Origin of the sequence: Arthrobacter halodurans (genome assembly GCF_041877255.1) — a bacterium.
Lineage (GTDB): Bacteria > Actinomycetota > Actinomycetes > Actinomycetales > Micrococcaceae > Arthrobacter_N > Arthrobacter_N halodurans.
The window spans coordinates 1-57,671 of record NZ_JBHDLJ010000009.1; the positions used below are offsets into that span (position 1 = coordinate 1).

Consider the following 57,671-nt stretch of genomic DNA (forward strand, 5'->3'; position numbering starts at 1 on the left):
TGACGCGTCCCGCGCGCTACGCTGCACGGCCTCGAGCCGCAGCGCCTCCTCGCCGTCGACCGCCTCGCCCCGGGCCACCATCCCGGAGGTGTCGGATAGCGGCACGGTCACCGAGCGATGGACCCGCCGTCGGCCCCCGCGCACGAGAGGTCGCCCCCCGACATGGCGACGGAGCCGGCGGGTCGCCCCGAGCGGGGACCCGTCGGCTCCGTGGATGCCGACGTCGGCGGCCGCTCCGGGCCGCCCCGCGCTAGGTGCCCGCGGGCGACGTCATGGTGGTGACGTCGAGCGCCGTGTCCAGCTGCTCCTCGGTCAGCTCGCCGCGTTCGACGAAGCCCAGGGCGATGGTCGCCTCGCGCACGGTCAGCCCCTCCGCGACGGCCTTCTTAGCGATCTTCGCCGCGTTCTCGTAGCCGATGTGCTTGTTCAGCGGGGTCACGATGGACGGCGAGGCCTCGGCGAGGAAGCGCGCGCGCTCCACGTTCGCGGTGATCCCGTCGACCATCTTGTCGGCCATCACGCGGGACGTGTTGGCGAGCAGGCGGATGGACTCGAGCAGGTTCGCGGCCATCACGGGGATGCCGACGTTGAGCTCGAACGCGCCGTTGGTGGAGGACAGCGAGATCGTGGTGTCGTTGCCGACCACCTGCGCGGCGACCATGATGGCGGCCTCGCAGATCACGGGGTTCACCTTGCCCGGCATGATCGAGGATCCCGGCTGGAGGTCCGGGAGGGCGATCTCGCCGAGCCCGGTGTTCGGCCCGGAGCCCATCCAGCGGAGGTCGTTGTTGATCTTCATGAAGGAGTACGCGATGGTGCGGAGCTGTCCGGACGCCTCGACGAGGCCGTCCCGGTTGGCCTGCGCCTCGAAGTGGTTCCGCGCCTCGGTCAGTGGCAGGCCGGTGTCCGCGGCCAGGAGCTCGATGACGCGGGCCGGGAAGCCGGCGGGGGTGTTGATGCCCGTGCCGACGGCGGTCCCCCCGAGGGGAACCTCCGCGACGCGCGGCAGCGAGGAGTGGATGCGTTCGACGCCGTAGCGCACCTGCGCGGCGTAGCCCCCGAACTCCTGCCCGAGCATCACGGGCGTGGCGTCCATGAGGTGCGTCCGCCCGGACTTGACCACGTCCTTGAACTCCTCCGCCTTGCGCTCCAGGGACTCCGCCAGGTGCTCCAACGCCGGGACGAGGTCGCCGAGCAGGGCCGACGTGGCGGCGACGTGGACCGAGGTGGGGAAGACGTCGTTGGAGGACTGCGACGCGTTCACGTGGTCGTTGGGGTGGACCACCTTCGCGCTGCCGCCGTCCTTCAGCGCGCGCGTGGCGAGCTCGGCCAGCACCTCGTTGGTGTTCATGTTCGAGGACGTGCCGGACCCGGTCTGGAAGACGTCGATGGGGAAGTGGGCGTCGAATTCGCCGGTGGCGACGCGGTCCGCCGCGCCGGCGATGGCCGCGGCGATGTCGGCGTCGATGACGCCCAGCTCGGCATTGGCGCGCGCCGCGGCCTTCTTCACGCGGGCGAGCGCCTCGATGTGCTTGCGTTCGAGGGTCTTGCCGGAAATCGGGAAGTTCTCGACGGCGCGCTGCGTCTGCGCCCGGTAGAGGGCGTCGGCCGGGACCCGGACTTCGCCCATGGTGTCGTGTTCAATGCGGAAGGCGTCGGTTGTCTCCATGGGCTTACCCTACGCCCGGCCCGTGGCGCGCCCCAAAGGCGGCCCCTTCCTACAGTGCGCCGAACCCCGAAACCATCTCCGCCTGGCCCTCGGCGAGGCGGTAGGTCACGCCGATGACCGCGGTGTGGCCGTCGTCGACCGCCGTCGAAATGAGCTTGGAGGCGTCCACGATGCGCCGCGTGGTCTCCTGGACGTGCTCGACGACCGTGCTGTTGATGTCGTGGATGCCGTTGCGGTGCGCCGTGATGACGGAGGGCGTGATCCGCTCGACGAGGTCGCGGATGAAGCCCGGCGGCATCGTGCCGGTTTCGAAGGACTCCATCGCCGCGGTCACGGCGCCGCAGCTGTCGTGGCCCAGGACGATAATGAGGGGCACGTTGAGCAGGGCCACGCTGTATTCCAGGGAGCCGAGCACGGCGTCGTCGATCACGTGGCCCGCGGTGCGGACGACGAACACGTCGCCGAGGCCGACGTCGAAGATGATCTCCGCGGCGAGCCGGGAGTCCGAGCAGCCGAAGATCACCGCGAAGGGGTTCTGCTGGGCCACCAGCGAGTGGCGGCGCGGCGCGTCCTGGTTGGGGTGTTCGGTGGAACCCTCGACGAACCGCCTGTTCCCCTCGCGGAGGCGCCGCCACGCGTCGGAGGGGGTCAGCGTTTCGGGGGTGCCGGGGGCTTCGTCGTCGTGCATGGTGACAACACTAGCGGCCGGGGGCGGCGCTACGGCGCCGGGGACGGCTCGAGCCCGCGTGTGACGGCGCGCGCCGCCGCGTCCAGGTCCTCCCACGAGGTCTCGCCGGTGAGCATCACGGTGGAGCCGCCGCTCTCCAGCACCAGCGTCCGCAGGCCCGACTTGTCGCGGAGCTCCCACGTGGTCCCGTCCACCGTCCGGTCGCCGGTCACGGGCGCGCTGTCGCTGTGCTGGGCGATCCACGTGGGATTGGCGTCGGCGGTCTGCCGCAGCCAGACGAAACCGCGGTCGCCCGTGACGAACCCGACCTCCCAGTAGTCGATGCCGTCGGCGCTGCCGGAGTTCCAGCGGGCGAAGTTCGGGTACCAGCCCTCGGGCATCTCCGGCGAGACCGGGGCGAAGTCCGCGGCCTGTCCCGCCTGAGCGGCGACGGTCGCGACGTCGACATTCGGCTTGTAGGTGTTCTCCGTGCTGCCCGGGTTCAGCGCGATGACGGGGACGACGACCGCGAGCGTCAGGAGGACCGAGATGATCATGCCCTTCAACGACTGGTTGGCGCGTTTGGCCTGGGACGCGGTCAGCACCGGTTTGGCCGGCGCCTCCGGGGCTTCTGGGGAGGGGTTCGGTGCATCACTCACCCCTCCATTGTCCCCGATGTTACGAACCCTCCCGCACCGCCGCCCCCTGCGGATATGATCGGAGCTGTCGCCTACCGGCCCAAGTAACCACTCGAAGACGAGGACCCCCGTGCCAGAAGCCACGAACTACGCCCACCTGTCTCCCCGGTTGTCCGTCGGGGACGCCGAACCGGACCGCAACCTGGCCCTCGAACTGGTCCGCGTGACCGAGGCCGCCGCCATCGCCGCCAGCCCCTGGGTGGGCTTCGGCGACAAGAACTCGGCCGACGGCGCGGCCGTCGACGCCATGCGTTCGCTGTTGTCCACCGTCTCCTTCAACGGCGTCGTGGTCATCGGCGAGGGCGAGAAGGACGAGGCGCCGATGCTCTACAACGGCGAACGCGTCGGCGACGGCACGGGCCCGGAGGTCGACGTGGCGGTCGATCCCATCGACGGGACGCGGCTGACCGCGCTGGGCATCAACAACGCCCTCTCCGTGCTCGCGGTCGCCGAGCGCGGGACCATGTTCGACCCCTCCGCCGTGTTCTACATGGAGAAGTTGGTCACCGGTCCGGACGCCGCGGAGCTCGTGGACCTCCGCCTGCCCGTCAAGCAGAACCTGCACCTGATCGCGAAGGCCCAGAACAAGCGGATCAGCCAGATCACGGTGTGCATCCTGGACCGCGAGCGCCACCAGCCGCTGGTCGAGGAGATCCGGGCCGCCGGCGCGCGCACGAAGTTCCTCATGGACGGCGACGTCGCCGCGGCGATCGCGGCGACCCGCGAGGGGACCGGCGTCGACGCGCTCATGGGCATCGGCGGCACCCCCGAGGGGATCGTCACCGCCTGCGCCATCAAGAGCCTGGGCGGCGTCATCCAGGGCCGGCTCTGGCCCAAGGACGACGAGGAGAAGCAGCGGGCGATCGACGCCGGCCACGACCTCACGCGCGTCCTGTCGACCAACGACCTGGTCACCAGCGACAACTGCTACTTCGCCGCGACGGGCATCACCGACGGCGACCTGCTGCGCGGGGTCCGCTACCGCGGGGAGCGGATCGTCACGCAGTCGATCGTCATGCGCTCAAAGTCCGGCACCATCCGCACGGTCGAGGGCGAGCACCAGGCCCGCAAGTGGGAGGCGTACACCCGCTAGGGTTCGCCGGAACGACGGCGGGCGCCGGACCCACGGGTCCGGCGCCCGCCGTCGTCCGTGCGCGCTACGGGAGTGTCACCGCGAAGGCGACGGCCTCCGCGGCGCCCATCCGCTTGGCCATCACGGGGCTCTCGCCGGCGCCGACGAACACGGCGTCGCCGCTGCGCAGCCGCTCGTCGCCGCGCGGGCTGTCCAGGAGCAGCTCGCCGCGGACGCACACCACGACCACCGGTCCGTTCTGCGCCACGGGCACGTCCCCGCCGGCCATGCCGTCCCCGGCGTCCGATCCGGCGCCGTCCCCGTTGCCCGCCAGGCGGATGCGCTGGAGCTGGAACTCCTCGAACGGCGGCCGGTAGAGCTCCTGGCCCAGCCCGGTCGCCTCGGCCGCGAGGTGCGGCACGGGGAGGGCGCGGAACTCGACCGTCGCCAGGAGCTCCGGGAGGTCCACGTGCTTGCCGGTCAACCCGCCGCGCAGCACGTTGTCCGAGCTGGCCATCACCTCGATCCCGAGGCCGCGCAGGTAGGCGTGGACGTTGCCGGCGGGCAGGTAGACGGCCTGCCCGGGCTCGAGCGAAACGTGGTTGAGCAGCAGCGAGACCACGACGCCGGGGTCGCCGGCGTGGTGCGCGGCCAGCGCGGGCAACTCGGCGAGGCCGGGGTCGGAGGCGGCGAGGGCCGGGTCGGCCTCGACGGCCGCCGCGGCCGCCGCGACGAGGGCCACGACGCCGGGACCGCCCTCCAGCAGCGTGGTGAAGGCCGAGCGCAGGTCCCCCGCGCGGAGCGCGGACGCGGCCCGGCGCGCGGTGTCCGCCGCGGCGCCGGCATCCCCGCCGCCGGCCGGCCCGGACCCCACGCCGCGCGCGACGGCGGCGGCGAGCCGCTCGAACAGGCCCGCCGACTCCGCCGCCTCGCGGAAACCGCAGAGGGCTACGAAGGGCGTGAGGGCGAAGATCATCTCCGGCTTGTGGTTGTCGTCCCGGTAGTTGCGGTCCGGCGCGGCGCGTCCGACGCCGGCGGCCTCCTCGGCCGCGAAGCCGGAGCGGGCCTGTTCGCGCGAGGGATGGACCTGCAGGGACAGCGGGGCCCCCGCGGCCAGCACCTTGGCCAGGAACGGCAGGCGGCCGAACCGCTCCGCCGCCTCGCGCCCGAGCGTCCCCTCCGGGTCCGCCGCGATCAGCTCGTCCAGCCCGATCGGGCTGCCGTCCGGGCCGGCGGTCGTCGAGGGGGAGTCCGGGTGGGCGCCGATCCACAGCTCGGCCTCCGGTGCGCCGCCGGGTTCCCTGCCGAACAGCTCGGCGATGGCGGTGCTCGAACCCCACGGGTAGTCGCGCACAACGTTGGTCAGGCGATGCATGGGTCTCCTAGGGTGTCGAGCACTCGTCGTTGGTGGAGGCGATCAGCGAGATGAGGTCCGTCTGGCCCGTGAGCTCGAGCTGGATCAGGTAGTCCTCGGTGATGGGGGAGCCGTCCGGCTGGGTCGTGGGCGCCTCGCTGGCGCCGGATTCGATGCTCGCCGCGGTCGACGGCGCTGCGGCGGTGGTCGTCGCCGCCGCGGCGCCCCCGGAGGTGGCGGACGCGGACGCCCCGTCGTTGGCCGGCGTCGACCTCGCGGGCGCGGAGGACGCGGCGGGCGCGGCGCCGGAGGCCTCGAGCAACAGCGCGTCCACGCGCTGGCGGATGCGGTCGAAGTCCGGGTACGTCGAGAAGCGCTCGGCGCTGGTGCCGAAGTCCGGCGCCCCGAGCGTGAGCCGCTCGAACGGCGTCTTGCGGGACTTGTCGGCGAGGTTGAGGAAGCTGCCGAGCTGGTCCTGCGGGATGTTGGTCTCCAGCAGCTGTTCGCCCGCGGACATGATCCCCGAGAAGCGGGTCAGCACCGTCTGCGGGTTGAACTGGTTGACCATCGCCTGCTGGAGGCACTGCTGCCGCCTGATCCGGTGGTAGTCGGTGGTGAAGTACCGGGAGCGGGCGTACCAGAGGGCGTCGTCGCCGCTCAGGTTCAGTTCACCCGGCGGGAACCAGCGCGTGCGGACCGGGATGTCGTCCCGCGGCGCGCCGCGGTAGGGCACCCATCCGCCGGAGTCGACGCGCACGCCGCCCATCGCGTCGATGAACGCCGCGAAGCCCGCCATGTCGATGAGCACGTAGCCCTGGACCGGCAGCCCCGTGATGCCCTCGGCCGCGTCGAGCATGGCCTCGGCGCCGGCGTTGGAGCCCTCGGGGAAGAGGTCGGCGTACTGGTTCTCCACCGTGGGGTAGAGCGCGTTCATGATGCACTCGTCGCCGCAGTTGAACCCGTCGGGGAACACCGCACGCAGGGGCGAGGACTCGGGGAACGGCGCGTTCTGGAAGTTGCGCGGGATCGAGATCACGACGGTCTTGCCGGTCTTCGCGTCGACGCTGAAGACAGCCATGGTGTCCGGGCGCAGGCCCGTGCGGTTCGCCCCGGCGTCGCCGCCCATAACCATGATGTTGTAGCGGCCGTTGACCGGCTCGAACGCGGGCCCGGAGGCGAAGACGTTCTGGATGGTTCCCCGCCCGGTGTTCAGCACGTGGGCCCCGTAGCCGAGCACCCCGCTGGTGGCGAGCACCAGCACGGCGGTGGCGGCGGCGGCGAACGCCCGCGCGCCCGGCGCGAGGAGGCGTGGACGGATGATCACAAGCGTGTTGACGAACAGCACGAGCCAGCCGACGGCGAGCAGGCCCAGCACGACGGCGAGCGCCAGCTGGACGAGCGGCCGGGCCAGCACCTCGATCAGGATGCCGCGGTCCACGAGTGCCACGGCCAGCACGGCCAGCAGCACGAACCAGCACGAGAGGGTCACCACGAGGGCCTTGCGGCCCAGCGACCGGTTGCCGGCGACGACCTGGGCGCCGCCCGGGACGAACACCGTCAGCAGGAGCAGCACGAGGGCCCGCTTGGTGCGCGTCCGGCTGGAGGCCGCCTCCGGATGCCGCACCGGATCGGTCATGCTCTGTCGGGGCTGGCTCATGCCGCGGGCCCGCCCCCGGCTTCCCCGGCGACGGCGCGGCGCAGCGAGGCGCCCTTGTCCGCGGCGACCCGCCGCAGGTCGCCGGCGAAGTCGACGAGCCGGGCACGCAGGCGCTCCGCCTCGTCGCCGCTGCCGGCGGCCAGGATCCGCGCCGCGAGCAGGCCGGCGTTCCGGGCACCGCCGATGGACACGGTCGCCACGGGCACGCCCGCCGGCATCTGGACGATCGAGAGCAGGGAGTCCATGCCGTCGAGGGTCTTCAGCGGCACGGGGACACCGATCACGGGGAGCGGCGTGACGGAGGCCAGCATGCCGGGCAGGTGGGCCGCGCCGCCGGCACCGGCGATGATCACGCGCACCCCGCGCCCGTGCGCCCGCTTGCCGAAGTCGATCATGTCCTCGGGCATGCGGTGGGCGGAGACGACATCGGCCTCGAAGGGGATCCCGAACTCGGCCAGCGCCTCGGCCGCGAGCCGCATGACCGGCCAGTCCGAATCGGACCCCATCACCACGGAGACCACGGGGTTCTCGTGCGACATCTAGACGGCTCCTTCGGTGGGGTGCGTGGGTTCCTGGGCGGGCCCGCCGCTGATGATGCCGGCCACGCGCTCGGCGCGGGCGCGCACGGAGTCCGCCGGCTCGCCCGGCTCGCCCACCACGTTCACGTGGCCGATCTTCCGTCCGGGACGGACCGACTTGCCGTACGCGTGCACCTTGGCGCGAGGCTCGGCGGCCAGCGCGCGGGCGAAGGCCGCGAAGAGGAACAGGTTTGCGCCGCCGAGGTAGTTCTTCATCACGCTGACGTGGCCGAGCGCAGACGTGTCCCCGAGCGGGAGGTCCAGGACCGCGCGCAGGTGCTGCTCGAACTGGCTCGTCACCGAGCCGTTCATCGTCCAGTGGCCCGTGTTGTGCGGGCGCATGGCCAGCTCGTTGATCACGAATCCGGCCCCGCGCCCGGGCGTCTCGAAGAGCTCGGCGGCCATGACGCCCGTGACGCCGAACTCGGCGGCGATGCGCAGGGCCGCGGAGCGGGCGGCTTCCGCGGTGGACGGGTCGAGGCCCTGCGCCGGCGCGATGACCTCGTCGCAGACGCCGTCGACCTGGATGGTGTGGACCACGGGCCAGGCCCGCGCCTCGCCGGAGGGGGTCCGGGCCACGAGCGCGGAGAGCTCGCGGGCGAAGGGGACCTTTTCCTCGGCCAACAGGTCGCCGGAGCCGAACCAGTCGGCGCACCGGTCCGCCGCGACGGCGTCGTCGACCATCCGCACGCCCTTGCCGTCGTAGCCGCCGCGGGGCGTCTTCAGGACCACCGGCCAGCCGACGCGTTCGCCGAAGGCGACCAGTTCCGCGACCGAGGCCACGCGCGCCCACTCGGGGTTGGGCAGGCCGAGCCGCGCGATCGCCTCCCGCATGACGAGTTTGTCCTGCGCGTGGATCAGGGCCTCGGGCCGCGGCTGCACGTTGACGCCCTCGCCGATCAGCGTGCGCAGGTGCTCGTTCGGGACGTGCTCGTGGTCGAAGGTCAAGACGTCGACGCCGTCGGCGAACCGGCGCAGCGTGTCGAGGTCGCGGTAGTCGCCGACCGGGGCCCGGGGCACGGCGGAGACCGCCGAGACGTCCGGGGCCTCGGCGAGAATACGCAGATCAAAGCCGAGGTTGACCGCCTCGGGCGCCATCATTCGGGCGAGCTGACCGCCGCCGACCACACCAATCACAGGAAACTTCACCCACCCAGCGTACCGAACGGGCACCCCCGCCAGTCCGCGCGGCCTGCCCCGCGCCCGGCTTTCTTGGGAAACGCCCAGCCACGGGGCCTAGAATGGGGGGTTGGTTGCGTCCCCGCCCGGGCCCCGACCGCGGCGCGCACCGGGAACCGGTGCCGATGCCGCCCCAATTTCTTCCTGTGGAGGGTCATGCTCAAGGAGTTGTTCCAGAAGGCGCGCGGATTGTTTTCGCTGCTCTGGCGCGAAGTCATGAAGTTCGGCGTGGTCGGCGGTATCGCCTTCGTGATCGACACCAGCATCTTCCTGTGGATGATGAACGGCCCCATGTCCGACTCGGAGGTGAAGGCGAAGGTGGTCGCCGGCGTCGTGGCCACGATGTTCTCCTGGGTGGCGAACCGGTTGTGGACCTTCCGCCACCGCCGGCGCGCGTCGGTGGTCCGTGAGCTGCTGATGTTCCTCCTCATGAACGGCATTGGCCTGTTCATCGCGGCCGCCTGCGTCTGGATCGCGAAGTACTGGATGGGGCTGACGGACAAGACCAGCCTGTTCATCGCCGGCTCCGTCGTGGGACTGGTGCTGGGCACCATCTTCCGCTTCTTCGCCTACCGGTTCTGGGTGTTCACCGAGGAGCTCGACGCCGAGCCCGCCTTCGAGCGCGACCGCGAGCTCCTGCATCGCGAGCACGCCGACGCCGCGGGGGAGCGTCGCCCGGGCCGCCACGAGCGCGGCCAGCACGCCGAGCACGGTTTCGCTGCCCACGTGCCGGGACCGCACCCGTCGGGACCCCGCGGGCCGGGCGCCGACGACGATCGGGCGCCCCGGCACACCGCCGGTTCCCCGACCGCGGGCGTGTCGGCGGCGGGGGCCCCGACGACGGGTGGCGACGCCGGCGATGCTGCGGGGTCCGCCGGGCGCCCGGGCGCCTGAGTGTCGTGGCGTCCGGGCACCGGGTCGCCGGGGCGCCGACTATGGGGCGAGGACCCTCGCGACGCGCTCGGAGGCCCTGAGGCGGTCCGTGGCCTGCGCGCCGTCGCCCAACAGGACCAGCGCGTCGCCCCCGCCCCACACGGCCAGGGCCTCGCGCAGGGCGCGCCTTAGGGACGCGCCCGGTCCCAGGAGGGCGTTGCCGGACGCGTCCCCCTCCGCGGGGGAGAACAGCGTCGCGTAGTCCACCGCGCCGCGCGCGTCGCGCAGCGCGGAAGCGCCGCCGTCGACGGGTTCGGCGAGGTAGTAGTCGCCGAACGCGCGGACCTCGGCCGCGTAGTCCAAGGCGCCCGCGGGGGCGGGGCCGGGGAAGGCCAGGGCCATCGCCCCGAGTGCCACTGCGATGACCTCGGCGCCGGGATGCCCGGCCGCGGCCGCGAGGGGATCGTCCGAGGCGACGACGTCGACGCGCGCGGCGGGCGGCGACGACGTGCCGGGCGCGGCCCCGGTGGGTTCGAGGACGAGTTCGGCGCCGGTGTGCAGCGCGCCGAACGCGAGGGCCAGGGACTTCCAGTGGGCGGGCAGGCGGAGGGCCACCACGGTGCCGGGGCCCGCGTCGAGTTCCTCCGTCAGGAGATTGGCGCTCTTGGCCACCCAGTTGTCGAAGACGTGGCCGCTGAGCTCGACGCGCTCACCCGCCGCCCCATACCACACCAGCAGTGGCGCGGTGGAGTCGCGCACGCGGGCAAGCAGGTCGTCGGCGAAGGTCCGGGGTCGATTCTCGGCGTCCATGGGGGCTCCTGTTCGTTGCTGGCAAATGGCTGTGAGTCGCGAGGGCGGGGACACGCCGTCGGTTGGTGCCCGACGCCGGGCGTGGCGTGCCGCGATTCCGGTCGTTGGTTTCTATAGAATCACCGCTGCCACTTGACGCGCCCCGAGTTACACCAGTGTAATTAGGGGAAGAACCGGCTTGGTCCACGTCGAGGACTCGAGTCTCTGTCCCGGAAGCCCACACAAGGCGCGCGTCAGCGCGTCCTCGAGGCGCTCCGGGGTAGCCGGTTCACCACCAGTCAATCAGCGGAAGGGCGCATCATGGGGAACGCAGAGCGCATTCACGAACACACGTCGGCCGCACAGGCGTCGAAGAACTACGGAGCCCGCGGGGTGCCGTCGGACTGGTTCCTCGATCCCGCCGACGATGAGGGCGCGGAGCGGTTCCGGGAGAGCGCGGAGCTGTCCATGGAGGACCAGGCGACGGCGTTCCTCGCCGCGCACGAGTCCGGGCTCGGCGCGAACGTGGATCTGGCTCCCGTGCGTGAGCTGCCGCTCGATCGTCCGGCGCCCCAGACGCGCCCCGCGCAGCAACTGTGGATCGGCATGCCCGGATTCCAGGGCGCCGAGGACGAGGGCGAACTCGGCTGGCAGACGGAGGCGCTGTGCGCGCAGACCGACCCCGAGGCGTTCTTCCCGGAGAAGGGCGGCTCGACCCGCGATGCCAAAAAGGTCTGCGGCGCCTGCAACGTCCGCGCGGAATGCCTCGAGTACGCGCTGGCCAACGACGAGCGCTTCGGCATCTGGGGCGGCCTGTCCGAGCGCGAGCGCCGCCGGCTGAGGAAGCGAGCGGTCTGATTCACTCGCACGTCCGCGTCACCGCAGTCGTTGTTGCCCACGACGGAGCCCGGTACCTTCCCGGGACCCTCGAGGCACTGATCCACCAGACCCGGCCGGTCGACGTTTACCTGGCCGTGGATGCGTCCTCGTCGGACGATTCGGCCCGCCTGCTCCGGGAGTGGCTGCCGGAGGGCACTCCCATCGCGGCGGCGGCCGCCCGCGGCTTCGGCCACTCGGTCAACGTGGCCACCGAGGGCCGCCTGCCGGAGCCGTCGCCGCTCGTGCAGGACTGGATCTGGCTCATCCACGACGATTCGGCCCCGCGCCCGGACGCGCTCGAGCACCTGCTCGCCTCCGTGGAGACGACCCCGTCGGTGACGATCGCCGGTTGCAAGCAGGTGGACCGGGATGCGCCCCGGCACCTGATCGACGTGGGCCTGAGCATCAGCGGCTGGGGCGAGCGGCTGGCGATGATCGACGTGGACGAGCTCGACCAGGGCCAGTACGACCGCAAGTCCGACAGCTTCGCCGTCAACTCCGCCGGCATGCTGGTGCGCCGCGACGCGTGGGAGTTGCTCGGCGGCTTCGACCCGGCGCTCCCGGGACTCGGCGACGACCTGGACCTGTGTTGGCGCAACCGGCTCGCCGGGCACCGCGTCGTGGTGGTGCCGCGCGCGACCATGCTCCACGCCGCCGACGCCGTGCGCTCCGTGGCGGGCCCGGTGGCGTCGCGCCGCGCCGAGGTCTACCTGCGGCTCAAGCACGTCCCCGCCTGGCAGCTCCCCTTCGTCGCGGCCGGTGCCGTGTTCGGGGGGATTTTCCGCTTCTTCGCCAGCCTGCTCGCCAAGGACCCCGCGCACGCCGTCGGCCAACTCGGGGCCACGCTCGCGGCCGTGCTGTCTCCCGTGCAGCTGTTCCGCTCCCGCCGCTCCGCCGCCCGCACCCGCCGGGTCGCCCGCGGCATGGTCAGGCCCCTCGTGGTCCCGCGCCGCGACGTCTGGTCGCACCGGCGCCACCTGCTGGAGGGGGTCGAGGCCGACGCCGGCGCCACCGAGAACGTGGTGGGCGACGGCTCCGGGTCGACGTCCGAGGCGTCCAACCCGTCCGGCGACAACAACGACGACTTCGCCGCCCTGGCCGCCCCGCAACGGACCAGCGCGGGCGTCGGCGCCCTGCTGGCCGTCGCCGCGGCGCTGGCCGTCTCGCTGATCGGGCTCCGTGGGCTCATCGGGGCCCCGGCCGTCTCGGGTGGCTCCCTGTTGCCGCTCTCGCCCGGCCCTGCCGGCATCTGGTCCAACGCGACCGACTGGTGGCAGTCGCTCGGATCGGGGCGGGCGGGCGGCGGCGACCCGTTCGACGCGGTCCTGCTGTTCCTCTCCGTCCTGGGCCTCGGGCAGTCCAACGCCGCGGTCGTGACGCTCGTCCTGGCGGCGATGCCCCTGGCGGCGCTCCTCGCGTGGATCGCCTTGGGTGCCGTGACCGGCAGCCGCTCCGGACGCCTGCTCGGCGCGTTGCTCTGGGGACTGTCGCCGTCGCTCCAGGTCGCGCTCGGCTCGGGCCGGCCCGGTGCGCTCGTCGCGCATGTGGCGATACCGCTCGTTGCGTTGGGGGCGATCCGCGCCGTCGGAGCGGCCCGCGACCACGTCCACCTCGCCGGCCTGCCGGTGTCCGCCTCGCGCGCCGGCGTCCACGGTGTGCCGTCCTGGACCGCGGCGGCGGGGGCCTCCCTGGCGTTGGCGGCGCTCACCGCCGCCTCGCCGGCGCTGCTGGCGCCGGCCGTCCTCCTGACCGTCGGCTTCGCCCTCGGGCTCGGGCGCCGCGCGAGGGCACTCTGGTGGGTCCCGCTGCCCTCCCTGGCCCTGGCGGCGCCCCTGTTCGTGGCCGCGGCGGCGAACCCGCGGGTCCTCTTCGCCGATCCCGGCGTGCCCCGCCCCTTCGACGCCGCGCCGCTGTGGCAGCAGGCGCTGGGCTTCCCCGTGGCCTTCGACGCCGCGGCCTCCGTGCCCGGTCTGAACTGGGCCGCCGCGCTGGTGCCCGGCCCGTGGGCGCTGGCGGCCGCCGTCGTGGTGGGCGTGCCGGCGCTTGTCCTGGCCGCAGTCGGCGTCCTGCGCCCCGGGCGCCGGGGTCGGGTCGCGCGTGCCGCCTGGCTGGCCGGGACGCTCACGCTCGCGTCCGGCTACGTGGCGCAGTCCATCCCGTGGACCGTGGCGGAGGGCCGGACGACGGCCGCGTTCACCGGCCCGTTCGTCTCGATCTTCTGCTTCGGAACGCTCCTGGCCGCGGCCGTCGGATTCGATGCCCTGCGGGAGGCCCGCACCCGGAGCGCCCCGGCCTCCCGCGCCGGCACAGCCGGCCTCGCCGTCGCCGTCGTCGCGTCCGGGGCCGCCGTGGCCGCGGCCTCGATGCTGTGGCTGGCGCCGCGCGTCCTGGACGCGCCGCCGGCCCCCGGCCCGGACGCGGCGTCCCGGCCCGTCCTCGACTTCGGAGCGGCGCAGCAGGTCGCGCCGAGCCCGGAGCGGACCCTTCCCGCGACCGCGGCCGACCGCGGCTCCGGGCCGTTCGAGGACCGTGTCCTGGTCATCGAGCCCGGTGCGGAGTCTGCCCTGCGCGCGGGCCTTGCCGGCGGCACGGGAACCACCCTCGACGACCTCACCGCCATCGGCGCGGCGGATCGCCTGCACGGGCCGCTCCTCACCCCCGAACCGACCCGCGACGACGATGCCGGCGCCTCGTTGCGCGCGACCGTCGCGGCGCTGGTGTCCGGGGAGTCGATCGATCCGCGCGGGCAGCTGGCGCGGCTCGGTGCCTCCTTCGTGGTCCTGCGCGAGACCGGCGCGTCCAGCGCGTTCCTTGCCGGCCAGCTCGACGCCGTGCCGGGTCTCGCTCCGGTCGGCCTGACGGACTCCGGCTGGCTGTGGCGGGTCCAGCCAGAGGCCGCGATCCCGGGCGCGGACGGCTCGTCGGACTTCACGGCGCGCGTGCGCGTCGTGGACGCCTCCGGCACCACCGCGCGGCTGGTTGCGTCGGACGGCGCGCGCGTCGACGGCGTCGCGATCCCCGGCGGCGGCGCCGGCCGCCACGTGGTGCTCGCGGAGCGGGCGGATCCCGGGTGGAGCGCGACGCTCGACGGCCGCCCGCTGGCCCCGACGGCGCTCGGGTGGGCGCAGGCCTTCGAGCTTCCGGAGGGCTCCGGCGTGCTCGACGTCGGCTACGCGAGCCCGTGGGCCGCGCCGATCGCCGTGGGGCAGGCCGTGGTCTTCGGGGTCGTCCTGTTGCTCGTGGTGCCGATACCCCAGCGGAGGCGCTTTGCGCCCCGGCGGGTCGAGGAGTACCGCACGACGGGTACCGCCGAGAGCCTGCGCGATCTCGACGAGGGGGACGAGACGGACGACGAGGACGGCGGGGACGGGGACGGGTGGAACGAGGCGGAAGCCCGGCACGGCGCCGGCACCCCGTCGCGCGGCGCCGCCGGCGAACGGCCCGCCGCCCCGGGGGCGGCCGCGGACCAGCGGGACACCGAACCGCGGCGCCTTGACACCGAACCGCGGCGCCTTGACCCCGGACCCGCCGTCGCCGTCGGGGCGCGCCATTCCCGCACCGAGCACCCGGAGGACGCCCCATGAGCCCGCGCACCGTTCCGTCGACGGCACGCCGGTGGGCCGCGGCCGGGGCGGGCTCGGCGCTACTGGCCGTCACCGCCGCCGGGATCGCCGCCGCTTCCCTCCACGGGCCGTTGGCCGCGCCGCTGGAGCTCGGCATCCCCGCGGCCTCGGTTCCCGCGGGCGACTTCGTGGCGGAGTGTCCTCGGGATGTCCGGCTCCCCGCGGGCACCGCGGCGGAATCGGGGGCGACGGACCCGGACTTCGCCGCCGGGTCGGACTCCGCGCGGACCGCGGTGCGCGCGACGGTGCTCAGCGACGTCGCGGCGCGGATCCCCGGAGCCGCGCTGACCCGCGCCGACGGCACGGCGATCCGGCGCATCTCACCCGCCCTCCCGGAGGGCCACGCCGCGCAGGAGGCCGCCACCAGCGAGGAGGGGCTGTCCGGGTTGTCCGCGGTCTCCGTCTCCGGGATCGACGAGGCGCGCGCTGCCGTGCTGCGCGTCCAGCCGCTCGGTGGGCTCAAGTCCCAGGCGGGCATGGTGCGCAGCTACCTCGCCGGGGACGGGGACCTCGCCGGGCTAGCGGTGTCCCGTTGCCAGGATCCCGCGAACGAACAGTGGCTCGTGGGGGCCTCCACCCTGGTCGGCCGGACCGCGCTGCTGATCGTCTCCAACCCCTCGCCGTCCGCCTCCTCGGTCGACGTCGAGCTCTTCGGGGCGGAGGGGCAGGTCGAGGCCGGCGCCCTGCGCGGCATAGCGCTGGCCCCCGGCGAGAGCACGTCGATCGTCCTGGCCGGCGTGGCCGCCGGCGAACCGGCGCTCGGGGTGCGCATCGCCTCCGCCGGCGCGCCGGTCACGGCGGTCATCCAGCAGAGCGTCCTGCGCGGCCTGACCGCGGGGGGCATCGACTTCATCGAACCGGGAGCCCGGCCGTCGCAGAGCCAGGTCGTGCCCGGCGTGGCCGTCCAGTCCGCGGCCGCGACCGGCAAACTCACGGACCAGCGGGGCTACGCCGACGCCGCGCCCGAGCTGCACGTCGCGGTTCCGGGGCGGCAGGACGCCGTGCTGAGGGTCCGCGCGTTCGGCCCGGCCGGCGAGGTCCCGCTGCCCGGCGGCGGAGCGGCGACCGCAGCGGCGGGGACCACCGCCCGGATCGCGCTGGACGCGCTCCCGGTGGGGGACTACACGATCGCCGTCGAGGCCGACCAGCCGGTGGCCGCGGGGGTCCGGCTGGTCCGCGGCACGGCCGGCGAACGGCCGGTCGACGCGGCCTGGGCGTCGTCGGGCGAGCGGCTGGGCAGCCAGCACCTCCTCATGGTCCCGGAGCTCGCCGTGTCGCGCATCGCCTTCGGCGCCCCCGAGGGGGCGGCCGAGATCTCACTGCGGCCGGTCGCCGCGGACGGCACCATCGGCGCGGCTAGGACGCTGTCCACGGCGGCAGGGACCACGGCCGTGCAGGATGTGCGGGATCTGGGCGCCGGCACGGTGGCGGTCCTCGTCGGGGCCGGCGGCGACCCGGTCTACGCGGCGCAGGTGCTGACGGCCGGCGCGTCCGGCGTGTCCTCCATCGGCGTGCCCCCGGCGACCGGCGGGCGGCGCGACGTCGCGGTGGAGATCGGGCACTAGGCCCCCGGCGCGGCCGGGCCGGCTACTTGTGGCGGCGCGGCCACCGGCCGTAGCCGGGATCCACGTCCTCGGGCGCCATGGCCAGCAGCTCGGCGACGAGTTCCACGACGACGTCGTGCACAATGTCCGGGAGGTCGACGGGGCTGTCCGAAAGCTCCTCGACCGGGCGGCGGTACACCGTGACGCTGGCGGCGCGGCGCGGGGAGGCGGTGACGGTCGTCCCCAGCGGCACGCCGCGCCCCGCGGCCTCGGCCCGTTGCAGGGACTTGCGCCCGGGCACGAGGGCCACGGAGAAGGCAATCGCCGAGACCCGCGCGCCCCACAGTTCCTCGAGCCGCTCGGCCGCCTCGGCGACCAGGTCCTCGAAGCGCTCGAGCCGGGTGCGCGAGCCGGGCAGCTGGGGCAGCAGGAGCGGGCCGCGCAGGCCGCGGCCGTGGCGGTTGCGGCGGCGCCGCGCGAACGACCTGGCCCACGGCGCGTCGGTGGTCCGCTGTGGCTCGGCGTCGCCGAAGCCGATCGTGAATCCGGTGGGCATGCCACGAGCCTATCCAACGGACGGCGGCACCGGGAACCGGCAGGGCCCGCTTCCCCGGGAATCGGGCCCCCGGCGGGTACGCTTTTCCCCGTGGGATCCATCAGACTCTGTTCACGTTCCGCCTGCCGCACGCCGGCGATGGCGACGCTGACGTACGTCTACGCCGATTCCACGGCCGTGCTGGGCCCACTGGCCACGTACGCCGAGCCGCACTGCTACGACCTGTGCGAGACCCACGCGGGGAAGCTCACCGTGCCCCGCGGCTGGACCGTCATGCGCCTCGAGATGCCCGGACGCCCCCGACTGGAGCCCGACGAGCTCTCCGCCCTGGCCGACGCCGTGCGCGAACCCGCCCGTCCGGGCCCCGCGGCCCCCGCACCCTCCGGGGACGCGGCCGCGCGGAACGCGCCGGAGCCGCTCGAGCCCCCCGCGGACTTCGAGCCGGGCCGCCCGCACCTGCGCGTTCTGCGCGAGCCCCGCTGAGCCAATAAGCTGGGGGCATGGCCAACATCTCCCCGCAGCTCCTGGCAGTCCTGCGCTGCCCCGCGACCGGCTCCGCGCTGGTCCAGGTCGGCGACGAGCTCGTCGCCGCCGCCGGGGGACCGGACGGGACGCCCCCGCGCTACCGCATCCTCGAAGGCATCCCCGTCCTGCTGCGCCCCTCGGGCGCGGCCCCCCACGAGACCACGGAGTAGTCCCACATGACTTTCGATTACAAGATCGCCGACATCGGCCTGCACGAGGCAGGCCGCCACCAGATCCGGCTCGCCGAACACGAGATGCCGGGGCTCATGGCGCTGCGCCGCGAGTTCGGGCCGAGCCAGCCGCTCCGGGGTGCCCGGATCGCCGGCTCCCTGCACATGACGGTCCAGACCGCCGTCCTCATCGAGACGCTCACCGCCCTCGGCGCCGAGGTTCGTTGGGCGTCGTGCAACATCTTCTCCACCCAGGACGAGGCGGCGGCCGCCGCGGTCGTCGGCGACGGCACCCCCGAGGATCCCCGCGGCGTCCCCGTGTTCGCCTGGAAGAACGAGTCCCTCGAGGACTACTGGTGGACCGCCGAGCAGATCCTCACCTGGCCGGGCGCGGCCGAGAGCCCCGAGCTCGGCCCGAACATGATCCTGGACGACGGCGGCGACGCCACCATGCTGCTGCTCAAGGGCGCGGAGTTCGAGGCGGCCGGCGCGGTCCCGTCCGCGACCGAGGACGACCCCGAGGAGTACCGGCTGGTCCTGCAGACGCTGCGCCGCGCGCTGGCCGAGGATCCGCGGAAGTGGACGCGCACCGCGGGGCTGATCCGCGGCGTCACCGAGGAGACCACCACGGGCGTTCACCGCCTCTACCAGCTCGCCGACCAGGGGCTCCTGCCCTTCCCGGCGATCAACGTGAACGACTCGGTGACCAAGAGCAAGTTCGACAACAAGTACGGCATCCGGCACTCACTCCCGGACGGCATCAACCGCGCGACCGACGTGCTCATCGGCGGCAAGGTCGTCGTCGTCTGCGGCTACGGGGACGTCGGCAAGGGCGCCGCCGAGGCGATGCGCGGCCAGGGCGCGCGCGTGATCGTCACCGAGATCGATCCGATCTGCGCCCTGCAGGCCGCGATGGACGGCTACCAGGTGGCGCGGCTCGAGTCCGTGCTGGCGCAGGGCGACCTCTTCGTCACGACCACCGGCGGCAAGGGCATCATCCTGGCCGAGCACATGGCCGCCATGAAGAACAAGGCCATCGTCGGCAACGTCGGCCACTTCGACAACGAGATCGACATGGCAGGCCTCGCCCGCATCCCCGGGGTGCGCAAGGTCGAGATCAAGCCGCAGGTCGCCGAGTGGGTCTTCGACGGCGGCACCGGGGACGAGCGGTCCATCATCGTGCTGTCCGAGGGGCGCCTGCTGAACCTCGGCAACGCGACGGGGCACCCGAGCTTCGTGATGTCCAACTCCTTCGCCAACCAGGTCATCGCCCAGATCGAGCTCTTCACGAAGCACGGGGCGAGCGCGGACGGCGCGGAGGGCCCGGCGTACGCGAACCGGGTCCACGTCCTGCCGAAGGTGCTGGACGAGAAGGTCGCCCGCCTGCACCTGGACGCGCTGGGCGTGGAGCTCACCGAACTGACGAAGGAGCAGGCCGAATACCTCGGCCTCGACGTCGCCGGCCCGTACAAGCCGGACCACTACCGGTACTAGGCCGGGGCCCTAGGCCTGGGACTCGTCGAACGGAAGGCGGTGGAGGCGTTGCCCCACCGCCTTCTGGCGGTCCTTGACGGCGGTCAGGCGGCGGAGGTCGCGTCCGCGGCGCTCCGCCATCACCGCCATGAGGAACTCCTCGGGACCGGTCCCGGGCGGCGGGGACGGCGCGACATGGCGGTGGACCTCGGTCGCCAGGTCCGCGCCGACGCGGGCGCGCGATGCGGGGGTCATGGCCGGGGCCTGGCGCGCGAACCGCGACACCTTGGCGGCCAGCGCGTCGGGAATCCGCCCGAGGTCCGCGAGCTCGGCCCAGGGGCGCAGCCGCGGAGGCACCGGCACCGTCGAGGGGCGGAACTTCCGCCGGCGCTCTCGCATGGAGTACGTCCCCGCCAGCATGTCGCCCAGCCGCTTGCCGCGCTCGTTCGCGAAGGAGACGATCAGCGCCAGCGAGCCGAACAGGGCGACGATCTCCAGGAGGGCGAGCATCGTGCGGATGAAGGCGTGGCGGAACCGGATGGAGCCGCCGTCGTCCCGGACGATCCGCAGGCCCATGACCAGGCGGCCCAGCGACCTGCCCCGCGTCAGGGTCTCGACGGCGGTGGGCACGGCCACCAGCCAGAAGACGGCCAGCGCCACGAGCCATGCGCGGCCGGCCGCGGGGTCCAGGGTGGCGGCCGTCTCGGTGAGGGCGAAGGAACAGAGCAGCAGGCCCAGCCCGTACGCGGCGTAGTCGATCACGCTGCCGACGGCGCGCGGTACGAACGTCGCCTCCCGCAGCTCGAGCACCACGGCCTCGCCGGTGATGACGGTACTCACGCGTGTCCTTTCGCCGGTGTCCGGGCTCAGGGAGCCGCGCGCGCCCCGGCCGCCGGGGACCGGCAGACGGGGGATTCCCGGCGCGCTCCGGTCCCGCTCCCAATCTAGCGGACCGCCGCGGGTTAGGGTGGCACCGTGGATCTCGATGCTTTCGTTGCCGTGCACCAGGCTGACTGGCAGCGCCTGGACCGGTTGTCCGCGCGGCGCCGCCTCACGGGCCGCGAGGTCGACGAGTTCCTGGTGCTGTACGAGCGGGTGTCCACCCACCTGTCGATGGTGCGCTCCGTGGAACCGGAGGCGGTGGTCTCGGCCGACCTTTCCGCCCGGCTCTCGAAGGCCCGCACCCGCTTCACCGGTGCCCGGAGCGGCTTCCTCGAGGACGTCGCGCAGTTCTTCGTGGTGTCCCTGCCCGCCGCCCTCTACCGGATCCGCGTCGCCACCGTCGTGGTCGGCGTCCTCTTCTGCGCGGCGGCGCTGGCCTTCGGGGTCTGGGCCGGATCGTCCCCCGACGTCATGCGGGCCATGGGCTCCGACGAGGACCTGCAGGCGTACACGCAGCACCGCTTCGTCGACTACTACTCGGAGAATCCGGCGGCATCGTTCGCGGGGGCGGTGTGGACCAACAACGCCCTGATCGCCGCGCTCTGCGTCGCCTTCGGCATCACCGGGCTCTATGTCCCGTACGTGCTGTTCCAGAACGCCGCCGGCATCGGTATGGCGGGGGGGCTGATGGCCGCCCACGGTGAGCTGGACACCTTTTTCCTCTACATCCTGCCGCATGGTTTCATGGAGCTGACCAGTGTCTTCATCGCCGCCGCGGCCGGCCTGAGGATCTTCTGGGCGTGGGTCGCCCCCGGGCGCCGCACCCGCGTCGCCGCGCTGGCCAGCGAGGGGCGCGCGCTGATGACGGTGGCGCTCGGCCTGGTTCCGGTGCTCCTCGTGTCGGGGGTCGTCGAGGCGTATGTGACGCCGAGCCCCCTGCCGCACTGGGCGCGCCTGGGCATCGGCCTGGGCGTGCTGGCCGCCTATTGGGCCTACACGCTGGTCCTGGGGTCGCGCGCGGCCTCCGGTGGCGCCACCGGAGATCTGGACCCGTACGACGCCGGGGCAACGGCCCCGGTCGCCTGACACTTGGGCGCCAACGAAAGGAAGCAACTCCGCATGACCGATCAGGACGCGCAGGACCACCCGGATCTCACGGAACGCCCGGCGGCGACCGTGCCCCCGGCGGGGACGGCCGGGACTCCCGCGGCCGCAGCGCCGGCGGACGGCAGCCCGGGCTCCCCTCCCGCCGAGCCCGTGTCCGGCAAGTCGGCAGTGGGGGACTCGGCGTCGGTGGGGGATTCCACGCCCGCCGAGCCCGGGCCTGGCGAGTCCGCAAGGGGGGATTCCACGCCCGGCGAGCCCGTGCCCGCTGAGCCCGTGGCCAACGAGCCCGCGGGCGCCGGCGCCCCCGGCCCGGCGGAACGCACGGCCGCCGTCGCCGCCGCCATGCGGCCGCCGACCGGCCCCAAGCCCGAGCTCGATCCGCAGGCCCAGCGCCGCCACGCGGCCCGTGAAGCGGCCCTGACCGCCAAGCCGGTCCTCGCCCGGGTCCTCCAGGCTGCGCTGGCGGTCGCGTATCCCTTCCTCCTGATCATCGGGGCCATCAAGCTCGTGGCCAGCCCGTGGTTCCTCTGGCTGGAGTACCACCGCCCGGGATTCCCGGCCGACGCCTTTGGGTTCACCGCCGCGGAACGCCTCACCTACGGCTCCTACGGGGTGGACTACCTGAACAATGCCGCCGGCGCGGACTACCTCGGGGGCCTGGTGGACGGGAGCGGCAACCCGCTGCTGCTCAACACGGAGGTCGCGCACATGGCCGACGTGAAGGCCGTCGTCGCGGCGACGTTCCTCGCCGGCCTGATCCTCCTGCTCGCGGCCCTCGCGGCCTGCACGTACCTGGCCCGCCGGTACGCCGGCGGCATCCGCCGGGCGCTCTTCTCCGGGACCGTGGCAGCGCTGGTCCTCATCGCCGGCCTCGGGATGCTGGCCGCCCTCAACTGGCAGGCGTTCTTCTCCGGGTTCCACCAGGTCTTCTTCGCCGAGGGAACATGGACGTTCCGCACCGACGACACGCTGATCCGCCTCTACCCGCCCCAGTTCTGGATCGACGCCGGCCTGGCCGTCGCTGTCCTGGTCCTCGTGGCGGCCGTCGTCACCCTCGTCGCCACCTGGCCCACGGCCCGGCGCCGCGAACGCTCGCGTCTGCGGCAGGAGGGACGGGACTTCGGGATCGCCTAGGTCCGGGGCGGACGCTCGGCGTACAGCGCGTCGATGTCCGCCGCGCAGGTGTCCACCACGGCCTGGCGCTTGAGCTTGAGCGACGGGGTCAGGTGCCCGCTCTCCTCGGTGAAGTCCCGGTCGAGGACGGCGAACCTGCGGATCGCCTCGGCCGCCGAGACCGTGGCGTTGGCGCCGTCCACCAGCGACTGGATCTCCGCCAGCACCGCGGGATGCCGGGCCGCCGCGGAGGTCGGCATCGCGGGCAGCCCGCGGCTCGCGAGCCACGGGGCCAGCTGCTCCGCGTCCAGGGTGAGGACCGCCGCGACGTAGGGGCGTCCCTCGCCCACGACGACGACCTGGGAGACCAGCCGCGACGCGCGCACGGACTCCTCCAGCGGCCCCGGGGCCACGTTCTTGCCTCCGGCCGTGACGAGCAGGTCCTTTTTGCGGCCGCTGATGGTCAGGAAGCCGTCCGGGTCCAGCATGCCGAGGTCCCCGGTGCGGAAGTACCCGTCCGCGTCGAAGGCCTCCGCGGTGGCCTCCGGGTGGTGGTGGTACCCCGCGAAGACGCCGACACCCTTGACGAGCACTTCGCCGTCGTCGGCGATGCGCACCGAGGTCCCCGGGACCGGCCTCCCCACGGAACCCACGCGGGTCGCGCCCGGCGTGTTCACGGTGGCCGGCGCCGTCGTCTCCGTCAGTCCGTAGCCCTCCAGCAGGCACAGGCCGGCCCCGCGGAAGAAGTGCGCGAGGTCGGGGGACAGGGCGCTGGCGCCGGAGATCGCGTGGTGGGCCTCTCCGCCCAGGGAGCGGTGGATCTTCGGGTACAGGGTCCCGCGGAACACGAGGTGCCGGGCGAGGGCCAGCGGGGGGAGCCGGGAACGGAGTCCGCGCGCCCGCGCGTCGCGGGTCCTGGACGCGAGGACGGCCGCCGCCTCCGCGCTGCGGAACAGCCCCTCCTTGCCGCGGGCCTCGGCGCCGGCGAGGGCGCCGGCACGCAGCTTCTCGAAGATCCGCGGCACGGCGAGCAGGAACGTCGGTCGGAACGAGGCGAGGTCGCCCATCAGGTCCGCGGCGCCGGTGGTGTGCGCCACCGTTGTCCCGGCGTGGATGCAGCAATGCTGCACGGCGCGGGCGAGCACGTGCGCGAGCGGCAGGAACATGAGCGTCCGGGACCCGGGCGCGACGACATCGGGCATGTGGGGGACCAGATTGGCGGCGACCAGCGCGAAGTTGGCGTGGGTCATCACGCACCCCTTGGGCCGGCCCGTGGTGCCGGACGTGTACACGATCGTCGCCGTGTCGGAGAGCCGCCGGGAGGTCCTGGCCGCCTCCACCGCGGCGTCGGCGACGGGCCCGGCGTGCCCGGCCTCGACGAGCGCCGCCAGGCCGGCTGCGGCGTGGCCCGCACGCGGCCCGCCGGGGCCGGCGTGGGGTCCGGTGCCCTCGAACGTCCAGACGGCCACCTCCTCGCCGATCGCCCGCGCCGCTGAGGCGACGACGCCGGCCCGTTCCGCGTCCTCGGCGAAGACGCGCCGGGCGCCGGAGTCGCGGAGGATCCACTCGACCTGGTGCGGGGAGCTCGTCTCGTAGACCGGGACCGAGACGCCGCCCGCGAACCAGACCGCCTGCTCGGCCAGGCCCCACTCGTACCGGGTGCGGGACATGATGGCGACCGGGTCGCCGGGGCGCAGCCCGTCGCCGATCAGCGCCTTCGCCAGGCCCCTGACGGCGGCGACGAAGACGGCCGTGGACACGTCGACCCACTCGCCCGCGCGCTTGACGGCGTGCACGGGCGCGCCGCCGCCGCGGGCCAGCCGGTCGACCAGCAGCTGGCTGGTGTTGTAGTCCTCGGGCAGGGCGACGAGCAGGTCGGTGCTGGCTTCGCGCACGGTGTCCTCCTGGGTGGGGTCGGTCAACGGGCCTCGGTCCACGGTACCCGCCGGCGGCCGGCGCCTAGCCCCAGCTGGGCATCCACAGGCGCAGCCGCCACTGTTCGTAGGGGATGGTCTCGGCGGTCCACACCGGCCAGAAGAAGGCGGAGACGGCCACGGCGACGGCCAGGTAGAGGCAGACGGCCACCAGTCCGCTGCGCCGCCGCTCGGCCGTGGCCCCGGGGCCGCCGGCCGCGAGCGCCAGCACGTAGGTCAGCGCGAGGATCAGGAAGGGCTGGAACGTGATGGTGTAGAAGAAGAACATGGTCCGGTCCGGGTAGGCGAACCAGGGCCCGAACCCGGCGAGGACGCCGGCCAGGATCGCCCCGGCCCGCCAATCGCGCCGGCCCGCCCAGGCCAGCAGCAGCACCAGCAGGCTGAGCGCGCCGGCCCACCAGATCAGCGGGTTGGGCAGGTCGGTGACGACGGCGCTGCAGCTCGCCGCGGCGCATCCGCCCTCGCCCTCGTCGGTCCCCACGTAGTAGAAGAGCACGGGGCGGCCCGCGAACAGCCACGTCCACGGGCCGGACTCCCAGGAGTGGTCCGAGCTGAGCCCCTGGTGGAAGGTGTACGCGCTGCGGTGGTACTCGGCCAGGGACCGCAGCGGTCCCGGGAGCCAGCCCCAGGCCCCCGCGGGGTTCTGCTCGGCCCAGTCCCGGCCGTAGCCGCCGCGCGTCGCGAGCCAGCCGGTCCACGTCGCCAGGTAGGCGAGGGCCGCCGTCGGAACGATGGTGAGGAACGCGGGGACGCCGTCGCGGAGCAGCCCGGCGGCCAACCAGCGCCGCACGCCGGCGCCGCGGCGCGCCTGGGCGTCCCACAGGACCGTCATGAGGCCGAAGACCGCGACGAACGCCAGCGAGGACCACTTGACGCCGAGCGCGCCGCCCAGCATGGCGCCCGCCGCGATGCGCCACGGGCGCCAGGCGATCCAGGGGCCGTAGAGCAGCGCCGAGGGCCGCGGGAGCCCGCCCGCCCCGTCCGCGGCGGCCGACAGGCGGCGCGCGAGCAGCCGCCGTCCGTGGTCGCGGTCCAGGAGCAGGGCGTAGAACGCGGCGACGACGAAGAACATCTGGAACACGTCCAACAGGGCCGTCCGCGAGAGCACCAGGTGGTGCCCTTCGACCGCGGCGAGCAGCCCGGCCACGCCGCCGAGCGCGGCGGAGGAGAACAGCCGCTGGGCGATCAGCGCGATCAGCAGCACGGACAGCGTGCCGAACGCGGCGGAGGAGAAGCGCCAGCCCAGGCCGTTGTCGCTGCCGAAGAGCAGCATCCCCAGCCCGATCAGCCACTTGCCCAGCGGGGGGTGGACCACGTACGCCGCGGCCTCGCGGGGCGCGGGGGAGCCGGCGACGAAGGCGTCGTTGGCGTCGTCGGGCCACTGCCGCTCGTATCCGGACTGCAGGAGCGTGTAGGCGTCCTTCACGTAGTACGTCTCGTCGAAGGTCAGCGCGTGGGGCTGCTCCAGGTTCCAGAACCGCAGGATCCCGGCCAACACCGTCACCGCCAGCGGAAGGATCCACCCCAGCGGGCCGTGGCGGAGCCCCGGCCCGAGGAGGCGTTCGCGCAGGGCCCGTGCGCCGAACGCCGACGCCGGCTCACGCACCCACACCTGGCGGGGGGTTCTGGTCGCGGCGCTCACGCGTGTCACTCTACCGGCGCCCCCGCCCGCGCGACGCGCGCCCGGGCGGGGGCGCGCCGCGGCGGTAGGCTGGGTCGGTGGATACCTCAGAGGCACCCGGCCGCATCGTCCTGGCGGCGACGCCCATCGGCAACCTCGGCGACGCCTCCCCGCGGCTCGTCGAGCTCATGGAGACGGCGGACCTCGTGGCCGCGGAGGACACGCGCCGGCTCCTGCATCTGGCCAATGCGCTGGGTGTGCGCGTCGGGGGACGGATGGTCAGCTACCACGAGCACAACGAGGTCGCGCGGATCGACGAGCTGCTGGAGCACGTCCGCGCCGGCAAGACCCTGCTGGTGGTCAGCGACGCCGGCATGCCGGCCGTGTCCGACCCCGGGTTCCGGCTGGTGGAGGCCGCCGTGGCCGCGGGCCTGACGGTGACCGCCGTCCCCGGGCCGTCGGCCGTGCTGACGGCGCTCGCGCTCTCCGGGCTGCCGACGGACCGCTTCACTTTCGAGGGTTTCCTGCCGCGCAAGGCGGGCGACCGCGCCTCCCGCCTCGCCGAGCTCGGCGAGGAGCGCCGGACCATGGTCTTCTTCGAGGCCCCGCACCGGCTGGAGCCGATGCTGCGCGCGCTCGCCGACGCCTTCGGCGCGGACCGTCCCGCCGCCGTCGCGCGCGAGCTGACCAAGCTGCACGAGGAGGTGCGGCGGGGTCCGCTGCGCGAGCTGCTGCTCTGGGCGGAGGGGGAAGTGCGCGGCGAGATCGCCGTCGTGGTGGGCGGAGCGCCCGCCGGGGAGGCGCCGCGCGCCGAGAACCACGTCGCGTCCGTCCAGGCCCTGGTCGACGGGGGGATGCGGCTGAAGGACGCCGTCGGCGCCGTCGCCGAGCGGGAACGCGTGTCCAAGCGCGAGCTCTACGCGGCCGTGCTCGCGGCCCGCGCCTGAGCCCGGGCATCTGCACAACGTCATCAATGCCGCGTGGTGCACCCCCTCATTTACAGTGTCAGAGAAGCGTCGATACCGTGGCACGGACACCCCAGCCACCCCTAGACCGGGAGAAACCGCGATGACCATCACCCCCGAGCGCGAAGCAGAGCTGCTCGCCTCCGTCCCCACCGGCCTGCTCATCAACGGCGCCTGGCGCGACGCGTCCGACGGCGGCACCTTCGATGTGCACGATCCCGCGACGGGCCAGGTCCTGGCCACGCTGGCGTCGGCGACGAGCGAGGACGCGCTCGCGGCGCTGGACGCCGCGGACGCGGCCCAGGCCGGATGGGCGCGCACCGCGCCGCGGGAGCGCGCCGAGATCCTGCGCCGCGCCTTCGACCTGGTCACCGAGCGTGCCGAGGACTTCGCGCTGCTCATGACCCTGGAGATGGGCAAGCCGCTCGCCGAGTCCCGCGGGGAGGTCACGTACGGCGCCGAGTTCCTGCGCTGGTTCTCCGAGGAGGCCGTGCGCGACTACGGTCGCTATCTCACCACGCCCGAGGGCAAGAACAAGATCCTGGTGCACCGCAAGCCGCTGGGCCCCTGCCTGCTGATCACGCCGTGGAACTTCCCGCTCGCGATGGCCACGCGCAAGGTGGCGCCGGCGGTGGCCGCGGGCTGCACCATGGTGCTCAAGCCCGCGAAGCTGACCCCGCTGACCTCCCAGCTCTTCGCCGCGACGATGATGGAGGCCGGCCTGCCGGCCGGCGTGCTGAACGTCGTCTCCTCCCAGAGCGCCTCCGGCATCTCGGGTCCGCTCATGAAGGACTCCCGCCTCCGCAAGGTCTCCTTCACCGGATCGACCCCCGTGGGGCGCCGGCTGCTGGCCGACGCGTCCCACAACGTCCTGCGTACGTCGATGGAGCTCGGCGGGAACGCGCCGTTCATCGTCTTCGAGGACGCCGATCTCGACAAGGCCGTCGAGGGGGCCATGGCCGCGAAGATGCGCAACATGGGCGAGGCCTGCACGGCCGCCAACCGCTTCCTGGTCCAGGCCTCCGTGGCCGAGGAGTTCACCCGGAAGTTCGCCGACGCCATGTCCGCGCTGACGCTGGGCCGGGGCACCGAGGCTTCCAGCAAGGTGGGTCCGCTGATCGATGGCGGGGCGCGCGACGATGTGCACGCCCTCGTGAGCGAGGCCGTGGCCGCGGGCGCCACCGTGGCCACCGGCGGGGCGCCGCAGCAGGGGGCCGGCTACTTCTACCAGCCGACGGTCCTGTCCAACGTCCCGAACGACGCGGCCATCCTGGGGAGCGAGATCTTCGGCCCGGTCGCGCCGGTCACGACCTTCGAGACCGAGGAGCAGGCCATCGCCCTGGCCAACGCCAGCGAGTACGGGCTGGCGTCCTACCTGTTCACCCGCGACCACAACCGGATGTTCCGCGTCGCCGAGCAGATCGAGTTCGGCATGGTCGGCTTCAACGCCGGCGTCATCTCCAACGCGGCCGCACCGTTCGGCGGGGTCAAGCAGTCCGGCCTGGGCCGCGAAGGCGGCGCCGAGGGCATCGCGGAATACACGACGACGCAGTACATCGGCATCGCCGACCCGTACGCCGTCTAGGACGCGCGCAGCGCGCCGGGGACGGAACGCGGCCCGTCCCCGGCCCGTGCCCCGGCCCGCACTTCCCCGGGCACGCCGGGGGAGTCGCCCGCGTCCGCCGCCGGACCCCGTGCGTCAGCGCGCGAAGAGGGAGGCCGGCAGCGCCCGGGCGCGCAGTTGCGCCGCGGGCGAGGAGACCGCCGAGAGCTCCCTTTCGACGTCGCGCAGCGCCGATTCGAGCGCCCGGCCGGCCCCCGAACCCCCGGATTCAGAACTTCCTGCCCCTGGACTCCCCGCCCGCGACCTTCCGTCCGCGGGAGTTCCGGTGCCGGAGGACCCGGTGTCGGCCGGCTCCGGCGCCCCGGCGCGGGAATAGCGCGCGCGCTCGTACGACCCGCGGAGCAGTTCCAGCGAGGCCGCGGCGCCGGGCACCTGGTGGTTCATCCGGCGTTCGTAGTCCAGGGCCGTCTCCGCCGGAAGCATCCGGAGTCCGTAGTCGAGGCCGAGCGCCACGAGTTCGTCCCAGGCCGCCGCGGTGCCGCCGCGCCACGCGACGACGCCGGCCGCGGGGTGGTCCATGGCGCGCACCGCGCGCAGACGCCGCGCGCGCACGAGTCGGCGGACCGCGTGGGGAACGAAGAGGACCGCCAGCGCGGCCAGGACGAGGCCGAGCATCCGGAGCGCCTCGCCCCCGCCGCCGCCGTCGGGGCCGCCGGGCCCCTGGGCCCCTGGGGCCTCCTCGGCGGGCTCCGGCGAGGCAGGGTCCGTCGTGGGCGCCGCGGTTCCGGGCAGGAGCGGATCCTCCGTCGCGTCGGGGACCCCGGCCCCGACGTCCGGGGCGTAGTCCGGCGTCGTGCCCCGCCCCGGTGTGGGCTCGAACGGGACCCAGCCGATGCCGGTGAAGTACAGCTCGGGCCAGGCGTGGGCGCTGCGCGGGCTCAGCGAGTAGCCCTGCAGCTCGCGTCCGCCGGGTCCTTGCGTGACCTCCCCGTTGGTGCGCCCCGGGGCGTAGCCGACCGCGATGCGGCTCGGGATGTCCAGCGAACGGGCCATCAGCGCCATCGCCGAGGCGTAGTGGATGCAGTAGCCGCTTTTCTGCTCGAGGAACGCCTCGACGACGGCCAGGCCGTTGCCGTCGTAGCCCTGCTCCAGCGGCGTGTCCTCGGAGTAGGTGAAGTCCGTGCCGCGGAGGTGGTTTTGCAGGGCGAGGGCGACGCCGTAGCTGGTGCCGGCGTCGGCCTCCCGCACGATCGCGTTGGCCGTGTCGCGGATGATGTCCGGGAGCTCCTCCGGGACGGAGCGGTAGACGTCCGGCACCGTGTCGCCGGACAGCCCCGGGCCGGGGGAGCTCCCGGCCTCGTCGCTGGCGACGAGCAGTTCGGGCGTGAGCTCCGGAACGGAGGAGGACACCCGGAAGTCCTGGTCCGTGCTCGAGGAGCCGGAGCCCCCGAGCACGGTCGCCGTCTCCGGGTACCAGCCCCACTCGCCCTGGAGCCCGCTCACGGACCGGGCGCCGGCGGGCAGGGGGAGCCACGGGCTCTGGTAGTTTCCGGTGGAGATCCGCGTGTTGACGTCGATGGTCGTCGAGACGATCGAACCGAAGGGTTCGCCGTCCAGGTCCCCGGTCACGGGTTGGCGGTCCACCTCGTCGTCGCTGGGGCTCCAGCGTTCGGCGTCGAGGTCGCCGATGACCGCCGTGCGGAGATAGAGCGGCTCCTCGGAGTCGGTGTAGTACCTGACGCTGGTCAGACCCAGCGGGCTGCGCAGGTTGTTGCCGAGGTTCAGCACCGGGTTGATCCCGCTGGGCTGTCCCCAGAGGTAGAGCCGGCGTCCCTCCGGGAGGAGCCCGGTGGTGAAACCCGGGAGGGCGAGTGGCACGACGAGCATCGCGGCCACGGACATCCCCGCGATCAGGGCCGCCTGCCGACCCAGACCGCTGCGCAGGGCCGCGCGCGGCGCCTGCGACGCGTCGACCAGCCGCGCCGCGCCGAGGATCGCCAGGTAGCCCAGGCAGGTGGCCGCGACGTGCGCCATTCCGGCGCCGTCGGGCTTGATGAGCGAAGACGCGCCGAGGATGACGGCGAGGGGGACCGCGCTGAAGGCCGGGAAGCGCAGGCCGAACGCCACGAGATCCACCACCACCGCCACCAGGCCCACCGACAGGCACGTGAGGAACACCAGGGGCCCCTCCGCCAGCACCGGCGGCGACTGCGTGAGCACGGCCTCGTTGGCGGCGGGGAACATGTCCAGGGCGCGCTCTACGGTCGAGGCGTTCGGGATGAACCCCAGAAGGGCGGTGTCGGAGAAGAACTGCAGGGTGAGGGCCAACGCGAGGCCCAGGAGGGCGGCGAGCGTGGGCCACGGGCTGGCGGCCCTGAAAACCCGGACGGAGGCGGCGGAGGCGGCCACCGCGGCCACGGTCACGGTTGAATGCTCCAGCCACCGCCATCCGTCGAAGACGCCGGACAGGCTGCCCGCGGCGAAGAGCACCGCGGCGGCGACGGCGGCGGCGCCCAGCCAGACGGCCGCGGTCCTGCCTCCGCGCTGGCGCTCCGGTCCGGGTCCGGGCCGCCGCGGCTCCGCGGAGGGGCGCAGGCTGTCCAGGAGCGCGGTCACCGCGTGGCCGTCCGTCCGGTGACCCGTTCCGCGGCCCCGAGGCTATGCCACGCCTCGGCCAGCGGCACGTCGGGATCCACCGCCACGGGGTGCCACCCGGCCTGGCGGAGGGCCCGGGCGGCGGCGGCCGACGCCGCGGGGCGGCTTGTGACGAGGAACGCGGCGGCGTTCCGCCCGGGTCCGACCGCCTCCGCCCAGGCGGAGGCCTCCTCCGCCGAGAGGTGCCCCGTGAGCAGGACCAGCGGGTTCCTGGCGTTGCGCACGCGCGCCGCCAGCCGTCCCGGGCCGTCCGCGCCGCGCGGCTCACCGTCCGCGCCGCGCCGGAACCTGCCCGTTTCCGGCGGTCCGGCGGACAGGGAGACGGCGGCCAGGACCAGTTGCAGGTCCTCCGCCGCGCCGGGGTCGCGGAAAACATCCCGCGCGGGGTCGGGTGCGGAGGACGAGGCCGCCGCCAGCGGCTCGCCGTTCTGGTCCAGCACGTCGACGGCGTAGCCGAGGCCCGCCAGATGGGCGCCGATGCCGGCCGCGGCCGCGACGACCCAGTCGAAGCACGGCGTGGTGACGCCCGGCGCCCCCGTGAAGTTGCCGACCTCCGTGGGCTCGTCGAGACCGAGGTAGCTGCCGTTGAACGGCTCGCGCCGCCGGTCGACCAGGAGGGTGGCGCGCGGTGTCGACTGATACTCCTCCTGACGCACCATCAACGAGCCGTGCCGCGCCGTCGCGGGCCAGTGGACGCGCCGCAGGGAGTCGCCGTCGCGGTACTCGCGGGTCATGACGTCGTCGCTGTCGGGAGTGGAATGGCGGTTCGCGCGGGCCTCGCCGTGCGTCCCGCGGTCGCCGAGGACCCCGTTGGGTTCCAGCCGGGCGACGGGAGGCACGACGGTCAGCGGCGCGGCACGGTCCACGGAACCCGGACGCGTCGCCAGCCCGAAGGGGTCGGTGAACCGCGCGGTAAGCGGGCCGACCGCGTACACGCCGCGGTGGGAGGGCTTGAGCCGGTACTGGTAGGCGCCCGTCCCCGAGGGGTATCCGAACTCGGGGCTCGCGCCGAAGCGCTCCGGCAGCGTCTCGGTCAGCCGCACCGCTCCGGGCAGCCGCCCCGCGTGGGTGACCTCGAGCAGGACCCGGGCGGCCTCGCCGGCGACGACGGGGTCGGGCGAGAACCCGCGCCGCACGTGCAGGCGGCTCTTGCCTATGCGGACGACGGCGGCCGCCGCCAGGGGCGCCGCCAGAAGGAAGACGGAGACGTTCACCAGCTCCCGCCGGCCGAGCAGCCATGCGACGACGAGCGTGGCGGCGCCGGCGACGAAGAGGGCCCACCCCCGCGGCGTCAGGAACGCCAGGCGCAGCCGTTGCTGGAGGGTCGTCCGTGCGCCGTCGCGCGCCGGCGGGCCCGACCACTGTCCGTCCGCCCCCGACACGCCGCGCCGCCGATCAGCCGCGGGCGCCGGCGCGGACGGGGACGCGGGCCAGGAGCGCGTCGACGACGTCGGTCTCCGTGGTCCCGGCCACCTCCGCCCGCCGGTGGAGCAGCAACCGGTGGGCCAGCACCGAGGAACAGACCGCGGCGACGTCGTCGGGGAGCACGAAGTCGCGGGCGTTCAGCGCCGCCTCGGCCTTCGCGGCGCGCAGCAGCTGCAGCAGCGAACGCGGGCTCGCCCCCAGCCGGACGTCCGGATGCTCGCGCGTGGCCTGGCCCAGGGCGACGACGTACTCCTTCACGGGGTCCGACGCGTACACGGCCTTGACGGTGTTGACGAGCGCGAGCAGTTGCGCGGCCGTGACCACGGGCCGCACCTCGTCCAGGGGCGAGCGCGACTGGTGGGACTCCAGCATGGCCAGCTCCGCCGCCGTGTCCGGGTAGCCCATCGACACGCGCGCCATGAAACGGTCCCGCTGGGCCTCCGGCAGGGGAAAGGTCCCCTCCAGCTCGATGGGGTTCTGCGTCGCGATCACCATGAAGGGGTCGTCGAGGGCGTACGTCCCGCCGTCGACGGTCACCTGGTGCTCTTCCATGCACTCGAGCAGCGCCGACTGGGTCTTCGCGGACGCGCGGTTGATCTCGTCGCCGATGACGATGTTCGCGAACACCGGGCCGGGACGGAACTCGAACTGGTGGGTGTCCTGGTTGTAGATCGACACGCCGGTGACGTCGGACGGCAGCAGGTCCGGGGTGAACTGGATCCGGCTGACGGAGCAGTCCACGGTCCGTGCGAGGGTCTTGGCCAGCATGGTCTTGCCCACCCCCGGCACGTCTTCCAGGAGCAGGTGGCCCTGCGCCAGCAGCACGGTGAGGGCGGTGCGGGCGACCGCCGCCTTCCCGTCGATGACGGTGCCGATGGCGCCGAGGATCCGGCCGCAGCTGCGCCCGAAGTCGTTCGCGGAGAGTGTCTCCGTCTGCGTGGGTGATTCCACGGTCACTCCCGTTGGTGAGGGCTGTCCAAGCTCGTCTGACCAGCCTACTCAGGATTCGTGTGCCGTGGGACACATGGGCCGCCGCCCGTCCCGCCGGTAGCCTTGGGGCGTTGGTCCGAACCCCGCGCTGGAGGCACACCCGATGAACGACGCAGCACCCCGTCCCGGGCACCGTCCGGCGCCGGCCGCCGTCCCCGGCCGGACGCCGGCCGCCTACGTGCCGGCGCCCGCCGATGAGGGCGGCGACGCGCGGTCTCCGGCGTCCGGGGCCCGGCGGAGCGCCGAGGACGGCGGGCGGAAGCGCAACCTCGAGTACCCCCCGGCGCCGGAGCCGCTGGCCGTCCCCGTCCCGGACAACCACACGCACCTCGACTTCCGCGACGGACCGGTGGGGGTCGACGTCGCGGCCGCGCTGGACGCCGCCGAAGGCGTCGGCGTGTCCGGCGTCGTGCAGGTCGGGTGCGACGTCGCCTCGTCCCGCTTCGCCGTCGCCGCCGCCGAGGCGGATCCGCGGGTGCTCGCGGCGGTCGCGATCCACCCCAACGACGCGCCCCTGCTCGCCGCGCGCGGCGAACTCGAGGCGGCCCTGGCGGAGATCGAACGGTTGGCGGCACATCCCCGCGTGCGGGCGGTCGGCGAGACGGGCCTGGACTACTTCCGCACCGGTCCGGACGGCGTTGGCGCCCAGCGGGACTCGTTCCGCCGGCACATCGACATCGCCGTGCGCCACGGCAAGGCCCTGCAGATCCACGACCGCGACGCGCACGACGACATCGTCGCGATCCTGCGGTCGGAGGAGCTGCCCTCGAAGGTGGTGTTCCACTGTTTCTCGGGCGACGCGCGGCTGGCGCGGATCTGCAACGAGAACGGCTGGTTCATGTCCTTCTCCGGGACCGTCACCTTCAAGAACTCGGGGGACCTGCGCGAGGCGCTCGCCGCGGCGGATCCCGGGCTGGTCCTCGTCGAGACGGACGCGCCGTTCCTCACCCCGCACCCCTACCGCGGGCGTCCGAACGCGAGCTACCTCATCCCGTACACCGTGCGTTCCATGGCCGCGTCGCTGGGGCGCGACGTGGACGCGCTCTGCGCCGACATCGCGGCGAACACGGCGGCCGTCTACGGCCGGTTCGACGCCTGATCCGCCGCGCGCCGGCGGCCCCCGGCGGGGGTGGCCGGCAGCGGGTGTGACCATCCTCGCTTGTCACATTATTACGAATCGATTACGGTAGGGAGAAGTAGCCGGGATCGGGGAAGGTCTCCGGGTATCAAGTCGAGGTCGGAAAGCGCTTGGACGTTCCGTTCGTACGCCCAAACGCTCAGCCTGAAGCATCGACCTGTGCCATGCATCGTTGCCAGCACGGGAGGATCCCGCGTGTGACTCGCCGGGGTCGTCCTCCTTTGCCTATTCCCCGTGCCCGGAACACCCTGACGTTGGGAATCCCGTGCAGCACGCCCTCAAAAACCGCTGGGTCAAGATCTCAGCACAAGCCCTGGTCCTGACGGCCCTCGTCCTGGGCCTCGTGTCCTTTGTCGCGGCCAACAAGACCGTCGCCCTCGTCGTGGACGGCGAGTCGCGCGACGTCTCGACCTTCGGCAAGACCGTCGCCGACGTCCTCGCCGCCTCCGACATCCAGCTCGCAGCGCGCGACGAGGTCACTCCGGCGCTCGACGCCGCGGTCGACGACGGCACCGTGGTGGAGGTCAACCGCTCCAAGGCGGTCAGCGTTTCCATCGACGGCGTCGACCGCGTGGTCCACACCACCGGCATGACCGTCGCGGACATCCTCGCCCAGCTCCGCGTCGAGGGCGCGTCCGAGGTCTCTCTGGGATCCCAGATGGAGCTGGCCTCGCTCAGCACCCCGATCGAGATCACCACGCCGAAGGCCGTCGCACTGACCGTCGACGGCAAGACCCGCAAGCTGACCACGACCGTCGACACCGTCGAGGACCTGCTCGCCGAGGCCCGCGTCAAGCTGGGCGCGTCCGACGAGCTCTCCGCGAAGCCGGCCGCCAAGGTCGCCGACGGCCTCAAGCTCAAGGTCGTCCGGGTGGAGACCAAGAAGAAGACCAAGACGCAGGCCGTCGCGCACGGCACCACCACCGTCGAGGACGCCGGCCTGTACCGGGGCAAGTCCCAGCTCGTCCGGGCCGGCAAGGACGGCGTGCGCACGCTGACCTACAAGGTCGTCGTCAAGGACGGCAAGACGTTCTCCACGCAGCGGACCTCCTCGAAGGTCACCACCGCGCCCGTCGCCGAGAAGATCGCCGTGGGCACGAAGGAGAGGCCGAAGCCGAAGCCGAAGCCCCAGCCGGTGGCTGAGCCCCAGGCCGCCCCGCAGCAGGCGGCGGCGCAGCCGAAGGCGGCCCCCCAGGCCGCCCCGAAGGCCGCACCCCAGCCCGCGCCCAAGCCCGCCCCGAAGGCGAGCCCCTCCAGCTCCGGCGGCACCACCGCCTCGGCCGCGTCCGTCTCCGGGGCCTGGGCCGCGCTGGCGCAGTGCGAGTCCGGCGGCAATTGGGCCATCAACACCGGCAACGGCTACTACGGCGGACTCCAGTTCAGCCTGAGCAGCTGGCAGGGCGTCGGCGGCACGCAGTACGCCGCCTTCCCGCACCAGGCCACGCCGGCGCAGCAGATCGCCGCGGCGGAGAAGCTGCGCGCCAACGGCGGATGGGGCCACTGGCCCGCCTGCTCCTCCAAGCTGGGTCTGCGCTAGCCCGCGCAACGCACCAGGAACCCAGGGGGAGCCCCCGGCCCACGGCCGGGGGCTCCTTTGTGCCCGTCCACTCCTTCGCGTCCGCGCGCCTCCGCCCCTCCGCCCCTCCGCGTCCCCGGGCGACCCCGCCGCCGGCGACTCAACTAGGATTGAGCCCGTGACTGACGACTCCGCGAACAGCCCGGCGCCCGCGACGCGCCCCGCCCAGCCCCCGATGCTCGGCGCCACCGACATCAGACGGCTCGCCGCGGAACTCGACGTGCGGCCGACGAAGACCCTGGGCCAGAACTTCGTGATCGACGGGAACACGATCCGGCGCATCGTCGCCGCCGCGGGCGTCGGTCCCGGGGAGACCGTGCTGGAGGTCGGGCCGGGACTCGGATCCCTCACCCTCGGCCTCCTCGACGCCGCGGACCGCGTGGTCGCGATCGAGATCGACCCCAAGCTGGCGGGGAGGCTCGCGCAGACCGTCCGCGAGTTCCGTCCCGAGCGCGCGGACTCGCTCGACGTCGTCCTCGCGGACGCGCTGAAGGTGACGGAGCTGCCGCACGCGCCGGCGGCTCTGGTCGCGAACCTGCCCTACAACGTGGCGGTGCCCGTGGTCCTGCACCTGTTCGAGCACTTCCCGAGCCTCGAGCACGGGCTGGTGATGGTCCAGGAGGAGGTCGCCGACCGCCTCTGCGCCGGCCCGGGCAGCAAGACCTACGGCATCCCGAGCGTCAAGGCGGCCTGGTACGCGGACATGCGGAAGGCCGGCGTGATCGGCATGAACGTCTTCTGGCCCGCGCCGAAGATCCATTCCGGGCTGGTCTCCTTCCGGCGCCAGGAGCCGCCCCGCACGACCGCCACGCGGGAGCAGGTCTTCGCCGTCGTCGACGCGGCCTTCGCCCAGCGCCGCAAGACGCTGCGGGCGGCGCTGGCCGGCTGGGCGGGCGGCGCCGCCCGCGCCGAGGCGGCCTTGGTCGCCGCCGGCGTGGACCCGCAGGCGCGCGGCGAGCGCCTGGACGTCGCGCAGTTCGCCCGCATCGCCGAGGCCGGGGAGGCGGCGCGCGCATGACGCGCACCATCACCGCCCGGGCCCCGGGCAAGATCAACGTCTCCTTCCGCGTCGGCCCGCCGCGTCCCGACGGCTACCACGCCGTCGCGAGCCTCTACCTCGCCGTGTCGCTCTTCGAGGACGTCGCGGCGACGGCCCGGGCGGACGCGGCGATCACGGTGTCGCTGCACCCGGGCTCGAGCGCGGTCGCCGATCCCGAGGACTTCCCCCTCGGCGAGGACAACCTCGTCATCCGGGCCGCGCGCCTGCTCGCCCGGCACACCGGCCACGTGGCCGGCGTCGACCTCGAGATCACCAAGCGGGTGCCGATCGCCGGCGGGATGGGCGGAGGATCCGCCGACGCCGCGGCCGCGCTCGTGGCCTGCAACGCGCTGTGGGGCACCGGACTCAACCGGGAGGAACTGTCGCGGCTCGGGTCGCGGCTGGGCGCCGACGTCCCGTTCGCGCTCTCCGGCGGCGCCGCCGTCGGACTCGGCGTGGGCGACGAGCTGTCGCCGCTGCTCCTGCGGACGCGGACCGACTGGGTCCTGGTTCCGGCCAGCTACGGGCTGTCCACCCCGGCGGTCTACTCGCGGCTCGACACGCTCCGCGACGGGCTCGACGTGCCGACGCCGACCGAGGTGGAGCCCGCCGTCGTGCAGGCGCTCGTCGCGGGGGACCACGGCGCGCTCGCGGGACTGCTGGCCAACGACCTGACGCCGGCCGCCATGGAACTGGCCCCCGAGCTGGCAGCCGTGCTGCGCATGGGGGAGCAGGCCGGCGCGCTGTCCGCGTTGGTCTCCGGCTCGGGTCCCACGGTCGCGCTGCTCGCCTCCGGACCGGAACACGCCCGGGAAATCGCCAACCAGCTGCTGGACGAGGCGGGCCTCGCGGCGCACACCGTCCACGGACCGGTCCACGGGGCCTCCATCATCTAGCCACGGCCGGCCGCCCGGGCGGCCGCGCACGCCGCCACGAACCACGCCCGAACGATCCCGGCCACCCACGACCGGCGGGCACCACAGGTAAGGAAGTACCGTTTTGGCCCATTTGCTCGGCGCAGAGAACGTCGCCGTCGCCTTCGCCACCCGCACCGTGCTGGACGGCCTGAGCCTGGGCCTGGAGGAGGGCGACCGCATCGGCATGGTCGGGCGCAATGGCGACGGCAAGTCCACGCTCATGCGCCTGCTCGCGCAGCGCCAACAGCCCGACTCCGGACGCGTGACCAAGCGGGGGGACGTGAGCGTCGGCTACCTCGACCAGCAGGACGTCCTCGACGGCGACCTCGAGGTCGGCCAGGCGATCGTCGGCGACGCCGCGGACCACGAGTGGGCCTCCAACCCGAAGGTGCGCGACGTGATGGGCGGGTTGGTCGGCGAGGTCGACTGGCACGCGCGCGTCTCCAGCCTCTCGGGCGGACAGAAGCGCCGCGTCGCGCTCGCCCGGCTGCTGGTCGGCGACGACGACGTCGTGATGCTGGACGAGCCCACCAACCACCTCGACGTGGAGGGCGTGGCCTGGCTGGCCCAGCACCTGAAGCAGCGCTGGCGGACCACCGCCGGCGCGCTGCTGGTCATCACCCACGACCGCTGGTTCCTCGACGAGGTGTGCACGCGCACCTGGGAGGTCCACGACGGCATCGTCGACCCCTTCGACGGCGGCTACGCGGCGTACGTGCTGGCCCGCGCGGAACGGGACCGCATGGCCTCCGTCGTGGAGGGCAAGCGGCAGCAGCTGGTGAAGAAGGAGCTCGCCTGGCTGCGCCGCGGCGCGCCGGCACGGACCGCAAAGCCGAAGTTCCGCATCGAGGCCGCGAACGACCTCATCGCCGACGTCCCCCAGCCCCGCGACTCGGTGGCGCTGTCCAAGATGGCCACCGCGCGGCTCGGCAAGGACGTGTTGGACCTCGAGCACGTCTCGCTGGCGTTCGACGGCGCCCGGCCGCTGTTCGACAACATCACCCTGCGCCTCGCCCCCGGCGAGCGGTTGGGAATCGTCGGCGTCAACGGCGCCGGCAAGTCGACCCTGCTGCGGCTGCTGAACGGCGAGCTCGAACCCACGAGCGGTCGGATCAAGCGCGGCAAGACTGTCAAGACGGCCATCCTGACCCAGGAGGTCCGGGAGCTCGACGAGCTGGCGGACAAGCGGGTCATCGAGGTGATCCAGGACGAGCGCAACGTCTTCGAGGTCGGGGGCAAGGAGGTCTCCGCCAGCCAGCTGGTCGAGCAGCTCGGGTTTGGCACCGACAAACAGTGGACCCCGGTCCGGGAGCTCTCCGGCGGCGAGCGGCGGCGGCTGCAGCTGCTGCGCCTGCTGGTGGGCGAGCCGAACGTCCTGATGCTCGACGAGCCGACCAACGACCTGGACACCGACACGCTTTCGGCGGTCGAGGACCTGCTGGACGGCTGGGCCGGCACGCTCGTGGTGGTCAGCCACGACCGCTACCTCCTGGAGCGCGTGACGGACCACCAGCTGGCGCTCCTCGGCGACGGGAAGCTCCGCGGGCTGCCCGGGGGCGTGGACCAGTACCTGGAGCTGCGCCACGCGGCGGGGGCCTCCGCCTCCGGCGCGAAGACCGGGCCCGCCGCCAAGAGCGGTCCCGCCGCCGCGGCCCCCGGCCCCAGCGAGGCCGAGAAGCGGGAGGCCCGCAAGGAGGTCAACCGGATCGAACGCCAGCTCGGCAAGCTCGCCCAGCAGGCCGAGCGGCTCCACGCCCAGATGGCGGAGTCCTCGGCCGGGATGAGGCTCGACGAGCTGGCCGGGCTCAACGCGCGGCTGCAGGCCGTCGAGGCGGAGCGCGGGGAGCTCGAGGAGGCCTGGATGGAGGCCGCCGAGGCCGCGGGGGAGTAGGCGGCACCCGGGACCGGGCCGGGACCACGGCGCGGCGCCATGTGTGGCAAAATGGCTAACTGTGTCGCGCGCCCCGAGGGGGCGCCAGCACGGTCCGCTCTGGTGTAATGGCAGCACCCCGGCCTTTGGAGCCGTGGAGTATAGGTTCGAATCCTATGGGCGGAACGGACGCGGCGGGCGCCAGCATCCCACGCGGTAGACTGGTTTGGCCCGGCCGAGCGCCGGCTACGTGTCACCAACCGCAGGGAGTTCCTAACTTGAGCGTGGAAGCCACCGCACCGGCCGCCGTCATCGTCCTCGCCGCCGGAGCGGGTACCCGCATGAAGTCGGCGAAACCCAAAATCCTCCACGAGATCGGCGGGCGCTCCATGGTGGGGCACGCCATCGCCGCGGCCCGGGGACTCCGCCCCGAGCGGCTCGTCGCCGTGGTCCGCCACGAACGCGACCGGGTCGCCGAGCACCTCCTCGGCATCGAGCCCGGCATCACCATCGCCGACCAGGACGAGGTCCCCGGCACCGGGCGCGCCGTCCAGCTGGGCCTGGAGGCGCTGCCCGCGGAGACGGAGGGGACCGTCGTCGTGACCTACGGCGACGTGCCCCTGCTCACCACCGGGCTCCTGGCCGAACTCGTCGCCGAGCACGACCGGGCCGGCAACGCCGCCACCGTGCTGACCGCGCTGCTGGCGGACGCGACCGGCTACGGCCGGATCCTGCGCGCGGCCGACGGCACCGTCACCGCCATCGTCGAGCACAAGGACGCCACGGCCGAGCAGCGGGGGATCCGCGAGGTCAACTCCGGCATCTACGCGTTCGACGCCGGAGTCCTGCGCTCCGCGCTGGCGCGCGTCACCACCGACAACGCGCAGGGTGAGATGTACCTCACGGACGTGCTGGCCATCGCCCGCGGGGACGGTGGCCGCGTGGCCGCCGTCGTCACGGAGGATCCCTGGCAGGTCGAGGGCGCCAACGACCGCGTGCAGCTGGCCGCGCTGGGGCGGGAAATGAACCGGCGCGCACTCGAGGGCTGGATGCGCGCCGGCGTGACGGTCATCGACCCCGCCACGACCTGGATCGACGTGGACGTCGCGCTTTCCACCGACGTCACGATCAAGCCCGGGACGCAGCTGCACGGCACGACGGCGGTCGGCACGGGCGCCGTGATCGGGCCGGACACGACCCTCACGAACGTGACGGTGGGGTGCGACGCGAAGGTGGTGCGCACCGACGCCGTGGACTCCAGCATCGGCGACGGGGCCACGGTGGGGCCGTTCGCCTACCTCCGGGCCAAGACCGTGCTCGGCGAGGACGGGAAGATCGGGGCGTTCTACGAGACGAAGAACGTCACGGTCGGCCGCGGGTCCAAGCTCTCGCACCTCGGGTACGCCGGCGACGCGGAGATCGGCGAGTACACGAACATCGGCTGCGGCAACATCACGGCGAACTACGACGGCGTCAACAAGCACCGCACCGTCATCGGATCGCATGTGCGGACCAGCTCCAACACGGTGTTCGTGGCCCCGGTGAGCATTGGCGACGGGGCCTACACCGGCGCCGGGGCGATCGTGCGCAAGGACGTTCCGGCGGGGGCGCTCGCGCTCTCCGTGGCGCCGCAGCGCAACACCGCCGGCTGGGCCCAGGCCAAGCGCCCGGGCAGCTCCGCGGCCCGGGCGGCCGAACGCGCGGGGGCCCCGGCGGCCACCCCGGCGCACGACCTCACCTGATCCCCAGCCCTCCCCGTTTTCCACCAGATCGAGAAAGAGATCCCATGAGCGAACTCAGCCATAACGTCGACAAGAAGCTCGTGTTGGCGTCCGGCCGCGCGCACCCCGAACTGGCGGAGGAGATCGCGGCGGTCCTGGAGACCGAGCTGCTCCCGATGTCCGCCTACGACTTCGCCAACGGCGAGATCTACGTCCGCTCGGGCGAGAGCGTGCGCGGCAAGGACGTGTTCATCATCCAGTCGCACCCGGCCCCGCTGAACAACTGGCTCATGGAACAGCTCATCATGGTCGACTCGATGAAGCGCGCGTCGGCCCGCCGCATCACCGTGGTTTCCCCGTTCTACCCCTATGCCCGGCAGGACAAGAAGGGCCGCGGCCGCGAGCCGATCTCCGCCCGCCTCGTCGCCGACCTCTACAAGACGGCCGGCGCCGACCGGATCATGAGCGTGGACCTGCACACGGCGCAGATCCAGGGCTTCTTCGACGGGCCCGTCGACCACCTCTTCGCGATCCCGCTGCTCGCGGACTACATCCGCGGGCGCGTCGGCAGCGACAACGTCACGGTGGTGTCCCCGGACACCGGCCGCGTCCGAGTCGCCGAGCAGTGGGCCGACCGCCTGGGCGGGGTCCCGCTGGCGTTCGTCCACAAGTCGCGCGACCTCACGGTGCCCAACCAGGCCGTCTCCAAGACCGTCGTCGGGCAGATCGAGGGCCGCACGTGCGTGCTCATCGACGACATGATCGACACGGGCGGGACCATTTCCGGCGCCGTTCGCGTCCTCAAGGAACGCGGCGCGAAGGACGTCATCATCGCCGCGACCCACGCCGTCTTCTCCGACCCGGCGGCGCAGCGCCTGTCCGAGTCCGGCGCGCGCGAGGTGGTCGTGACCAACACGCTCCCGATCCCGGCGTCCAAGCGCTTCAAGCAGCTGACGGTCCTGTCCATCGCCCCGATGATCGCGCGCGCGGTCAAGGAGGTCTTCGAGGACGGCTCCGTGACGAGCCTCTTCGACGGCAACGCCTAGCACGCGATCCCCCCGGCGGGGCCCGGACGCGCGTCCGGGCCCCGCCGTCGTGGGGTGGCGCCTGGTGGGTGGCCCGCGTTGGGCGCGGCCCCGGCGCCCGGTAGGGTGGACGGGTGGTCAAGATCCTTACCGTGTGCACCGGCAACATCTGCCGATCCCCGTACGCCGAGCGCTACCTGCAGGACGGGCTGGACGCCGTGGCGCCCGGTCGGTTCGAGGTCCGCAGCGCCGGAACCCAGGCGCTCGTGGGGCACCCGATGGACCGGCGGTCCGCCGAGCTCCTCGCCGAGGTGGGCGGCAGCGCCGAGGGGTTCGCGTCGCGCCAGCTCGACGAGCGCCTGCTCGCCGGCGCCGACTTCGCCCTGGCCCTGACAACGGTCCACCGGGACGCGATCGTGGCCCGAAGCCCGCGCATGCTCAAGCGGGCCTTCACGGTCCGGGAGTTCGCGCGCGTCCTGCGCGCCGTCGCGGCCTCCGACGCCGGTTCCCTGCCCCGGGGCTCCGCGCCCGACGACGTCGAGGCGCGCTGGAAGGCCCTTCCGAAGCTCGCCTCCCTGCGGCGGCACGCGGCACGCGCCGCGGAGCCCGGCGGCGACGACGTCGTGGACCCCTACCGCGAGTCCTCCGCGGTCTACGCCCGGATGGTCGACGAGATGCTGCCCGCGCTGCGCGACATCGTCGCGTTCGAGCGGGCCGCCGCCAGGGGCTAGCCGGCCGTCGCAGTCGGGGGTGTCATCGCCGGCTGGACCGTGGCTTGCGCCCCGATCGGTCAACGGCGCACCCGATAGCGCAGGTGAAGCACCCGGTTGCCCTGGATCGCCACGTCGGGATCCTCCAACAACTGCTGTGCGTGGACGGACCCGAAGTAGCGCTTGCCGGACCCGAACACGACGGGTACGACGTCCATGCGCACCTCGTCGACCAGACCCGCGGCAAGCGCCTGGCCACCGACGTCGCCGGCGGCGACCTCGACGATGCGGTCACCCGCGAGCTCCTGCGCCGTGGCCACGGCCGCCTGGACGCCGTCGACGAAGTGAAACGGCGACTCGGGGTCCCAGCCCTCGGGTGTGGGCCGGTGCGTCACGACGACCACGTGGTCGACCCCTCCCGGAGGCTTCCCGTCCCAACCGTCCGTCATGTCGAAGACGTGGCGGCCGACGATGGTCGCCCCGATCCGGTCCCAGTACGGCCGGGTGTAGTCGTAGGACGTCTGCGACACCATCACGGCGCCGCTCCCATCCAACGGGACGTCGCCGTTGGACAACCAATCGAACAGCGCCCCGGGCTGGTCGTTCCCGTCGGCGATGAAGCCGTCCACCGACACCGAGCCGTACATGACCACCTTGCCCACGGGGTTCTCCTTTGCTGGGGGTGCCCCATGGTAGCGGGTCGTGGGGAGCGGGCGTGTGAAGTGGCCCGGCCGGTTACGCCGGGGACGCAGGTCGAACGACAGAGCCCGGTCCCACCGCACGATGGCGGTCGGACCGGGCTCTCGCGGCCCGCGGGCGGTACCGCTTCGGGCGCTAGCCGCGGCGGCGCAGGTGGCGCATCTGGGCGGGGGTCGTCAGGAGCTCGTCGAAGGACCGGTCGTCGGCCAGTTCCCCGGAGTCCTCCGCGTCGTAGACCGCGTCCTCGTGCCGGTCCTGCGCGACGCCGGCGCGTGCGGCGCGCACGGGCGCCTCGACGGCGATGGCCTCCTCGTGCCGGCGGCTGGCGACGCCCGGTTCCTGCTGGGCGGAGTAGTAGTACTTGCCGTAGTAGCCGTACTGGTCGGCCCCGGCGCCCTTGGTGGGAACCTGGTTCAGGATCGCGCCCAGGATATGGGCGTCGACCTTGCGGAGGTTGTCCAGGGCCTTCTCCAGCTCGTCGATCGTCGTCGAGCCGGCCTTGACCGTCACGAGCGCGCCGTCGGCGGACTTGGTCAGGATGGCGGCGTCGGTCACCGGCAGCAGCGGCGGGGCGTCGATGAGGACCACGGCGTTCTCGGAGAGCTGGCGCAGCAGGTTCTTCATGGCGCGCGATCCCAGAAGCTCGGACGGGTTGGGCGGGATGCGGCCGGCGGCGAGGAGCGACAGGCTCGGCACGGGGCCGTACGGCTGCAGCACGTCGTCGATGTCGGCCATGCCGCTCAGCACGTCCGTCAGCCCTCCGCCGGAGGGCAGCCCGAAGATGTCGGAGAGCACGGGGCGGCGGAGGTCCCCGTCGATGAGGATCGTCTCGCGGCCCGTCGCCGCGATGGCCACGGCCAGGTTCGCCGAGATCGAGGACTTGCCCTCGCCGGGCACCGAGGACGTGATGACGATGATCCGCGGCGGGTTGTCGACGTCCATGTAGGAGAGGTTGGTGCGCAGCTCGCGCAGGGACTCGGAGAACGCGTGCGACTCGCGGTCGTCGTGGTTGAGGCTGCCGGACTCGACGACCTGCCGGCCGGTCGCGAGGCGCGCGTCGGAGGGGATGGTTCCGACGACGCTGCTGCCGAGGCGCTCGACGGCCTCGGCGGAGCGGACCCGGCGGTCCAGGTGGTTGCGCAGCAGCGCATAGCCCAGGCCGAGCGCGAGCCCGACCACGCCGCCGAGGGCCAGCGCGAGCTTCGTGTTCGGGGAGACCGGCTCGGTCGGCAGGGCGGCCCGACCCAGCGGGGCCACCTGGACCGCGGCGCCCGAGGACCCCTCGTCCATCGCGGAGGATTCGATGTCGGAGACCTGCTCGGCGAGGGCCTCGACCCAGGCGTTCGCCAGGTCCTGCGCGGCGGCGGGGTCGGTCGACTGCGCCTTCACGCGGATCTCGGCGGTCGCGGTGGGGACCTCGACGGCGATCTGGCCCAGGAGCACGTCCGGGGTCAGCTCGAGGCCGAGCGCGCTCTGCGCCTTGAGGGCCACCGGGCGCGACTGCGCGATGCTCTTGTAGCTCGTGGCCTTCGACTTGGCCAGGTTGTCGCCGGCGAGGGCGGTGCCGATGTTGTCGGCTCCGGCCGTGACCACCATGCCGGAGGACGCGGCCTCGTAGATCTTCGGCTGCGTGAGGGTCCAGACGAAGGCCAAAAGGATGGTGCCGAGCAGAATCGCCGCGATGCCCCTCCAGTAGGTCCGCGCGACCGTCAGGTACTGGCGCAGGTCTGGCCCGGTTTCGGCGCCATGGGCGTCGTTAGGTTCCAAAATGTATTCCCCCCGGGGGTTCGGTGCAGTTCCCGGAACTCGCCGGGACCGTCTTCTGCTCGGTGCGATCCGTTCGATTTTAGCCCAGCCGAAGGGAAACGCTTGCGCCGTCGCCGGGCGCGCCCCCCGGGGCCGCGGGCCCCGGCGCCGTCCGGGCCCCCGGGACCGCCACGGCGGGTCTTCGGAACCGGGCCGCGCGGGTCCCGGCGCGCGACTGGTAGGATGATCCGCAGTGCCCAGGCGAGGGAGCGGGACCCAGTGTCCCCCGTACTCCGTGATCGACGAGGCTAGACGCGCTACCGCGGACATCCCAGGATGGTCGTTGCGGCTTCTAGGCTTGATCCCCAGCCGGGCTGACCGCAACCCACAAGGAGAACACCATGTCCGACCTCGTCAAGATCCCCGCCGAACTCCGCAGCGACTTCGGCAAGGGCGCCGCCCGCCAGGCCCGCCGCGACCACAAGATCCCGGCCGTCGTCTACGGCCACGGCGCCGAGCCGATCCACGTGCTCCTGCCGTCCCAGCAGACCACGCTGGCCGTCCGCCACTCCAACGCCCTGCTGGTCCTCGACGTCGAGGGTGAGGAGCACATGGCCCTCGTCAAGGACATCCAGCGCCACGCGCTGAAGCAGACCGTCGACCACCTGGACCTCCTGACCGTCCGCAAGGGCGAGAAGGTCACGGTCGACGTCTCCGTGCACGTCGAGGGCGAGGTTGCCCCGGGCGCCGTCCTGGACCTCGAGCAGTTCACCGTCTCCGTCGAGGCCGAGGCCACGCACCTGCCCGAGTCCGTGACGCTCAACGTCGAGGGCCGCGAGGCCGGCGACAACATCCTGGCCTCCGAGCTGGCGCTGCCGAAGGGCACCTCGCTGCTCATCGATGCCGACACCGTCATCGCCACCGTGTACGTCCCGGCCGCCGCCGACCTCGGCGAAGAGGGCGAGGCCGGTTCGGCCGAGGCCCCCGCCGCCTCCGCGGCGTCCGCCGAGTAGGGACCAGCGCCCACTCGCATGACCAGCGATACCTGGCTCGTAGCCGGGCTCGGCAACCCCGGGCCCGGCTACGCCCGTAACCGGCACAATGTGGGGCACATGGTCCTCGACGAGCTCGCGGGCCGCGTCGGCGGCACGTTCAAGGTCCACAAGGCGCGCGCCCAGGTCCTCGAGGGCCGGCTGGGCGTGGGCGGCCCCCGGGTGGTGCTCGCGAAGCCCTCCACGTACATGAACGTCACCGGCGGGCCCGTGTCCGCGCTGTCGAAGTTCTTCTCGATCGCGCCGGACCACGTCGTGGCCGTCCACGACGAGATCGACATCCCCTTCGGGACCATCAAGCTGAAGATCGGCGGGGGAGAGGGCGGGCACAACGGCCTGCGCGACATCTCCAAGGCGCTCGCGACCAAGGACTACCACCGGGTCCGCGTCGGCGTGGGCCGGCCTCCGGGCCGCATGGACACGGCCGACTTCGTGCTCCGGGACTTCGCCACTACCGAGAAGAAGGAACTGCCGTTCCTCGTCGGCGACGCGGCGGACGCCGTCGAGCTCCTCGTCCGGGAAGGCCTGCAGGCCGCGCAGCAGCGTTTCCACGGGGCCTGACGCGCGGCCCCCGCCTGCCGTGGGGCCGCGCTGACCTGCGCGAACGGTCCCACGGGGGCCGCTCGCGGCCCGGCGCGCGGCGCCCCGGCAGGCGATTGGTCATTTGACAACTTTTCCACTTATGATGATCTCAGCCTTACTGGCTCCCTGAACGGGGGCCGGCAGCGGGCGGCCTCTGAGACTGGGCCACCCCCATCCCGCTGCCGGTCCCTTTTTTCATGCCCGGCGGCGGGTCCGCGGCGGAGGTTAGCGTCGGCTCAGGTGCCGCGGCGCGGGCGGAGTGGGATGATGGGGGAGTCTTCCCATCGTCAACGAAGGGTCCGTCCAGCGTGGAGTCCCCCACCGGCCACAGCACCATCGAGCACCAGCGCCTCACCGACGCGGAGGTCGCCCGCCTGCGGGCCGACTTTCCCCTCCTCGGGCGCGCCATGGGCGGCAAGCCCCTGGTCTATCTGGACTCGGGTGCGACCTCCCAGAAGCCGCGGTGCGTGCTCGATTCGGAGCAGCACTACTACGAGCGGTTCAACGCCGCGGTCCACCGCGGGGCGCACAGCCTGGCGGTCGAGGCCACCGAGGTCTTCGAGGACGCGCGGACCACGGTGAGCCGGTTCGTCGGCGCGGACACCGACGAGCTCGTATGGACGTCCAACGCCACCGAGGCACTCAACCTCCTCGCGTACTCCTTCTCCAACGCCAGCGCGGGACTCGGCGGCCCCGCGGCCGGGCGCTTCGCGCTGGGCCCCGGCGACGAGATCGTGGTGACCGAACTGGAGCACCACGCGAACCTCATCCCGTGGCAGGAGCTTGCCCGGCGGACCGGGGCGCGGCTGAGGTACATCCCGGTGGACGCCCACGGGGCGCTGCGCCTGGACCTCGCCGAGGATATCGTCGGTCCGCGCACGCGCATCCTGGCGTTCGCGCACGTCACCAACGTGCTGGGCACCGTCCTTGACGTGGCGGCCCTCGTCGCGCTGGCGCGCCGCGTCGGGGCGCTGACGGTGCTCGACGCCTGCCAGTCGGTGCCGCACCTGCCCGTGGACGTCAAGGCCCTCGGCGTGGACTTCATGGCGTTCTCCGGGCACAAGATGCTCGGCCCGACGGGCATCGGCGCGCTCTATGGGCGCCGCGAGCTCCTCAACGCCATGCCGCCCTTCCTCACCGGCGGCTCCATGATCACCACGGTGACGATGGAGTCCGCCGAATACCTGCCGGCGCCGGCCCGCTTCGAGGCCGGGACGCAGCGCGTCTCCCAGGCCGTCGCCCTGGCGACCGCCGCGGACTACCTGGCGGAGGTCGGCATGGACCGGATCGCCTCCTGGGAACGGAACCTGGGCCGCCGCATGGCCGACGGCCTGGCGTCCATCCCGGGCATCCGGGTGCTCGGGCCCGACCGGGCCGAGCGGATCGGGACCGCGGCGATCGACGTCGAGGGCGTGCACCCCCACGACGTCGGCCAGTTCCTCGACAGCAGGGGCGTCGCCGTGCGCGTGGGCCACCACTGCGCCCAGCCGCTGCACCGCGCCCTCGGCGTGACGGCGAGCACCCGCGCGAGCACCTACCTGTACACCACGGAGGGGGACGTCGACGCGTTCCTCGACGCGGTCGCCGGGGTGCGCGGCTTTTTCGGGGTGGGCGCGTGAGCGACCTCGAGCAGCTCTACCAGCAGATCATCCTGGACCACGCCAAGCGCCGCGTCGGCGACGGCCTCCGCGAGGCCGGGCCCGGGATGCCCTGGGGCGAGTCCCACCAGCACAACCCGGTGTGCGGGGACCAGATCCGGCTCCGGGTCGAGACCGACGGGGAGCGGGTGGCCGCGGTCAGCTGGGAGGGGGCCGGGTGCTCCATCTCGATGGCCTCCGCCTCCGCGTTCACGGAGCTCGCCACGGGCGCCGACCGCCGGGAGCTGGCGGCCATGATCGAGGAGTTCCGCGAGGTCATGCGCTCGCGCGGCACGCGCGAGGCCGACGAGGAGATCCTCGGGGACGCGGCGGCCTTCGCCGGCGTCTCGCGTTTCCCGGCGCGCGTGAAGTGCGCGATGCTGGCCTGGGTCGCGGCCGAGCAGGCCCTGCTCGCTGCCGACGGCGGCGCCCCCGCCTGAGCCGGCCACCGGGACCCGGGCGCCCCCGGCCCGGGACGCCGGTCCCGGCGCCCTATTCGAAGAGGTCGGGCACGCCGTCCCGGTTCGCGTCGATCTTCTCGCGCTCGGCGATCTCGCGGTAGCGGCGGTCCCGGGGTTTGAGCCACAGCGCGCCGAGGAACGCGGCCAGCAGGGAGCCGGCGAGGATCGCGACCTTGGCGTGCTCGTAGTGCGGGGATTCCAGCCCGAAACTCAGCTCCGAGACCAGCAGCGAGACCGTGAAGCCGATGCCGCCGAGCAGCGTGACACCGAGGAGGTCGCCCCAGCGCGTGTCGGGGTCCAGCGTCGCCCGCCGCGTCTTGGTGACCAGCCACGTGGAGCCCAGGATGCCGATCGGTTTGCCCAGCACGAGCCCGGCCACGATGCCCCACACGACGGGGTCCCCGAGCGCCTTGGCGATGCCCTCCCCGCCGCCGATCGCCACGCCGGCGGAGAAGAAGGCGAAGAGCGGGACGCAGAACCCGGAGGACAGCGGGCGGAAGCGGTGCTCGAGGCGTTCCGCCAGGCCCTCGCCGGGCGCGCCGTCCTTGCGCCGCACGGGAACCGCGAAACCGAGCACGACGCCGGCGATGGTCGCGTGGACCCCCGACTCGTGCACCAGCGCCCACGCGGCGACGCCGAGGGGCAGGAGGATCACCCAGGCGGCCCACGGCCGCTGCCCGATGAACCTCTGGTGCCGCTGCGCCAGATAGGTGTACAGCAGGATCGGCACCAGCGAGAGCAGCAGGTACTGCGGCTTGAGGTCCGAGGTGTAGACGAACGCGATGATGACGATCGCGATGAGGTCGTCGACGACGGCGAGCGTCAGCAGGAAGATGCGCAGGGCCGAGGGCAGGTGGGACCCGATCACGGCCAGCACCGCGACGGCGAACGCGATGTCCGTCGCCGTGGGGATCGCCCAGCCGCGCAGGGTCTCGCCGCCCGCGGCCGCGTTGAAGGCGACGTAGATCAGCGCGGGAACCAGCACGCCGCCGAACGCCGCGGTCACCGGCACGATCGCCCGGCTGAAGCGGTTCAGGTCCCCGATGACGAATTCCTTCTTCAGCTCCAGCCCGGTGAGGAAGAAGAACACGGCGAGGAGGCCGTCGGACGCCCAGTGGCCCAGGCTGAGGTCGAGTTCGAGGCCGGGGATCGGGACGCTCACGTGGAAGTCGCGCAGCGCGAAGTACGACGCGGCGGCGGGCGTGTTGGCCCAGACGATCGCGATGGCGGCGGCGACGATGAGGACGAGCCCGCCGACTGTCTCCTTCCGCAGGATCTCCGTGATGCGCAGGTACTCCGGGTAGCTGGCGCGGCGGAAGGCGGTCTCGCCGCCGGGGCGGCCGTGTGGCGTGGTGTTCATGGGTCTTCTTCCCGGGGGTTGGATGGCGTGCCCGGGCCCGCGTCGGCCGGACGTCGCGGCGCGCCGAACAACAGGTTACCGCCGTGCCCGCGCCGCGTCCCGCAGATGACGCGCGGCGCCGCCCGTTTCAGGGGCGGCCGCCGCGGTTCCCGGAGGGCGGGCGCCGCGGGGGAGCGGACCGGCCGTGCCCCGAGACGTCCAGCCGCGCGGCGACGGCCGGGAACAGCGCCAGGCATGCCAGCACCCCGACGGCGGCGCCGAGCGTGTTGGCGCCGACGTCGGCCACGGAGGCGAAGCGTTCCGGGAGCGCCGCGTGCTGGACCAGCTCGATCGCGAGGCTGGCGCCCAGGGCGCACACCGGGGCCAGCCACCAGCGGCGCGGCGCGAGGACAGCGGCCGCGAGGAAGCCGAACGGCACGAACATGGCGACGTTGGCGAGCCATTCGACCAGGCCGTAGTCGAACCACGCCGGGATGCCCGCGCCGTGCAGCCACGCGAGCACCCGGGACAGGGTTCCCGCCGCGTGCCGGTCCACGGGGACCGGCCAGAAGACCACGGCCGTCAGGGCCGCGGCGTAGGCGGCGGCGGGCACCCCGACCCAGGGGAGCCTCCGTTCGGCGGGCATGAGCCGCAGGAGCGGGAAGCGCGTTCGCAGCAGGAGCGGACCTACGGGCGCCGGTCGAGCCAGGCCTGGGCCTGGTCGGCCTGCAGGTTCAGGGCCTTGCCGAGGAACGGCTCGGCCGCGGCGGCGATCTTGCCGCCGAGGAACGGGATGCCTGAGGTGACCTCGCCGGTGACCTCGACGACGGTCGAGCCTCCCAGCGCGACCAGGCGCTGGACGGCCTTGACGTCCACCGGCGCGCCCGCGACGCTGACGGCGATGTCGATCGTGCGGCCGCCGTCGGCGTCCGGGGCGGACCACGCCTCGCGCTGGGTCACGCTCAGGGTCCCGCCCGCGAACTTCCGGACCAGATCCGGGAGCCGGTCGGTGGGAATGGCGCGCTCGATGGTGGCCGTGAACGCCGCGCCGACCGGCCCGCTGACCGTGAAATCGGTGAGCGTCCCGCCGGCCTTGGTGCTGACGTGCTCGACGAACTCCCGGCTGGAGAACAGCTCGGCGACGACGTGGGCGGAATAGGGCAGGTTGGTGCTGGCGTTCAGTGCCACGGTGCTCCTTCTTGTCGAACGGGTCGGCCCGTTGGTCCACCGTCCATGCTACGGGCGCCGCACCGTCCCCGGCGCCGGAGCCGGGGAACCGAGGCGGTAAGCTGGAAATCCACCCCGGCGTCCGCAAGGACCTCGGGCTTTTGTGCTGTCTGCCGGATCCCGGAAGGAACCCCCCATGGCCCTCACTGGCCTCCGCACGGCCCTCGCCGCCGATCCGTCGTACGCGCGCGTGCGCGCCTACGCCTCGAACCCGTTCGCCGCGCGGAGCCAGGACCTGGAGGTCGCGGCGCCGGCCGGCCTGCGGGCCGCGCTGGTCGCCGAGGCTGCGGACGGCCTGGCCGCCGGCGGATCGGGGGGCGGCCCCGCCGTCGTGCTGGCCGTGACCGCGACGGGCCGCGAGTCCGAGGACCTCGCGGCGGCCCTGCGCGCCTACCTCCCGCCGGAGTCCATCGCCGAGTTCCCCAGCTGGGAGACCCTGCCCCACGAGCGCCTGTCCCCGCGGTCGGACACCGTGGGGCGGCGCCTGAACCTGCTGCGGCGCCTGCGGCACCCCGACGGGACGCTGAAGGTCGTCGTCGCGCCGATCCGCGCCGTGGTCCAGCCGCTTGTGGACGGGCTCGGGGACCTCAGGCCGGTCCACCTGCGGACGGGCGACGAGAAGCCGTTCGCCGACGTCGTGCGTGAGCTCGCCGACGCGGCCTACGCCCGGGTCGACATGGTCACGCACCGCGGCGAGTTCGCCGTCCGCGGCGGCATCCTGGACGTCTTCCCGCCCACGGAGGACCACCCGGTGCGCATCGAGTTCTTCGGCGACGAGGTGGAGCAGATGCGCTGGTTCGCGGTCGCCGACCAGCGTTCGTTCACCACCGCGGAGGCCGAGGCCGCCGGGCCCGCGGAGCTGTACGCGCCGCCGTGCCGCGAGCTGCTCATCACCCCGTCCGTGATGTCCCGCGCCGCGAAGCTGAAACCGGCGATGCCCGCGGCCGCGGACCTGCTGGAGAAGATCGCCGGCGGCATCGCCGTGGAGGGCATGGAGTCCCTCGCCCCCGTCCTGGTCGACGCGATGGTCCCCTTCCTGTCCCAGCTGCCCGGAAACTCGATCGCGGTCGTGATGGAGCCCGAGCGCGTCCGCGCGCGCGCCCACGACCTGGCCGCGACGAACGAGGAGTTCCTCGCCGCCGCGTGGTCCACCGCGTCCGATGGCGGGACGGCCCCCGTGGACCTGGTGCAGGCCGCGGCCGTGACGGCGTCCCTGGACGCCGGCAACTTCTCCTCGCTGGCCGACACCCGTGCCACGGCCCTGGCCTCCTCGGTCAGCTGGTGGTCGGTGACCTCCCTGGCGCGCGACGGCGAGCTGGTGCTCGACGTGGACAGCGTGACCGTCGCGGCGCGGGAGCCCCGGGGCTACCAGGGCGATGTCGCGGAGATGATGGAGTTCATCGGCGGACGGATCCGGGACGACTGGCGGGTCGTGGTGGCCACTGACGGGCCGGGCCCCGCGCAACGGCTCGCCGAGCTCTTCCACGACGCCGGCATCCCGTGCCACCGCGTCGAATCCCTCGACGCCGCCCCGACGGCCGGGCTCATCGAGATCACCACCGCGGTCGCCGGCCGCGGCTTCGTCTTCGACGGACTGAAGCTCGGGCTGCTGACCGAGGCCGACCTGCTCGGGCGCTCCAGCGCCTACTCGGCCAAGAGCGGCCGGAAGCTGGCGGTGAAGCGCCGCAACGCGGTCGATCCGCTGCAGCTGTCCGAGGGCGACTTCGTGGTCCACGAGCAGCACGGCATCGCGCGCTTCGTCGAGCTCCTGCAGCGCAAGGTGGGCGGGGGATCGGGCGCGGGCGCCATGCGCGAGTACATGGTGCTCGAGTACGCGCCGGCGAAGCGCGGGGCCCCCGGCGACCGGCTGTTCGTTCCGACGGACCAGCTGGACCAGGTCACGCGCTACGTGGGCGGGGAGACGCCCGCGCTGTCCAAGATGGGCGGCTCGGACTGGTCCAACACCAAGTCCAAGGCGCGGCGCGCGGTCAAGGAGATCGCCGGCGAGCTCATCCGGCTGTATTCGGCGCGCATGGCCTCCCGCGGGCACGCGTTCGCCCGGGACACCCCGTGGCAGCATGAGCTGGAGGAGGCGTTCCCCTTCAACGAGACCCCGGACCAGCTGACCACGATCAACGAGGTCAAGGCGGACATGGAGCGGGAGATCCCGATGGACCGCCTCGTCTCCGGCGACGTCGGCTTCGGGAAGACCGAGATCGCGGTCCGCGCGGCGTTCAAGGCCGTCCAGGACGGCAAGCAGGTCGCCGTGCTGGTGCCCACGACCCTGCTCGCGCGCCAGCACCACGAGACCTTCGCCGAGCGCTTCTCCGGGTTCCCCGTCCGGGTGAGGTCGCTCTCGCGCTTCCAGACGGCCAAGGAGGCCAAGGAGGTGGTCGAGGGGTTGCGGAACGGCTCGGTGGACGTCGTGATCGGCACCCACCGGCTGCTGTCCAAGGAGGTCCAGTTCAAGGACCTGGGCCTGGTGGTCGTGGACGAGGAGCAGCGTTTCGGCGTCGAGCACAAGGAGGCGCTGAAGAAGATGCGCACGAACGTCGACGTCCTCGCGATGTCGGCGACCCCGATCCCGCGCACCCTGGAGATGTCGCTGACGGGCATCCGCGAGACCTCGACCCTGGCGACGCCGCCGGAGGAGCGGCACCCCGTGCTGACCTACGTCGGGGCGTACACGGACAAGCAGGTCACGGCGGCGATCCGCCGCGAGCTGATGCGCGAGGGCCAGGTGTTCTTCGTGCACAACCGGGTCTCCTCGATCGACCGGGTCGCCGCGCAGCTGCGCGAGCTGGTGCCCGAGGCCCGGGTGGAGGTCGCGCACGGCAAGATGAGCGAGGCCCGCCTGGAGCAGATCATCGTGGACTTCTGGGAGCGGAAGTTCGACGTCCTGGTGTCCACCACGATCATCGAGACGGGGCTGGACATCTCCAACGCCAACACGCTGATCGTGGACCGCGCGGACGCGTACGGGCTCTCCCAGCTCCACCAGCTGCGCGGCCGCGTGGGCCGCGGCCGCGAGCGCGCCTACTCCTACTTCCTGTGGAACGCGGAGAAGCCGCTCGGGGAGGTGGCGCTGGAGCGGCTGAAGGCGGTGGCCGCGCACAACGAGCTCGGCTCCGGCTTCCAGCTGGCCATGAAGGACCTGGAGATCCGCGGCGCCGGCAACCTGCTCGGCGGCGAGCAGTCCGGGCACATCGCGGGCGTGGGGTTCGACCTCTACATCCGGCTCGTGGGCGAGGCCGTCGCCGACTTCAAGGGGGACGCGGAGGAGAAGGTCGCCGACATGAAGATCGAGCTGCCGGTCAACGCGCACCTCCCGCACGACTACGTGCCGGGGGAGAGGCTCCGCCTCGAGGCCTACCGCAAGCTCGCGGCCGCGAACGACGGCGCGGCCATCGACGCGGTCGTGGAGGAGCTGGTGGACCGCTACGGCGAGCCGCCCGCCCCCGTCCAGAACCTCGTCGAGGTCGCGCGCTTCCGGGTGCGGGCGCGCGCCGCCGGCCTCACGGACGTGGCGCTGCAGGGGAACTTCATCAAGTTCGCCCCCGCCGACCTGCCGGAGTCCCGGGAACTGAGGCTGGCGCGGATGTACCGCGGGGCCCAGCACAAGCCGGCGCTGAACGCGGTCCTCGTCCCGAAGCCGAAGACCGCGGCCGTCGGCGGCCGGGACCTGGCCGACGCCGAGATCCTGGAGTGGGCGGGCGGGGTGCTGCACTCGATCTTCGAGGAGTAGGCCGGCGGCGGTCCGCCCGGCGCGCTGCCGCCGGCACGACGTCGCACGCCGGCACGACGTCGCACCCGCCGGCCCGCCGCGGCTCGCCGGCCGCGCCGTCGGCTCAGCGGGCGATGACCACCGGGCACTTGGCGTGCGCCGCGACGTTGGCCGAGACGGAGCCGAGGATCATGCCCTTGAATCCGCCGCGGCCCCGCGTGCCCAACACGATCATGGCGGCGTCCTTGCTCCGGTCCACGAGCTGCTGCGTCGACGGACCCATCGCGAGGCGCAGCGAGAGGTTGGCCGGGCGGTCCTCGCCGAAGGCCTCCTCGATGGTGCTTTCCAGGCCCGTGCGCGCCTCCGTCTCCGGGTCCCAGCCGGTGGGCTCGTACTGTTCGAAGGCGGTATGCACCTGCCACGCCGCGAAGGCCTCCAGGTCGAGGCCGAGCGCGTCGGCGAGCTTGCGCCCGTAGCGCAGGGCGGTGATCGACTGGGGCGAACCGTCCACCCCGACGACGACGTGCTGGGAGGTTGCGGCGGAATCGGACATGGCGCTTCCTTTCGTCGCCGCCACCGGCCCAATGCCCGGCGGCGGATGGTTGGCACCAGAGTACGCCGAAAGGCCCCCGCCCTCTACGGATAGTAGAAGACGGGGGCCCTTCGCGGGCGGACCTAGCGGGCCGCGGCCGGACCGGACGGCGTGGCGCCGCCCTCGTCCGACCAGTCGTGGCCGGGATCCGTCGCGAGCGCGGGATCCGACACGTGGTCCTGCGCGGGCGACTCGGCGTTGCCGTGGGTGACCGACCCGGCGGTCTCCTTCACCTTGTGCGCGACGCTGGTCGCGGCGGCGCCCACGGCCGCGCTGACCTCGGGGGCCTTCTGCTTGAGGGTCTCGCCCAGGCCGCTGAGCTTCTCCTGGGTCCGCGGATCCTCCCAGAGGTCGCGTGCACTGACCTTCATCTTGTCGTAGGACTCACGGCCGGACCGCGTCCCGAAGATGTAGCCAGCCGCTGCGCCGGCAAGGAACGTAAAGATGCGCACGTCAGTCCTCCTGTGGTCGTCGGCCCCAGCGGGGCATCGACCTCCACCATAGCGGCAGCGGCGTGTCCCCCGCCACGCGGGGAGACGCGAAAGGGAGCCGCGCCCTGTGGGCGTTGCTCCCTTGCTCCCGGGGCCGAGGGCCCCGCGCGGCGTAGTGGCCCGCTACCTCTTGGCCCGCACCGCGACGGCGGCGGAACGCTCGGTCTGATGCGAGTTCGAGCGGCCCAGCACGTGCTGCGGGATCAGGAAGGCCAGTGCCGCCAGGACCAGGCAGGCGATCCCCGGCCACCAGGCGTTCTCCAGCGTCCAGAAGGACAACACGTAGATCGCGCCGATGAACAGGATGAACATCGCCGCGAAGGCGACGAAGTTGCCGACGAAATTGCCCTGGCCGGAATAGGCCTTGTTCTGGCCGTCTGAGTACACAGCGATTCTCCTTGTTGACGTGCGATCCGCACTGTCCGCAGGCGTCTGCGTCAGTAGCCGGTCGTTCCCTGTTCTCCCTCTACAATAGCAACTCCGGAGCTGGCGCCGAGCCGCGTCGCCCCGGCCGCGATGAGGGCACGCGCGTCCGCCAGGGACCGGACCCCGCCGGAGGCCTT

Annotated in this window: 48 protein-coding genes, 1 tRNA gene and 1 pseudogene (1 of these 50 running past the window's edge); 26 read left to right on the forward strand and 24 right to left on the reverse strand. The window is 73.3% G+C overall.

The genetic code is table 11. The annotated features are described in order from the left end of the window. Window positions 1–250 precede the first annotated feature (250 nt). From ACETWP_RS11485 to ACETWP_RS11495, 3 genes are read right to left on the reverse strand one after another with little or no spacing between them, the layout of a single operon-like run. Window positions 251–1,669: a class II fumarate hydratase gene (locus ACETWP_RS11485; RefSeq protein ID WP_373972389.1), complete on the reverse strand. Its 1,419-nt coding sequence runs from the start codon at window positions 1,667–1,669 to the stop codon at window positions 251–253. Between the two features lie 49 nt (window positions 1,670–1,718). Then, window positions 1,719–2,357 carry a carbonic anhydrase gene (locus ACETWP_RS11490; protein ID WP_373972390.1) on the reverse strand — a complete coding sequence of 213 codons (639 nt, stop codon included), beginning with the start codon at window positions 2,355–2,357 and terminating at the stop codon, window positions 1,719–1,721. A 29-nt stretch (window positions 2,358–2,386) separates the two neighbouring features. Beyond that, complete coding sequence (locus ACETWP_RS11495; protein WP_373972391.1) at window positions 2,387–2,995, reverse strand: DUF4245 domain-containing protein; 609 nt, start codon at window positions 2,993–2,995, stop codon at window positions 2,387–2,389. 109 nt (window positions 2,996–3,104) lie between these two features. On the opposite strand from ACETWP_RS11495, the gene glpX reads away from it, so the two are divergent. Continuing rightward, on the forward strand, window positions 3,105–4,127 hold the full coding sequence (gene glpX, locus ACETWP_RS11500) for a class II fructose-bisphosphatase (protein WP_373972392.1): 1,023 nt from the start codon (window positions 3,105–3,107) through the stop codon (window positions 4,125–4,127). A gap of 64 nt (window positions 4,128–4,191) precedes the next feature. Here the strand turns inward: glpX and manA are convergent, their stop codons facing one another. The 4 genes from manA to ACETWP_RS11520 are packed head-to-tail and all read right to left on the reverse strand — an operon-like array spanning window position 4,192 to window position 8,844. After that, window positions 4,192–5,481, reverse strand: coding sequence for a mannose-6-phosphate isomerase, class I (gene manA, locus ACETWP_RS11505; protein WP_373972393.1), 1,290 nt, complete (start codon window positions 5,479–5,481; stop codon window positions 4,192–4,194). 7 nt (window positions 5,482–5,488) lie between these two features. Continuing rightward, a complete protein-coding gene (locus tag ACETWP_RS11510) occupies window positions 5,489–7,117 on the reverse strand; it encodes an LCP family protein (protein WP_373972394.1) in 1,629 nt (542 codons plus the stop codon). After that, window positions 7,114–7,656 (reverse strand): 5-(carboxyamino)imidazole ribonucleotide mutase, encoded by a 543-nt coding sequence (purE, locus tag ACETWP_RS11515; RefSeq protein ID WP_373972395.1) that lies wholly within the window; start codon window positions 7,654–7,656, stop codon window positions 7,114–7,116. Before purE ends, ACETWP_RS11510 begins: the two co-directional genes overlap by 4 nt. Beyond that, the gene (locus tag ACETWP_RS11520; RefSeq protein WP_373972396.1) at window positions 7,657–8,844 is read right to left on the reverse strand and encodes a 5-(carboxyamino)imidazole ribonucleotide synthase; all 1,188 of its coding nucleotides are present in this window, start codon (window positions 8,842–8,844) and stop codon (window positions 7,657–7,659) included. Between the two features lie 186 nt (window positions 8,845–9,030). Here ACETWP_RS11520 and ACETWP_RS11525 point away from each other — a divergent pair. Further along, window positions 9,031–9,525 (forward strand): annotated as a pseudogene (locus ACETWP_RS11525) (GtrA family protein); the annotation flags it as partial. A gap of 282 nt (window positions 9,526–9,807) precedes the next feature. Here the strand turns inward: ACETWP_RS11525 and ACETWP_RS11530 are convergent. Continuing rightward, complete coding sequence (locus tag ACETWP_RS11530; protein WP_373972397.1) at window positions 9,808–10,557, reverse strand: TIGR03089 family protein; 750 nt, start codon at window positions 10,555–10,557, stop codon at window positions 9,808–9,810. A gap of 300 nt (window positions 10,558–10,857) precedes the next feature. Here ACETWP_RS11530 and ACETWP_RS11535 point away from each other — a divergent pair, with 300 nt between their 5' ends. From ACETWP_RS11535 to ACETWP_RS11545, 3 genes are read left to right on the forward strand one after another with little or no spacing between them, the layout of a single operon-like run. Beyond that, window positions 10,858–11,394 carry a WhiB family transcriptional regulator gene (locus ACETWP_RS11535; RefSeq protein ID WP_373972398.1) on the forward strand — a complete coding sequence of 179 codons (537 nt, stop codon included), beginning with the start codon at window positions 10,858–10,860 and terminating at the stop codon, window positions 11,392–11,394. Further along, window positions 11,394–14,999, forward strand: coding sequence for a glycosyltransferase family 2 protein (locus tag ACETWP_RS11540; RefSeq protein ID WP_445012765.1), 3,606 nt, complete (start codon window positions 11,394–11,396; stop codon window positions 14,997–14,999). The genes ACETWP_RS11535 and ACETWP_RS11540 overlap by 1 nt, the downstream gene beginning before the upstream one ends. After that, window positions 14,996–16,603, forward strand: a complete 1,608-nt coding sequence (locus ACETWP_RS11545; RefSeq protein WP_373972400.1) for a DUF5719 family protein — start codon at window positions 14,996–14,998, stop codon at window positions 16,601–16,603. Before ACETWP_RS11540 ends, ACETWP_RS11545 begins: the two co-directional genes overlap by 4 nt. A 22-nt stretch (window positions 16,604–16,625) precedes the next feature. Here the strand turns inward: ACETWP_RS11545 and ACETWP_RS11550 are convergent, their stop codons facing one another. Continuing rightward, entirely contained in the window at window positions 16,626–17,138 is a 513-nt protein-coding gene (locus ACETWP_RS11550) for a metallopeptidase family protein (protein WP_373972401.1), read from the reverse strand. 90 nt (window positions 17,139–17,228) lie between these two features. Between ACETWP_RS11550 and ACETWP_RS11555 the strand changes: the two genes are divergently transcribed. Genes ACETWP_RS11555 through ahcY form a run of 3 tightly spaced genes read left to right on the forward strand, consistent with a single transcriptional unit; the run spans window position 17,229 to window position 19,327 of the window. Further along, window positions 17,229–17,621, forward strand: a complete 393-nt coding sequence (locus ACETWP_RS11555) for a DUF3499 domain-containing protein (RefSeq protein WP_373972402.1) — start codon at window positions 17,229–17,231, stop codon at window positions 17,619–17,621. Between the two features lie 17 nt (window positions 17,622–17,638). Further along, window positions 17,639–17,833 (forward strand): hypothetical protein, encoded by a 195-nt coding sequence (locus ACETWP_RS11560; protein WP_373972403.1) that lies wholly within the window; start codon window positions 17,639–17,641, stop codon window positions 17,831–17,833. A gap of 6 nt (window positions 17,834–17,839) precedes the next feature. Then, the gene (gene ahcY, locus ACETWP_RS11565; RefSeq protein WP_373972404.1) at window positions 17,840–19,327 is read left to right on the forward strand and encodes an adenosylhomocysteinase; all 1,488 of its coding nucleotides are present in this window, start codon (window positions 17,840–17,842) and stop codon (window positions 19,325–19,327) included. A 9-nt stretch (window positions 19,328–19,336) separates the two neighbouring features. On the opposite strand, the gene ACETWP_RS11570 is transcribed toward ahcY, so the two are convergent. Next, window positions 19,337–20,146, reverse strand: a complete 810-nt coding sequence (locus ACETWP_RS11570) for an RDD family protein (RefSeq protein ID WP_373972405.1) — start codon at window positions 20,144–20,146, stop codon at window positions 19,337–19,339. Between the two features lie 135 nt (window positions 20,147–20,281). Between ACETWP_RS11570 and ACETWP_RS11575 the strand changes: the two genes are divergently transcribed. Together ACETWP_RS11575 and ACETWP_RS11580 are read left to right on the forward strand one after the other, a co-directional pair. Next, window positions 20,282–21,274, forward strand: a complete 993-nt coding sequence (locus ACETWP_RS11575; RefSeq protein WP_373972406.1) for a stage II sporulation protein M — start codon at window positions 20,282–20,284, stop codon at window positions 21,272–21,274. Window positions 21,275–21,307: 33 nt separating this feature from the next. Continuing rightward, window positions 21,308–22,429, forward strand: a complete 1,122-nt coding sequence (locus ACETWP_RS11580) for a TIGR01906 family membrane protein (protein ID WP_373972407.1) — start codon at window positions 21,308–21,310, stop codon at window positions 22,427–22,429. On the opposite strand, the gene ACETWP_RS11585 is transcribed toward ACETWP_RS11580, so the two are convergent. Next, on the reverse strand, window positions 22,426–24,330 hold the full coding sequence (locus ACETWP_RS11585; RefSeq protein WP_373972408.1) for an AMP-dependent synthetase/ligase: 1,905 nt from the start codon (window positions 24,328–24,330) through the stop codon (window positions 22,426–22,428). The genes ACETWP_RS11580 and ACETWP_RS11585 overlap by 4 nt on opposite strands. Window positions 24,331–24,367: 37 nt before the next feature. Next, entirely contained in the window at window positions 24,368–25,984 is a 1,617-nt protein-coding gene (locus tag ACETWP_RS11590) for a dolichyl-phosphate-mannose--protein mannosyltransferase (RefSeq protein ID WP_373972409.1), read from the reverse strand. Between the two features lie 77 nt (window positions 25,985–26,061). On the opposite strand from ACETWP_RS11590, the gene rsmI reads away from it, so the two are divergent. Continuing rightward, on the forward strand, window positions 26,062–26,910 hold the full coding sequence (gene rsmI, locus ACETWP_RS11595; RefSeq protein ID WP_373972410.1) for a 16S rRNA (cytidine(1402)-2'-O)-methyltransferase: 849 nt from the start codon (window positions 26,062–26,064) through the stop codon (window positions 26,908–26,910). 121 nt (window positions 26,911–27,031) lie between these two features. Then, window positions 27,032–28,513 carry an NAD-dependent succinate-semialdehyde dehydrogenase gene (locus ACETWP_RS11600; protein ID WP_373972411.1) on the forward strand — a complete coding sequence of 494 codons (1,482 nt, stop codon included), beginning with the start codon at window positions 27,032–27,034 and terminating at the stop codon, window positions 28,511–28,513. Between the two features lie 114 nt (window positions 28,514–28,627). Here the strand turns inward: ACETWP_RS11600 and ACETWP_RS11605 are convergent, their stop codons facing one another. The 3 genes from ACETWP_RS11605 to ACETWP_RS11615 are packed head-to-tail and all read right to left on the reverse strand — an operon-like array spanning window position 28,628 to window position 33,523. Continuing rightward, window positions 28,628–31,108 (reverse strand): transglutaminase TgpA family protein, encoded by a 2,481-nt coding sequence (locus tag ACETWP_RS11605; protein ID WP_373972412.1) that lies wholly within the window; start codon window positions 31,106–31,108, stop codon window positions 28,628–28,630. Further along, on the reverse strand, window positions 31,105–32,529 hold the full coding sequence (locus ACETWP_RS11610; protein WP_373972413.1) for a DUF58 domain-containing protein: 1,425 nt from the start codon (window positions 32,527–32,529) through the stop codon (window positions 31,105–31,107). Before ACETWP_RS11610 ends, ACETWP_RS11605 begins: the two co-directional genes overlap by 4 nt. 13 nt (window positions 32,530–32,542) lie before the next feature. Beyond that, a complete protein-coding gene (locus ACETWP_RS11615; RefSeq protein WP_373972414.1) occupies window positions 32,543–33,523 on the reverse strand; it encodes an AAA family ATPase in 981 nt (326 codons plus the stop codon). A gap of 142 nt (window positions 33,524–33,665) precedes the next feature. Here ACETWP_RS11615 and ACETWP_RS11620 point away from each other — a divergent pair, with 142 nt between their 5' ends. The 9 genes from ACETWP_RS11620 to ACETWP_RS11660 all read left to right on the forward strand — a co-directional run bounded on the left by ACETWP_RS11620 (window position 33,666) and on the right by ACETWP_RS11660 (window position 43,579). Then, window positions 33,666–34,661 carry a TatD family hydrolase gene (locus ACETWP_RS11620; protein WP_373972415.1) on the forward strand — a complete coding sequence of 332 codons (996 nt, stop codon included), beginning with the start codon at window positions 33,666–33,668 and terminating at the stop codon, window positions 34,659–34,661. 304 nt (window positions 34,662–34,965) lie between these two features. Continuing rightward, window positions 34,966–36,237, forward strand: coding sequence for a transglycosylase family protein (locus ACETWP_RS11625; RefSeq protein ID WP_373972416.1), 1,272 nt, complete (start codon window positions 34,966–34,968; stop codon window positions 36,235–36,237). Between the two features lie 214 nt (window positions 36,238–36,451). Next, complete coding sequence (gene rsmA / locus ACETWP_RS11630; RefSeq protein WP_373972494.1) at window positions 36,452–37,294, forward strand: 16S rRNA (adenine(1518)-N(6)/adenine(1519)-N(6))-dimethyltransferase RsmA; 843 nt, start codon at window positions 36,452–36,454, stop codon at window positions 37,292–37,294. Beyond that, the gene (locus ACETWP_RS11635; RefSeq protein WP_373972417.1) at window positions 37,291–38,211 is read left to right on the forward strand and encodes a 4-(cytidine 5'-diphospho)-2-C-methyl-D-erythritol kinase; all 921 of its coding nucleotides are present in this window, start codon (window positions 37,291–37,293) and stop codon (window positions 38,209–38,211) included. The genes rsmA and ACETWP_RS11635 overlap by 4 nt, the downstream gene beginning before the upstream one ends. 103 nt (window positions 38,212–38,314) lie before the next feature. After that, window positions 38,315–40,123 (forward strand): ABC-F family ATP-binding cassette domain-containing protein, encoded by a 1,809-nt coding sequence (locus tag ACETWP_RS11640; protein ID WP_373972418.1) that lies wholly within the window; start codon window positions 38,315–38,317, stop codon window positions 40,121–40,123. Between the two features lie 93 nt (window positions 40,124–40,216). After that, window positions 40,217–40,288, forward strand: a tRNA-Gln gene (locus ACETWP_RS11645). A 92-nt stretch (window positions 40,289–40,380) separates the two neighbouring features. Beyond that, window positions 40,381–41,844: a bifunctional UDP-N-acetylglucosamine diphosphorylase/glucosamine-1-phosphate N-acetyltransferase GlmU gene (glmU, locus tag ACETWP_RS11650; protein ID WP_373972419.1), complete on the forward strand. Its 1,464-nt coding sequence runs from the start codon at window positions 40,381–40,383 to the stop codon at window positions 41,842–41,844. 44 nt (window positions 41,845–41,888) lie between these two features. After that, window positions 41,889–42,869: a ribose-phosphate diphosphokinase gene (locus ACETWP_RS11655; RefSeq protein ID WP_373972420.1), complete on the forward strand. Its 981-nt coding sequence runs from the start codon at window positions 41,889–41,891 to the stop codon at window positions 42,867–42,869. A gap of 113 nt (window positions 42,870–42,982) precedes the next feature. Further along, a complete protein-coding gene (locus ACETWP_RS11660) occupies window positions 42,983–43,579 on the forward strand; it encodes an arsenate-mycothiol transferase ArsC (protein ID WP_373972421.1) in 597 nt (198 codons plus the stop codon). A 59-nt stretch (window positions 43,580–43,638) separates the two neighbouring features. Here the strand turns inward: ACETWP_RS11660 and ACETWP_RS11665 are convergent, their stop codons facing one another. Together ACETWP_RS11665 and ACETWP_RS11670 are read right to left on the reverse strand one after the other, a co-directional pair. Continuing rightward, window positions 43,639–44,220, reverse strand: a complete 582-nt coding sequence (locus tag ACETWP_RS11665) for a dihydrofolate reductase family protein (protein ID WP_373972422.1) — start codon at window positions 44,218–44,220, stop codon at window positions 43,639–43,641. A gap of 172 nt (window positions 44,221–44,392) precedes the next feature. Continuing rightward, window positions 44,393–46,024 carry a tyrosine-protein kinase domain-containing protein gene (locus tag ACETWP_RS11670; RefSeq protein WP_373972423.1) on the reverse strand — a complete coding sequence of 544 codons (1,632 nt, stop codon included), beginning with the start codon at window positions 46,022–46,024 and terminating at the stop codon, window positions 44,393–44,395. A gap of 380 nt (window positions 46,025–46,404) precedes the next feature. Here ACETWP_RS11670 and ACETWP_RS11675 point away from each other — a divergent pair, with 380 nt between their 5' ends. The 4 genes from ACETWP_RS11675 (at window position 46,405) to sufU (ending at window position 49,714) form a co-directional block, all read left to right on the forward strand. Then, window positions 46,405–47,016 (forward strand): 50S ribosomal protein L25/general stress protein Ctc, encoded by a 612-nt coding sequence (locus tag ACETWP_RS11675; RefSeq protein WP_373972424.1) that lies wholly within the window; start codon window positions 46,405–46,407, stop codon window positions 47,014–47,016. Between the two features lie 18 nt (window positions 47,017–47,034). Further along, window positions 47,035–47,616 carry an aminoacyl-tRNA hydrolase gene (gene pth, locus ACETWP_RS11680; protein WP_373972425.1) on the forward strand — a complete coding sequence of 194 codons (582 nt, stop codon included), beginning with the start codon at window positions 47,035–47,037 and terminating at the stop codon, window positions 47,614–47,616. A 329-nt stretch (window positions 47,617–47,945) separates the two neighbouring features. Continuing rightward, window positions 47,946–49,256, forward strand: a complete 1,311-nt coding sequence (locus ACETWP_RS11685; protein WP_373972426.1) for an aminotransferase class V-fold PLP-dependent enzyme — start codon at window positions 47,946–47,948, stop codon at window positions 49,254–49,256. Next, a complete protein-coding gene (sufU, locus tag ACETWP_RS11690) occupies window positions 49,253–49,714 on the forward strand; it encodes a Fe-S cluster assembly sulfur transfer protein SufU (RefSeq protein ID WP_373972427.1) in 462 nt (153 codons plus the stop codon). Before ACETWP_RS11685 ends, sufU begins: the two co-directional genes overlap by 4 nt. 52 nt (window positions 49,715–49,766) lie before the next feature. Here sufU and nhaA read toward each other — a convergent pair whose 3' ends face one another. From nhaA to ACETWP_RS11705, 3 genes are all read right to left on the reverse strand, one after another. Then, window positions 49,767–51,095 (reverse strand): Na+/H+ antiporter NhaA, encoded by a 1,329-nt coding sequence (nhaA, locus tag ACETWP_RS11695; RefSeq protein WP_373972428.1) that lies wholly within the window; start codon window positions 51,093–51,095, stop codon window positions 49,767–49,769. A 127-nt stretch (window positions 51,096–51,222) separates the two neighbouring features. Further along, the gene (locus tag ACETWP_RS11700; protein WP_373972429.1) at window positions 51,223–51,687 is read right to left on the reverse strand and encodes a VanZ family protein; all 465 of its coding nucleotides are present in this window, start codon (window positions 51,685–51,687) and stop codon (window positions 51,223–51,225) included. 74 nt (window positions 51,688–51,761) lie between these two features. Then, entirely contained in the window at window positions 51,762–52,262 is a 501-nt protein-coding gene (locus ACETWP_RS11705) for a DUF2505 domain-containing protein (protein ID WP_373972430.1), read from the reverse strand. A 175-nt stretch (window positions 52,263–52,437) separates the two neighbouring features. On the opposite strand from ACETWP_RS11705, the gene mfd reads away from it, so the two are divergent. After that, on the forward strand, window positions 52,438–56,046 hold the full coding sequence (mfd, locus tag ACETWP_RS11710; RefSeq protein WP_373972431.1) for a transcription-repair coupling factor: 3,609 nt from the start codon (window positions 52,438–52,440) through the stop codon (window positions 56,044–56,046). Window positions 56,047–56,149: 103 nt separating this feature from the next. Here the strand turns inward: mfd and ACETWP_RS11715 are convergent, their stop codons facing one another. The 4 genes from ACETWP_RS11715 to deoC all read right to left on the reverse strand — a co-directional run. Beyond that, a complete protein-coding gene (locus ACETWP_RS11715; RefSeq protein WP_373972432.1) occupies window positions 56,150–56,578 on the reverse strand; it encodes a universal stress protein in 429 nt (142 codons plus the stop codon). Window positions 56,579–56,700: 122 nt separating this feature from the next. After that, window positions 56,701–57,069 (reverse strand): YtxH domain-containing protein, encoded by a 369-nt coding sequence (locus ACETWP_RS11720; RefSeq protein ID WP_373972433.1) that lies wholly within the window; start codon window positions 57,067–57,069, stop codon window positions 56,701–56,703. Window positions 57,070–57,231: 162 nt separating this feature from the next. Next, window positions 57,232–57,495, reverse strand: a complete 264-nt coding sequence (locus tag ACETWP_RS11725) for a hypothetical protein (RefSeq protein WP_373972434.1) — start codon at window positions 57,493–57,495, stop codon at window positions 57,232–57,234. Between the two features lie 50 nt (window positions 57,496–57,545). Next, window positions 57,546–57,671, reverse strand: partial view of a deoxyribose-phosphate aldolase gene (gene deoC / locus ACETWP_RS11730; protein WP_373972435.1) — the final stretch only. The gene runs 579 nt beyond the window's last position; the window shows 126 of its 705 coding nt (coding positions 580–705); the start codon falls outside the window, past its right edge; the stop codon is at window positions 57,546–57,548.

Excerpts from the sequence above, each read along its gene's own strand:
- ACETWP_RS11550 (WP_373972401.1), bottom strand. The coding sequence starts at position 17,138 with ATGCCCACCGGATTCACGATCGGCTTCGGCGACGCCGAGCCACAGCGG.
- ACETWP_RS11490 (WP_373972390.1), bottom strand. The coding sequence starts at position 2,357 with ATGCACGACGACGAAGCCCCCGGCACCCCCGAAACGCTGACCCCCTCC.
- mfd (WP_373972431.1), top strand. The coding sequence starts at position 52,438 with ATGGCCCTCACTGGCCTCCGCACGGCCCTCGCCGCCGATCCGTCGTAC.
- ACETWP_RS11715 (WP_373972432.1), bottom strand. The coding sequence starts at position 56,578 with ATGTCCGATTCCGCCGCAACCTCCCAGCACGTCGTCGTCGGGGTGGAC.
- nhaA (WP_373972428.1), bottom strand. The coding sequence starts at position 51,095 with ATGAACACCACGCCACACGGCCGCCCCGGCGGCGAGACCGCCTTCCGC.
- ACETWP_RS11530 (WP_373972397.1), bottom strand. The coding sequence starts at position 10,557 with ATGGACGCCGAGAATCGACCCCGGACCTTCGCCGACGACCTGCTTGCC.
- ACETWP_RS11545 (WP_373972400.1), top strand. The coding sequence starts at position 14,996 with ATGAGCCCGCGCACCGTTCCGTCGACGGCACGCCGGTGGGCCGCGGCC.
- ACETWP_RS11635 (WP_373972417.1), top strand. The coding sequence starts at position 37,291 with ATGACGCGCACCATCACCGCCCGGGCCCCGGGCAAGATCAACGTCTCC.
- manA (WP_373972393.1), bottom strand. The coding sequence starts at position 5,481 with ATGCATCGCCTGACCAACGTTGTGCGCGACTACCCGTGGGGTTCGAGC.
- ahcY (WP_373972404.1), top strand. The coding sequence starts at position 17,840 with ATGACTTTCGATTACAAGATCGCCGACATCGGCCTGCACGAGGCAGGC.
- ACETWP_RS11580 (WP_373972407.1), top strand. The coding sequence starts at position 21,308 with ATGACCGATCAGGACGCGCAGGACCACCCGGATCTCACGGAACGCCCG.
- ACETWP_RS11560 (WP_373972403.1), top strand. The coding sequence starts at position 17,639 with ATGGCCAACATCTCCCCGCAGCTCCTGGCAGTCCTGCGCTGCCCCGCG.
- pth (WP_373972425.1), top strand. The coding sequence starts at position 47,035 with ATGACCAGCGATACCTGGCTCGTAGCCGGGCTCGGCAACCCCGGGCCC.
- ACETWP_RS11535 (WP_373972398.1), top strand. The coding sequence starts at position 10,858 with ATGGGGAACGCAGAGCGCATTCACGAACACACGTCGGCCGCACAGGCG.
- rsmA (WP_373972494.1), top strand. The coding sequence starts at position 36,452 with ATGCTCGGCGCCACCGACATCAGACGGCTCGCCGCGGAACTCGACGTG.
- ACETWP_RS11510 (WP_373972394.1), bottom strand. The coding sequence starts at position 7,117 with ATGAGCCAGCCCCGACAGAGCATGACCGATCCGGTGCGGCATCCGGAG.
- ACETWP_RS11485 (WP_373972389.1), bottom strand. The coding sequence starts at position 1,669 with ATGGAGACAACCGACGCCTTCCGCATTGAACACGACACCATGGGCGAA.
- purE (WP_373972395.1), bottom strand. The coding sequence starts at position 7,656 with ATGTCGCACGAGAACCCCGTGGTCTCCGTGGTGATGGGGTCCGATTCG.
- ACETWP_RS11620 (WP_373972415.1), top strand. The coding sequence starts at position 33,666 with ATGAACGACGCAGCACCCCGTCCCGGGCACCGTCCGGCGCCGGCCGCC.
- ACETWP_RS11600 (WP_373972411.1), top strand. The coding sequence starts at position 27,032 with ATGACCATCACCCCCGAGCGCGAAGCAGAGCTGCTCGCCTCCGTCCCC.
- ACETWP_RS11655 (WP_373972420.1), top strand. The coding sequence starts at position 41,889 with ATGAGCGAACTCAGCCATAACGTCGACAAGAAGCTCGTGTTGGCGTCC.
- ACETWP_RS11675 (WP_373972424.1), top strand. The coding sequence starts at position 46,405 with ATGTCCGACCTCGTCAAGATCCCCGCCGAACTCCGCAGCGACTTCGGC.